The sequence below is a fragment of the uncultured Jatrophihabitans sp. genome, assembly GCF_964246335.1.
Lineage (GTDB): Bacteria > Actinomycetota > Actinomycetes > Mycobacteriales > Jatrophihabitantaceae > Jatrophihabitans.
This window is the reverse complement of the sequence record NZ_CAXTQF010000019.1, coordinates 1-53,220: the sequence shown is the minus strand read 5'-3', so window position 1 is coordinate 53,220 and position 53,220 is coordinate 1. Positions and strand designations below refer to the sequence as shown.

General features: G+C 69.8%; 46 protein-coding genes, 5 tRNA genes, 1 other RNA gene and 1 pseudogene. 13 read left to right on the top strand and 40 right to left on the bottom strand.

Annotated elements, in window-relative coordinates; genetic code table 11:
* The 6 genes and pseudogenes from ACFFCN_RS08020 to ACFFCN_RS07995 form a co-directional block, all read right to left on the bottom strand.
* Positions 1 to 312, bottom strand: a pseudogene (locus tag ACFFCN_RS08020) (aspartate kinase); the annotation flags it as partial.
* An 87-nt stretch (positions 313 to 399) separates the two neighbouring features.
* Entirely contained in the window at positions 400 to 1,899 is a 1,500-nt protein-coding gene (locus ACFFCN_RS08015) for a sugar transferase (RefSeq protein WP_375490618.1), read from the bottom strand.
* A gap of 130 nt (positions 1,900 to 2,029) precedes the next feature.
* Complete coding sequence (gabT, locus tag ACFFCN_RS08010) at positions 2,030 to 3,376, bottom strand: 4-aminobutyrate--2-oxoglutarate transaminase (RefSeq protein ID WP_375490617.1); 1,347 nt, start codon at positions 3,374 to 3,376, stop codon at positions 2,030 to 2,032.
* The gene (locus tag ACFFCN_RS08005) at positions 3,373 to 3,600 is read right to left on the bottom strand and encodes a biotin/lipoyl-binding carrier protein (protein WP_375490616.1); all 228 of its coding nucleotides are present in this window, start codon (positions 3,598 to 3,600) and stop codon (positions 3,373 to 3,375) included. The genes gabT and ACFFCN_RS08005 overlap by 4 nt, the downstream gene beginning before the upstream one ends.
* Positions 3,601 to 3,651: 51 nt before the next feature.
* Positions 3,652 to 5,088, bottom strand: a complete 1,437-nt coding sequence (locus ACFFCN_RS08000; protein ID WP_375490615.1) for a gamma-aminobutyraldehyde dehydrogenase — start codon at positions 5,086 to 5,088, stop codon at positions 3,652 to 3,654.
* Between the two features lie 93 nt (positions 5,089 to 5,181).
* On the bottom strand, positions 5,182 to 6,582 hold the full coding sequence (locus ACFFCN_RS07995; protein WP_375490614.1) for an amidase: 1,401 nt from the start codon (positions 6,580 to 6,582) through the stop codon (positions 5,182 to 5,184).
* Between the two features lie 290 nt (positions 6,583 to 6,872).
* Between ACFFCN_RS07995 and leuA the strand changes: the two genes are divergently transcribed.
* Positions 6,873 to 8,615, top strand: coding sequence for a 2-isopropylmalate synthase (gene leuA, locus ACFFCN_RS07990; protein ID WP_375490613.1), 1,743 nt, complete (start codon positions 6,873 to 6,875; stop codon positions 8,613 to 8,615).
* 6 nt (positions 8,616 to 8,621) lie between these two features.
* On the opposite strand, the gene ACFFCN_RS07985 is transcribed toward leuA, so the two are convergent.
* From ACFFCN_RS07985 to ACFFCN_RS07960, 6 genes are all read right to left on the bottom strand, one after another.
* Positions 8,622 to 9,923, bottom strand: coding sequence for a S8 family serine peptidase (locus tag ACFFCN_RS07985; protein WP_375490612.1), 1,302 nt, complete (start codon positions 9,921 to 9,923; stop codon positions 8,622 to 8,624).
* Complete coding sequence (locus ACFFCN_RS07980) at positions 9,920 to 10,882, bottom strand: hypothetical protein (RefSeq protein ID WP_375490611.1); 963 nt, start codon at positions 10,880 to 10,882, stop codon at positions 9,920 to 9,922. Before ACFFCN_RS07980 ends, ACFFCN_RS07985 begins: the two co-directional genes overlap by 4 nt.
* Before the next feature lie 5 nt (positions 10,883 to 10,887).
* Entirely contained in the window at positions 10,888 to 11,484 is a 597-nt protein-coding gene (gene recR / locus ACFFCN_RS07975; protein ID WP_375490610.1) for a recombination mediator RecR, read from the bottom strand.
* Positions 11,485 to 11,490: 6 nt separating this feature from the next.
* A complete protein-coding gene (locus ACFFCN_RS07970; RefSeq protein WP_375490619.1) occupies positions 11,491 to 11,799 on the bottom strand; it encodes a YbaB/EbfC family nucleoid-associated protein in 309 nt (102 codons plus the stop codon).
* Between the two features lie 189 nt (positions 11,800 to 11,988).
* Complete coding sequence (locus ACFFCN_RS07965; protein WP_375490609.1) at positions 11,989 to 13,626, bottom strand: alpha/beta hydrolase; 1,638 nt, start codon at positions 13,624 to 13,626, stop codon at positions 11,989 to 11,991.
* A 138-nt stretch (positions 13,627 to 13,764) separates the two neighbouring features.
* A complete protein-coding gene (locus ACFFCN_RS07960; protein ID WP_375490608.1) occupies positions 13,765 to 15,750 on the bottom strand; it encodes a DNA polymerase III subunit gamma and tau in 1,986 nt (661 codons plus the stop codon).
* A 762-nt stretch (positions 15,751 to 16,512) separates the two neighbouring features.
* Between ACFFCN_RS07960 and ACFFCN_RS07955 the strand changes: the two genes are divergently transcribed.
* Positions 16,513 to 16,854 carry a DUF559 domain-containing protein gene (locus ACFFCN_RS07955; RefSeq protein WP_375490607.1) on the top strand — a complete coding sequence of 114 codons (342 nt, stop codon included), beginning with the start codon at positions 16,513 to 16,515 and terminating at the stop codon, positions 16,852 to 16,854.
* Positions 16,855 to 16,938: 84 nt separating this feature from the next.
* Here the strand turns inward: ACFFCN_RS07955 and ffs are convergent.
* Positions 16,939 to 17,035, bottom strand: an RNA gene (ffs, locus tag ACFFCN_RS07950) — signal recognition particle sRNA small type.
* A gap of 55 nt (positions 17,036 to 17,090) precedes the next feature.
* Between ffs and ACFFCN_RS07945 the strand changes: the two genes are divergently transcribed.
* Positions 17,091 to 17,178: transfer RNA gene (locus ACFFCN_RS07945), tRNA-Ser, on the top strand.
* Positions 17,179 to 17,228: 50 nt separating this feature from the next.
* Here the strand turns inward: ACFFCN_RS07945 and ACFFCN_RS07940 are convergent.
* From ACFFCN_RS07940 to ACFFCN_RS07910, 7 genes are all read right to left on the bottom strand, one after another.
* The gene (locus tag ACFFCN_RS07940) at positions 17,229 to 18,080 is read right to left on the bottom strand and encodes an alpha/beta fold hydrolase (RefSeq protein WP_375490606.1); all 852 of its coding nucleotides are present in this window, start codon (positions 18,078 to 18,080) and stop codon (positions 17,229 to 17,231) included.
* A gap of 18 nt (positions 18,081 to 18,098) precedes the next feature.
* Positions 18,099 to 19,010: an anti-sigma factor RsbA family regulatory protein gene (locus tag ACFFCN_RS07935; RefSeq protein ID WP_375490605.1), complete on the bottom strand. Its 912-nt coding sequence runs from the start codon at positions 19,008 to 19,010 to the stop codon at positions 18,099 to 18,101.
* Between the two features lie 80 nt (positions 19,011 to 19,090).
* A complete protein-coding gene (locus ACFFCN_RS07930; protein WP_375490604.1) occupies positions 19,091 to 19,369 on the bottom strand; it encodes a hypothetical protein in 279 nt (92 codons plus the stop codon).
* A 76-nt stretch (positions 19,370 to 19,445) separates the two neighbouring features.
* On the bottom strand, positions 19,446 to 19,865 hold the full coding sequence (locus ACFFCN_RS07925; RefSeq protein WP_375490603.1) for a response regulator: 420 nt from the start codon (positions 19,863 to 19,865) through the stop codon (positions 19,446 to 19,448).
* 22 nt (positions 19,866 to 19,887) lie between these two features.
* The gene (locus ACFFCN_RS07920; protein WP_375490602.1) at positions 19,888 to 21,462 is read right to left on the bottom strand and encodes an ATP-binding protein; all 1,575 of its coding nucleotides are present in this window, start codon (positions 21,460 to 21,462) and stop codon (positions 19,888 to 19,890) included.
* The gene (locus ACFFCN_RS07915; protein WP_375490601.1) at positions 21,462 to 22,640 is read right to left on the bottom strand and encodes a PP2C family protein-serine/threonine phosphatase; all 1,179 of its coding nucleotides are present in this window, start codon (positions 22,638 to 22,640) and stop codon (positions 21,462 to 21,464) included. The genes ACFFCN_RS07920 and ACFFCN_RS07915 overlap by 1 nt, the downstream gene beginning before the upstream one ends.
* 68 nt (positions 22,641 to 22,708) lie before the next feature.
* The gene (locus ACFFCN_RS07910; RefSeq protein ID WP_375490600.1) at positions 22,709 to 23,245 is read right to left on the bottom strand and encodes a MarR family winged helix-turn-helix transcriptional regulator; all 537 of its coding nucleotides are present in this window, start codon (positions 23,243 to 23,245) and stop codon (positions 22,709 to 22,711) included.
* Positions 23,246 to 23,329: 84 nt separating this feature from the next.
* Here ACFFCN_RS07910 and ACFFCN_RS07905 point away from each other — a divergent pair, with 84 nt between their 5' ends.
* Complete coding sequence (locus ACFFCN_RS07905) at positions 23,330 to 23,890, top strand: YceI family protein (protein WP_375490599.1); 561 nt, start codon at positions 23,330 to 23,332, stop codon at positions 23,888 to 23,890.
* Positions 23,891 to 24,138: 248 nt separating this feature from the next.
* On the opposite strand, the gene ACFFCN_RS07900 is transcribed toward ACFFCN_RS07905, so the two are convergent.
* From ACFFCN_RS07900 to ACFFCN_RS07885, 4 genes are all read right to left on the bottom strand, one after another.
* The gene (locus ACFFCN_RS07900; protein ID WP_375490598.1) at positions 24,139 to 24,729 is read right to left on the bottom strand and encodes an isochorismatase family protein; all 591 of its coding nucleotides are present in this window, start codon (positions 24,727 to 24,729) and stop codon (positions 24,139 to 24,141) included.
* Positions 24,730 to 24,820: 91 nt separating this feature from the next.
* Positions 24,821 to 27,001 carry a putative bifunctional diguanylate cyclase/phosphodiesterase gene (locus tag ACFFCN_RS07895; protein WP_375490597.1) on the bottom strand — a complete coding sequence of 727 codons (2,181 nt, stop codon included), beginning with the start codon at positions 26,999 to 27,001 and terminating at the stop codon, positions 24,821 to 24,823.
* Positions 27,002 to 27,016: 15 nt separating this feature from the next.
* Positions 27,017 to 28,168, bottom strand: coding sequence for an FIST signal transduction protein (locus ACFFCN_RS07890; RefSeq protein WP_375490596.1), 1,152 nt, complete (start codon positions 28,166 to 28,168; stop codon positions 27,017 to 27,019).
* A gap of 130 nt (positions 28,169 to 28,298) precedes the next feature.
* A complete protein-coding gene (locus tag ACFFCN_RS07885) occupies positions 28,299 to 29,582 on the bottom strand; it encodes a DUF1479 domain-containing protein (protein ID WP_375490595.1) in 1,284 nt (427 codons plus the stop codon).
* Between the two features lie 94 nt (positions 29,583 to 29,676).
* Here ACFFCN_RS07885 and ACFFCN_RS07880 point away from each other — a divergent pair, with 94 nt between their 5' ends.
* A complete protein-coding gene (locus tag ACFFCN_RS07880; RefSeq protein WP_375490594.1) occupies positions 29,677 to 30,822 on the top strand; it encodes an ROK family protein in 1,146 nt (381 codons plus the stop codon).
* A gap of 50 nt (positions 30,823 to 30,872) precedes the next feature.
* Here the strand turns inward: ACFFCN_RS07880 and ACFFCN_RS07875 are convergent, their stop codons facing one another.
* From ACFFCN_RS07875 to ACFFCN_RS07860, 4 genes are all read right to left on the bottom strand, one after another.
* Complete coding sequence (locus ACFFCN_RS07875) at positions 30,873 to 32,750, bottom strand: subtype A tannase (RefSeq protein ID WP_375490593.1); 1,878 nt, start codon at positions 32,748 to 32,750, stop codon at positions 30,873 to 30,875.
* Positions 32,751 to 32,986: 236 nt separating this feature from the next.
* Positions 32,987 to 33,071: transfer RNA gene (locus tag ACFFCN_RS07870), tRNA-Ser, on the bottom strand.
* 103 nt (positions 33,072 to 33,174) lie between these two features.
* On the bottom strand, positions 33,175 to 33,627 hold the full coding sequence (gene tadA / locus ACFFCN_RS07865) for a tRNA adenosine(34) deaminase TadA (protein WP_375490592.1): 453 nt from the start codon (positions 33,625 to 33,627) through the stop codon (positions 33,175 to 33,177).
* A gap of 24 nt (positions 33,628 to 33,651) precedes the next feature.
* On the bottom strand, positions 33,652 to 34,137 hold the full coding sequence (locus ACFFCN_RS07860) for a tRNA adenosine deaminase-associated protein (protein ID WP_375490591.1): 486 nt from the start codon (positions 34,135 to 34,137) through the stop codon (positions 33,652 to 33,654).
* 160 nt (positions 34,138 to 34,297) lie between these two features.
* On the opposite strand from ACFFCN_RS07860, the gene ACFFCN_RS07855 reads away from it, so the two are divergent.
* The 5 genes from ACFFCN_RS07855 to ACFFCN_RS07835 all read left to right on the top strand — a co-directional run bounded on the left by ACFFCN_RS07855 (position 34,298) and on the right by ACFFCN_RS07835 (position 36,360).
* Complete coding sequence (locus ACFFCN_RS07855) at positions 34,298 to 35,281, top strand: prephenate dehydrogenase/arogenate dehydrogenase family protein (RefSeq protein ID WP_375490590.1); 984 nt, start codon at positions 34,298 to 34,300, stop codon at positions 35,279 to 35,281.
* Positions 35,282 to 35,367: 86 nt separating this feature from the next.
* Positions 35,368 to 35,440 (top strand) — tRNA-Glu (locus ACFFCN_RS07850).
* 47 nt (positions 35,441 to 35,487) lie between these two features.
* Positions 35,488 to 35,564, top strand: a tRNA-Asp gene (locus ACFFCN_RS07845).
* 15 nt (positions 35,565 to 35,579) lie between these two features.
* Complete coding sequence (locus tag ACFFCN_RS07840; protein ID WP_375490589.1) at positions 35,580 to 36,257, top strand: sirohydrochlorin chelatase; 678 nt, start codon at positions 35,580 to 35,582, stop codon at positions 36,255 to 36,257.
* A 29-nt stretch (positions 36,258 to 36,286) separates the two neighbouring features.
* Positions 36,287 to 36,360: transfer RNA gene (locus ACFFCN_RS07835), tRNA-Phe, on the top strand.
* Between the two features lie 94 nt (positions 36,361 to 36,454).
* Here ACFFCN_RS07835 and ACFFCN_RS07830 read toward each other — a convergent pair.
* From ACFFCN_RS07830 to ACFFCN_RS07805, 6 genes are all read right to left on the bottom strand, one after another.
* A complete protein-coding gene (locus tag ACFFCN_RS07830) occupies positions 36,455 to 37,840 on the bottom strand; it encodes a S8 family serine peptidase (RefSeq protein WP_375490588.1) in 1,386 nt (461 codons plus the stop codon).
* A gap of 372 nt (positions 37,841 to 38,212) precedes the next feature.
* Positions 38,213 to 38,614 carry a cyclic nucleotide-binding domain-containing protein gene (locus ACFFCN_RS07825; protein ID WP_375490587.1) on the bottom strand — a complete coding sequence of 134 codons (402 nt, stop codon included), beginning with the start codon at positions 38,612 to 38,614 and terminating at the stop codon, positions 38,213 to 38,215.
* A 56-nt stretch (positions 38,615 to 38,670) separates the two neighbouring features.
* Positions 38,671 to 40,428: a DHA2 family efflux MFS transporter permease subunit gene (locus tag ACFFCN_RS07820; protein ID WP_375490586.1), complete on the bottom strand. Its 1,758-nt coding sequence runs from the start codon at positions 40,426 to 40,428 to the stop codon at positions 38,671 to 38,673.
* Entirely contained in the window at positions 40,425 to 40,955 is a 531-nt protein-coding gene (locus tag ACFFCN_RS07815; protein WP_375490585.1) for a MarR family winged helix-turn-helix transcriptional regulator, read from the bottom strand. Before ACFFCN_RS07815 ends, ACFFCN_RS07820 begins: the two co-directional genes overlap by 4 nt.
* A gap of 92 nt (positions 40,956 to 41,047) precedes the next feature.
* Positions 41,048 to 42,691, bottom strand: a complete 1,644-nt coding sequence (locus ACFFCN_RS07810; RefSeq protein ID WP_375490584.1) for an AMP-binding protein — start codon at positions 42,689 to 42,691, stop codon at positions 41,048 to 41,050.
* A 119-nt stretch (positions 42,692 to 42,810) separates the two neighbouring features.
* Positions 42,811 to 43,014, bottom strand: a complete 204-nt coding sequence (locus ACFFCN_RS07805; protein ID WP_375490583.1) for a BldC family transcriptional regulator — start codon at positions 43,012 to 43,014, stop codon at positions 42,811 to 42,813.
* 331 nt (positions 43,015 to 43,345) lie between these two features.
* Here ACFFCN_RS07805 and ACFFCN_RS07800 point away from each other — a divergent pair, with 331 nt between their 5' ends.
* Positions 43,346 to 43,540 (top strand): DUF3073 domain-containing protein, encoded by a 195-nt coding sequence (locus ACFFCN_RS07800; protein WP_375490582.1) that lies wholly within the window; start codon positions 43,346 to 43,348, stop codon positions 43,538 to 43,540.
* Positions 43,541 to 43,618: 78 nt separating this feature from the next.
* On the opposite strand, the gene purM is transcribed toward ACFFCN_RS07800, so the two are convergent.
* The 6 genes from purM to purQ form a co-directional block, all read right to left on the bottom strand.
* Positions 43,619 to 44,698, bottom strand: a complete 1,080-nt coding sequence (gene purM / locus ACFFCN_RS07795; protein ID WP_375490581.1) for a phosphoribosylformylglycinamidine cyclo-ligase — start codon at positions 44,696 to 44,698, stop codon at positions 43,619 to 43,621.
* Complete coding sequence (locus tag ACFFCN_RS07790) at positions 44,695 to 45,003, bottom strand: hypothetical protein (RefSeq protein ID WP_375490580.1); 309 nt, start codon at positions 45,001 to 45,003, stop codon at positions 44,695 to 44,697. The genes purM and ACFFCN_RS07790 overlap by 4 nt, the downstream gene beginning before the upstream one ends.
* Entirely contained in the window at positions 45,000 to 46,544 is a 1,545-nt protein-coding gene (purF, locus tag ACFFCN_RS07785) for an amidophosphoribosyltransferase (RefSeq protein WP_375490579.1), read from the bottom strand. The genes ACFFCN_RS07790 and purF overlap by 4 nt, the downstream gene beginning before the upstream one ends.
* 177 nt (positions 46,545 to 46,721) lie before the next feature.
* On the bottom strand, positions 46,722 to 47,513 hold the full coding sequence (locus tag ACFFCN_RS07780) for a sterol carrier family protein (RefSeq protein WP_375490578.1): 792 nt from the start codon (positions 47,511 to 47,513) through the stop codon (positions 46,722 to 46,724).
* Positions 47,510 to 49,780, bottom strand: coding sequence for a phosphoribosylformylglycinamidine synthase subunit PurL (gene purL, locus ACFFCN_RS07775; protein WP_375490577.1), 2,271 nt, complete (start codon positions 49,778 to 49,780; stop codon positions 47,510 to 47,512). Before purL ends, ACFFCN_RS07780 begins: the two co-directional genes overlap by 4 nt.
* Positions 49,777 to 50,445, bottom strand: coding sequence for a phosphoribosylformylglycinamidine synthase subunit PurQ (gene purQ / locus ACFFCN_RS07770; protein WP_375490576.1), 669 nt, complete (start codon positions 50,443 to 50,445; stop codon positions 49,777 to 49,779). Before purQ ends, purL begins: the two co-directional genes overlap by 4 nt.
* 92 nt (positions 50,446 to 50,537) lie before the next feature.
* Between purQ and ACFFCN_RS07765 the strand changes: the two genes are divergently transcribed.
* Complete coding sequence (locus ACFFCN_RS07765) at positions 50,538 to 51,845, top strand: DUF1800 family protein (RefSeq protein WP_375490575.1); 1,308 nt, start codon at positions 50,538 to 50,540, stop codon at positions 51,843 to 51,845.
* A gap of 11 nt (positions 51,846 to 51,856) precedes the next feature.
* Entirely contained in the window at positions 51,857 to 53,098 is a 1,242-nt protein-coding gene (locus ACFFCN_RS07760; protein WP_375490574.1) for a DUF1501 domain-containing protein, read from the top strand.
* The last annotated feature ends 122 nt before the right edge of the window (positions 53,099 to 53,220 follow it).

Genomic DNA, 53,220 nt, shown 5'->3' with positions numbered 1-53,220 from the left:
CGTCAGCACTCCGGCCTGCGAGCCGGTGAACGACTCCGCGCGATAGCCCAGCGAGTTGATCGCCATCGCGAGCAGCGCCATGGAGATGCGCTCGCCGGCGGTGAGCAGCATGTCGAACTCGCGGCCTTCGGGCACCGGCACGATCTGTTCGGCGAGGTCGATCAGCTCGTCGGTGGTGTCGCCCATCGCCGACACGACGACGGCGACGTCGTGGCCCGCGCGCTTGGTGGCGACGATGCGCTCGGCGACCCGCTTGATCCGCTCGGCGTCGGCGACGGAGGAGCCGCCGTACTTCTGCACGACCAGACCCACAGCTGTGCCCTTCGAACGACTATCGGCGGAGCCTTCAGGGTACCGGCCGCTGCGTGAGCGTTTACCGGCAACGATCGCTCACCGGGCTCAGTAGGCGCCGCGGCTCGTGAGCACGGCGGCGAGCGTGCGCGCCAGGATGGTCAGGTCGAGACCGAGGCTCCAGTTCTCGACGTAGTACAGGTCCATGCGCACGGCGTCGTCCCAGCTCAGCTCCGAGCGGCCGCTCACCTGCCACAGCCCGGTGATGCCCGGACGCACGAGCAGCCGGCGCCGCGCCGACCCGGTGTAGACGGAGTCCTCGGCCGCGAGGGGTCGTGGACCGACCAGTGACATGTCGCCGGTGACCACCTGCAGCAGTTGCGGCAGTTCGTCGACGGACAGCCTGCGCATGACGCGGCCGACCCGGGTGACCCGCGGGTCCTGGCGGATCTTGAACAGCACGCCCGCGCCGTCCTGCTCGTTCATCTCCAGGATGTCGGCGCGCAGGTCCTCGGCGCCGACGACCATCGAACGGAACTTCAGGATGGAGAACTCCTTGCCGTTGTAACCCAGGCGAAGCTGTCGGAAGAACACCGGGCCGCGCGACGTGCACTTGACGGCCGCCGCGCTCAGCAGCAGCACCGGGCTGAGGATCGCCAGCGCCACGAAGGCGCCGAGCAGGTCCATGCTGCGCTTCACGAGCTGCGGGACCCGACCCATCCGCGGTTGTTCCAGCCAGACCAGCGGCAGCCCGTCGACCGGACTGATGTGCATGCGCGTGCCGGCGATCTCGGTCAGCGCCGGTGCCATGACCAGACCGCGTCCGGTGCCCTCGAGGCGCCAGCCGAGCTCGCGCACACCGACCGGTCCGAGGCCGCTGCCGGTCACCGCCACCACATCGGCGTTCGTCGCCTCGGCCTGGTCGGCCGCATCGAAGACGCCGCCCAGGACGGGGACGCCGGACGGCAACCGTGACCCGGCCGGCGCACCCTGCACGCAGGCGCCGATGACCTGCAGCCCGGCGTTGCGCGCCCGCTCGGTCACGGCCACCAGCTCCTCGACCGACTCGGTGGTTCCCACCGCGATGATGCGGTGCGACCAGCGGCCGTGCCGCCTGCGGGACGAGACGGCGCGCCGGATGGCTGCACGTTCGAGTACCAGCAGCAGCGCGCCGAGCGGTATGACGACGATGACGAACCCACGCGCCAACGGCGTCTTGATCACGTAGCAGGTGACGGCGAGCAGGCTGAGCGTCAGCCCGCTCGCGCGCAGCAGCCGCTTCGACTCCTCGGGACCGGTGGCCAGGTGCCGGATCTCATAGGCGTTGCAGTACTGCAAGGCCACCAGCCAGGCCAGTGTCATGCCGACTGCGAGCCAGACGAAGGAGAAGCCGGTGGCGAGGTCGTGCCGGGTGCCGAAGCGCACCTGATACCCGGTGAGCGTCGCCAGCACGATGGCGCAGACATCCAGGACGAGCAGCACGATCCGGTACTGCAGCATCCACCGCGGCTGGGCGAGGATCGGTATCTCGCCGATGATCGACGGGGGTTCGGTCTCCGTCGACGGCATGGCCGGCAACGGGCGTGCGACCTTCGGTGCGGGACGCACCACGTCGCACCTCCGGGCGCCTACGGCATGCACTCACCTTGAGCGCTAATAAATTTATCTCAAGTTCACACGAAGACAAATGGCTGTACGGCAATGTTTTCCGCCGTTACAGCGAGTGACGGGCAGTCGGTCAGGCGTTGGCCGCGAACGCAGCGGCGAGCACGTCGAGGCCCTCCGTGAGCAGTTCGTCACCGATAACCAACGGCGGCAGGAAGCGCAACACGTTGCCGAACGTCCCGGCGGTCAGCGTGACGAGCCCGTCGCGGTGGCACGCCGCGGCCACCGCAGCGGTCAGCGCCGGGTCCGGTTCCTTCGTGCCGGGTTCGACGAGCTCCATCGCCAGCATCGCGCCGCGCCCGCGCACGTCACCGATCGCCGGGTGCTCGCCGGCGAGCGCGTGCAGCCGCGGCGCCATGACCGACTCGATGCGCTGGGCCGCGCCGCACAGGTCCTCGGTGCGCATGGTCTCGATCGCACCCAGCGCGGCCGCGCACGCGACGGGGTTGCCGCCGTAGGTACCGCCGAGTCCGCCGCCGTGCACCGAATCCATGAGCTCCGTACGGCCGGTGACCCCGGCGAGCGGCAGCCCGCCCGCGATCCCCTTGGCCGTCGTGATCAGGTCCGGCACCACGCCTTCGGCATCGCAGGCGAACCAGTCGCCGGTGCGGCAGAACCCGGTCTGGATCTCGTCCGCGATGAACACGATGCCGTGCGTACGACACCAGTCGGCGACGCGGGCCAGGAACCCCGGCGGTGGCACGACGAAGCCGCCCTCGCCCTGGATCGGCTCGACGATGACGGCCGCGGTGTTGGTCTCCCCGACCTGCGTGTGCACGTTGGAGACGAACATCTCGAACGCCTCGTCAGCGCAGTGCTGCGGGCCGGTCGGCCAGCGGAACGGGTAGGCCATCGGCGTCCGGTAGACCTCGCCCGCGAACGGCCCGAAACCCTGCTTGTACGGCATGTTCTTCGCCGTCAGGGCCATCGTCAGGTTCGTCCGCCCGTGGTAGGCGTGGTCGAACGCGATGACGGCGCTGCGGCCGGTGGCCGTGCGAGCGATCTTGATCGCATTCTCGACCGCCTCGGCGCCGGAGTTGAACAGCGCACTGCGCTTGTCGTGCGTGCCCGGCGTCAACTCGTTCAACTGCTCGGCGACGGCGACGTAGCCCTCGTACGGCGTGACCATGAAGCAGGTATGGGTGAACTCCGCGACCTGCTGCTGCACGGCGTCCACGACGCGGGGCGCGGCGTTGCCCACCGACACGACGGCGATGCCCGAGCCGAAGTCGATCAACTGATTGCCGTCGACGTCCACCACGATGCCGCCGCCGGCACGTTCGACGTAGATGGGCAGGCCGCTGCTGACGCCGGAGGACACCGCGGCCGAGCGCCGCGCGTGCAGCTCGCGCGAACGCGGCCCGGGAATCTCGGTGCGCAGGTCCCGACGTTGCTGCACGCTGTGCGCCGTTGTTGTCATGTCTGCTCCTCGATGACGGCGAGCACGTCGCCTTCCATGACGTTGTCGCCCTTGGCGACGAACACCTCGCGCACGGTTCCGGGCACCTCCGCGAGGATCGGAATCTCCATCTTCATCGACTCCAGCACCACGATCGGGTCGCCGACCGCGACCACGGCACCGGTGGCGACGTCGACGGAGTAGATGGTGCCGACGAGTTCTGCGACGACGTCGGTGGTGGCCATGCGCTTCAGGCTATTCCGGCGCGTTGCCGCGACGTCTGGCGCACATGATCGTCAGCTCTCCACGTTATGCATGACGTGCTTGATGCGCGTGTAGTCCTCGAGCCCGTAGACCGACAGGTCCTTGCCGTAGCCGGAGTGCTTGAACCCGCCGTGCGGCATCTCGGCGACGAGCGGGATGTGGCAGTTGACCCACACGCAGCCGAAGTCGAGCGCTCGGGTCATCCGCATCGCCCGGCCGTGGTCCTTCGTCCACACCGAGGACGCCAGCCCGTACTCGACGCCGTTGGCCCAGCGGATCGCCTCGTCCTCGTCGTCGAAACGCTGGACAGTGATCACCGGGCCGAAGATCTCGTCCTGGATGACCTCGTCGTCCTGGTGCAGCCCGCTGACGACGGTCGGCTCCCAGAAGTAACCGCGCTCGCCCTTGCGCGCGCCGCCGGCGAGGACGTTCGCGTGGTCGGGCAACCGGCCGAGCATGCCGCTGACCCGGTCGAGCTGGTTGGCGTTGTTGAGCGGGCCGGCGAGGATGTCGTCGTCGTCCGGAGCTCCGATCTTGGTGTTGCGTGCCTGTTCGGCGAGCGCCTGCGCGAAGTCGTCGGCGACGCGCGGGCCGGCCAGCACCCGGGTTGCCGCGGTGCAGTCCTGACCGGCGTTGAAATACCCCGCGACGGCGATGTTCTCCGCGGCGTCGGCGAGGTCGGCGTCGTCGAACACGACAACCGGCGCCTTGCCGCCGAGCTCGAGGTGCGTGCGCTTCAGGTCGGCCGCGCCGGCCTTCGCGACCTCGTAGCCGGCGCGCACCGAACCGGTGATCGAGACCATCGCCGGCGTCTTGTGTCCGACGACAGCGGCGCCGGTGTCCCGGTCGCCACACACCACGTTGAACACGCCGGCGGGCAGGAACTCGGCGGCGATCTCGGCCATCATCACCGTGCTGACCGGCGTGGTGTCACTCGGCTTGATCACCAGACAGTTGCCCGCGGCCAGCGCCGGCGCGATCTTCCACACCGCCATCATCAACGGGTAGTTCCACGGCGTCACCTGACCGACGATGCCGACGGGTTCGCGCCGGATGTAGCTCTCGAAGCCGCCCATGTACTGCCCGGCGCTGCGGCCCTCGAGCAGCCGGGCGGCGCCCGCGAAGAACCGGATCTGGTCGACGGCGGGCGGGATCTCCTCGGTGCGCATGAGCTCGGTCGGCTTGCCGGTGTTCTCGCACTCCGCGGCGATGAGGTCCTCGGCGCGATCCTCCAGCGCGGACGCGAACTTCAGCAGCGCCTGCTGCCGTTCGCTCGGCGTCGTGTCGCGCCAGGCCTCGAACGCGGTCGTCGCCGCGGAGTACGCGGCGTCGACGTCCGCCTCGCCGGACACCGGGGCGGAGCCGAAGACCTCGCCCGTCGCGGGATTGATCAGGTCGGCCTTGCGGCCGTCCTTGGCCTCAGTGGCCTCGCCGTTGATGAAGTTCGTGACGTTGCGCTTGTCGCTCACGTCCGCACCGTACCAACGGATCGATGCCGCTGGAGCGTTGCGCGACGACGATTTCCGCGGTCGCGGCTGGCCGCGACGACGGAAAACGCACACTCAGTTCTGGATGCGAGCGAACGGGGCGGCAGCCTCCAGCCCGAAGGCGACCTCGAGCAGGGTGCGCTCGTCGCCGTAGGCCGCCGACAGGTGCACGCCGACCGGCAGGCCATCGGACGAGCCGAGCGGCAGCGAGATCGCCGGCGTTCCGGCGATGTTGTTCAACGGCGTGTAGGAGACGTAGTCGGTGAGCCGGGCGATGAGCTGGTCGAACGCGACGTTCGGCGAGAGGAACCCCAGCCGTGGCACGGCGTGCGCGAGCACCGGCGAGAGCACGAGTTCGTGCCGGGCGAACATCGCCGCGTAGTCGCGAGCTGCATGCCGCAGCCTGCGCAGCGCGCCCGGAGTGCGCCGCAGATTCCTGCGGTGGTGCGCGCGCAGCCCCGCGGTGAGGCCGTCGACGAGCGCGCTGTCGAAGGAGCGGTCGAAGGTCAGCCTGCCGGTGGAGACGGCAAGGTCGGCGAGCAGACCCCAGTACTGCGTGAAGTCGTCGGCGAACCGGTCGTCCATGGGCAACTCGACCGGTTCGACGAGGTGCCCGGCGTCCTCGAGCAGTTGTGCCGTGCGCTCGACCGCCGCGCGGGTCGGCTCGTCCACCGGCGCCCTGGTGAGCGACTCCAGGACGAGGCCGACGCGCAGCCGGCGCTGCGCGGGACCCAGCACCAGGCCGATCGGCGCGAGTTTCGGGTTGCGCCAGTGGTCCTCGGTGGCTGCGACGAAGGCGGCGGTGTCGCGCACGGTGCGCGTGACGACGCCTTCGGACACCATGTTGATCGGCAAGTGCCGGGCCTGTTCGCCGTCGAGGTGCCGGCCCCGGCTCGGTTTGAGCCCGACGAGCCCGGCGCAGGCGGCGGGGATGCGGATCGAGCCACCGCCGTCGTTCGCGTGCGCGATGGGCACCGCGCCGGCCGCCACCAGCGCGGCAGACCCGCCCGAGGACGCGCCGACGGAGTAGTCGGTGTGCCACGGGTTGCGGGTGGGCTCCGCGGTGCGGAACTCCGTCGTCGCGTTCAGGCCGAACTCGGGCAGCCGCGACTTGCCCAGCACCGTCATGCCGCTGCTGAGGAACTGGCGGGTGTAGGCGTCGTCGCGTTTCGCCGGCCGGGCGGTGAACGCCTCGCTGCCGTGGTTCGTCGGCACGCCCTCGAGGTCGGTGTTGTCCTTGATCAACGTCGGGACGCCGGCGAGCGCGCCGCTCGATCCCGGCGCGTACCGCGGTTGCGTGAACAGCTCGCGGGCGACCGCGTTCAGCTGCGGGTCGACGGCCCGGATGCGCGCGGCCGCGGCGTCGGCGAGTTCAGGGGCGCTGACCTGCCCGTCACGCACGAGTCGGGCCAACGCGACGGCGTCGTGCTCGCCCAGCGCGTCGTCACCAAAGGCATGGACCCGGATTCCGCTCACCCGAGCACCCTGCCACGCCACCCCCAGCTACCTTCTTGCATGCCGGGAATACCAGATTTCCTGCCCGGACATGGTCATCCCGGCATGCAAGAAGCGGAATGTGCGGGTTGGCCCGGGCACGGGGGCTCGGTTAGCCTGGCAACACCATGACGCGCGCACGCCTGCTCCTTGCCGGCCGCGACGAGGCACTGGGTTCGGCGTAACGCCGACCGGTCGGCCCCTCGCCGCGGGCCGCCGTCCTGCCGACCGCACCTCATCGAGAGCATCGCGATCACAGGAGCCGTCTTGTCATGAGCACCAACTCGTTCGTCCAGCAGCCGTCCGGCATGCCCTGCCACCGGTACACGCCGTTCCCCGCCGTCGACCTGCCCGACCGGCAGTGGCCGACGAAGTCGATCACCGCCGCGCCGCGCTGGCTGTCCACCGACCTGCGCGACGGCAACCAGGCGCTCATCGACCCGATGAATGCCGCCCGCAAGAACGCGATGTTCGACCTGCTCGTGCGCATGGGTTACAAGGAAATCGAGGTCGGCTTCCCGGCTGCGAGCCAGACCGACTTCGACTTCATCCGCTCGCTGATCGAGAATGGCCGGGTCCCCGACGACGTGCGCATATCCGTGCTCACCCAGGCCCGCGAAGAACTCATCGAGCGTTCCGTGCAGTCGCTGATCGGCGCGAAGCAGGCGACCGTGCACATGTACAACGCCGCCGCGCCGGTCTTTCGCCGTGTCGTGTTCGGCTTCGAGGGCGACGGACGCGCGCAGTGCCGTGCCGTCGCGGTCGACGGCGTCCAGGCGATCATGAAGTACGCCGACATCCATCTCGCGGGCACCGAGTTCGGGCTCGAGTACTCGCCCGAGATCTTCATGGACACCGAGCTCGACTTCTCGCTGGAGATCTGTGAGGGCGTCATGGACGTCTGGCAGCCCGACGCCGACCGCGAGATCGTCGTCAACCTGCCGTGCACGGTCGAGCGCTCGACGCCGAATGTCTACGCGGACCAGATCGAGTGGATGAGCCGGCACTTCTCCCGCCGTGAGCACGTGTGCCTGTCCGTGCACACGCACAACGACCGCGGCACCGCCACCGCCGACGCGGAGCTCGCGGTGCTGGCCGGCGCGCAGCGCATCGAGGGCTGCCTGTTCGGCAACGGCGAGCGCAGCGGCAACGTCGACCTGGTGACGCTCGGGCTGAACCTGTACAGCCAGGGCATCGACCCGATGATCGACTTCAGCGACATCGACGAGATCCGCCGCACCGCGGAGTACTGCAACCGCATCGGCGTGCACGAGCGGCACCCCTACGCCGGCGACCTCGTCTACACGTCGTTCTCCGGCTCGCACCAGGACGCGATCAAGAAGGGCTTCGACGATCTGACCCGGCAGGCCGACGCCGCGGGCAAGGCCCCGGGCGAGATGCCGTGGCACATCCCCTACCTGCCGATCGACCCGAAGGACGTCGGCCGCACGTACGAGGCGGTCATCCGGGTCAATTCACAGTCCGGCAAGGGCGGCGTCGCCTACATCATGAAGGTCGACCACAAGCTGGACCTGCCGCGGCGGCTGCAGATCGAGTTCAGCCACGTCATCCAGGGCTTCACCGACAACGAGGGCGGCGAGGTCGAGCCGGAGCGGATGTACGCGATCTTCGAGGGCGAGTACCTGTCCCCGGGCGCGGTGTCGTTGGTGCGTACGTCGTCGAGCAGCGACGAAGGTGCCGAGCGGGTGACCGCGACGGTCGTAGTCGACGGCGTCGAGCACGAACTGCACGGCATCGGCAACGGCCCGGTGTCGGCGTTCTGCGACGCGCTGTCGGGCATCGACCTCGGCTACGGAGGCATCAACGTGCGCGTGCTGGACTACGCCGAGCACGCGCTGACCTCCGGCCGGGACGCCGAGGCCGCCGCGTACCTGGAGATCGAGATCGGTGACAACGTCTACTGGGGCGTCGGCATCAGCGAATCGACGACGCAGGCGTCGTTGCGCGCGGTCGTCAGCGCGGTCAACCGCGCGGCCCGCTCCCTGCGCGCCTGACCGCCGTCACGCTGCGGGACCGGGCTGACCGGTTCCGCCGTCGTCCCGAGGCTGGCCGGGTCCGGCAGCGCCGACGAACTGACGGCGCCGCGGCGGCCCGACGAGCCCGATCGCGAGCAGCGAAACGAGCAGGATCAGGCCACCGATCGACATCCCGAGACCGATGAGCAGTTCGGTGTCGGCGTTCGACGTCGACCCGACGTGAAATGTGCCCATCGGCAGCTGCTGCGTCGCGCGCCGGGGCGCAGGGCCGAGACCGGAGTGCGCGAGCACTTTCTGCCGTGCGATGAACGGCGCGGCGGCCGCCGCCACCGGGTCGGGCGCGTTCGCCGGCACGTGCGCCGTGACGGCCTGGTTCGTGTCGAGCTTGCCGTAGCCGTACGTGCTGCTCGGGGTCGCGCGCCGGTCGTCCAGCGTCGCGAGCATCCGGGCGACGATCTGGTCACCGGACAGCGCCGGGAACTTCGACCACACCAGGGCGAGCGCGGCGGAGACGATGGCCGTCGCCTGCGAAGTGCCCTTCCCCGAGTAGGCCTGGCCGGCGGTGCGACCGAGCGAGGGGACGGCGACGCCGGGCGCCGTCAGGGTCAGGTACGGCTGGCGGGTGGAGAAGCTCGCGAGCGCGCCGCGCTGGTCCAGTGCGCCGACCGACACGACGCCCAGACAGACGCCGGGCTCCTCGACGACGTTGCGCGACGGGCCGGTGTTGCCGACGGCGGCGACGACGATCGAGCCCTTGCGCAGCGCGTCGTAGATCGCGGCCTGCTCGTCGTCCGGGCACGGTTCGGAGTCGGCGCTCGGCGTGCGTTGGCTGCCCAGCGACATACTGATGATCTTGGCGCCGTGGTCGGCCGCGTACCGGATGGCGCCGGGCAGGTCGTCCGGCCGGTTCTCGTCCGTGGTGCCGTCGAGCGGCACGGCGATCGGCAGGATCCGTGCGTCCGGCGCCATGCCGGTGATGCCGAGCAGGCCGCGCCGCGCGACCATGATCGACGCCATCGCGGTGCCGTGCCCGAACCCGTCGACCTCACGATCGACCTGCCCGTTGCCGTGCTGCCCGAAATCCGTGCCGGACAGCACGCGGCCGCGCAGCTCGGGCAGCGCCGCGTTCACGCCGGTGTCGATCTCGCCGATGGTGATGCCCCGGCCGGTCGCACCCCGCGCGTACAGCGACGTCAGGTGCCAGGTGTCGAACCAGTACTCGGGCGCCGCCGGCGGCCCGGGCGTCGCCTGCGCCTGCCCGGGCGCGACGACGACGCACAGCGCGGCCACCAGCACCGCGTACGCGCACCGCTGTACCCGTCTCATGTGTCGGCCCACACGGTGCGCAGCGGCTCGACGGCATACGCCCGCGCCGACACCGACAGCTGCACCCGGCCGTGGCCGGTCATGGCCTGGTTGGCGAACGTGAGCCGCTGCCATGTGCCGTTGACCGTCACCGTGCCGGAGATCTGCAGAATGCCCGCCGCGTCGTTGGCCACCACCACTTCGAGCGGCGCGCCGCCGGCGACGAGTGTGCCGCGCAGGCTGCCGGGCACGTACCGCTCGCTGGGTTGCGGGCAGATCAGGTCGCCCGGACCGGCCCGCCCGTCGAGGCACGCGACGAGCGCGGCGTGCACCGCCGTCCGTGCCTGCGTCTGCCCCCGGGGGCTGGCGACGACGTCGACGTCGGTCGAGGTCGACGAACCGAACTCGACGTGACCGCTGGTCGGGTCGAGCGCCAGCAGGGGCGTGTCGAAGGACACCGGCAGCGCGCCGGGGAACAGCAGCGACTCGCCGCCGGCCGGCGCCGGGCCGAGCCCGATGATGCGTTGCGCAGCGGTGTCGGTACGCAGTTCGGTCGCGACGGCGACCGACGTCAGTCGCCACACGTCCCCGTGCCGGCGCACGGGCACCGTCGACGTCACGCGCTGCGGACTGCCGGGGAAGTCGAGTTCGTACCGGACGTGCACGCTGGCGGTGCTGCCGTGCCGATCGTCACCTGTCACCGAGAATTTGTGTAACGGCGCCGCATGCTGCTGCCGGGCGAGCACCGGCGAGGTCAGCAGGGTGCGCGGCCCGTCGGGCACCGTGCCGTACGCCAACGCGGCGGGAGCGTCCCCCCGGGCGAGGGCGGCGAAGTAGCTGCGCACGACGCCCTCCGGCCCGGCTTGCGCGTGATAGCCGCGAAAGGCCAGCACGAGGCCGACGACCAACAACGCCACCGCGGCGACGACACCGGCGCCGAGCAGCCTGCCGCCCCGCGCGGTGCGCCGCGCGTCCGCCACGCCTGCTACTCCACGCGGCGGCGGCCGGAGAAGGCACGGCCCAGCGTGACTTCGTCCGCGTACTCCAGGTCACCCCCGACGGGTAGCCCGCTCGCCAGCCGGGTCACGGTGAGGCCCATCTGGTTCAGCAGCCGCGCGAGATAGGTTGCCGTGGCCTCGCCCTCGAGATTCGGGTCGGTGGCGAGGATCAGCTCGGTGACCGCGTCGTCGCGCAGCCGCAGCAGGAGTTCGCGGATGCGCAGGTCGTCCGGGCCGATGCCGTCGATCGGGCTGATCGCGCCGCCGAGCACGTGATAGCGGCCGCGGAACTCGCGGGTGCGCTCGATCGCGACGACGTCCTTGGGCTCCTCGACGACGCAGATGATCGCCGGGTCACGTCGCGGGTCGCTGCAGATGCGGCAGACGTCGGCCTGGGCGACGTTGCCGCAGACCGAGCAGAACTTGACCTCGTTCTTGACGCGCAGCAGCGTGCTCGAGAGCCGCTCGACGTCAGCCGGTTCGGTGGCCAGCAGGTGGAAGGCGATGCGTTGCGCGCTCTTCGGGCCGACACCGGGCAGGCGGCCGAGCTCGTCGATCAGATCCTGGACGGCGCCCTCGTACATCGGTGGTTACAGACCCGGCAGCCCGAGACCGCCGAGGCCACCGGTCACCGGGCCCATCTTCTGCTCGGTGAGTTCGCCGGCCGCGCGGTGGGCGTCACGTACCGCAGCGACGACGAGATCCTGCAGCGTCTCGACGTCGTCCGGGTCGACGGCCTTCGGGTCGATCTCCAGCGCGACGAGTTCACCGCTGCCGGTGAGCGTGGCGCTGACGAGGCCGCCGCCGGCGGTGCCGGTGACCTGCGCTGCCGCGAGTTCGGCCTGCGCGTCAGCCATCTGCTGCTGCATCTTCTGCGCCTGCTTCAGCATCTGCTGCATGTTCGGCTGCCCGCCCGCGCCCCCGAACTGTCCGCCGCGCTGTTGTGCCATGGTGCGTTGCTTCCCGTCGTCCGCCGTGCGTCCCGCCGTCCCGCGGCTCGGTTCAGGGTAACCGTCGCAAGTCAGAGCACGGCCCGGCCACGCGCTGCTGCGTGGCCGGGCCGCCGGGTCTGCGAGCCGGTGCGCCGGTCAGCTGCGCCCGAGCACCGCCGCACGGATCGCCTGCGTCACCGGCGTGCCGGCGGAGCGGGCCTGCAGGGAGTTGTCCGAGACCGTGGGATCGGGCTTCGGCACCGGCGGGCAGACCTTGTCCGACCGGTTGCCCGGCAGCCGCCTCGGGACCGTGCCGTTGGACAGGTAGCGCGCGATGCTGTTGTCGGTGCAGCTGACGCCGGACAGCGAGCCCGCGTGCGTGGTGCCGTTCTTGCCCTCGATCAGCGACGAGTTCGGGAAGACGCGGCGGATGTACAGGCTGCCCTCGTAGGGCGTGGCCGGGTCGTAGGTCTCGTCGATGAGCAGGATGTGCCCGCTCACCCCGCGGTCCGCGACGTGCACCGGCCTGCTGTGCGGGAACTTCCAGTACGCGCACGGGCCGTTGAACCAGGCGTTGTCCCACGTCTCGTAGTCGTACTTGCGGTTGAGCCGCCGGCTGTCGCGGTCGAGCTTCTTCTGGCTACGCGGCCACGCGGCGTCGGTGCATTGCGTGCCCAGGTAGATCGCGTATCCGTTGTCGCCGCCCTTGGTGGTCGGGTTGGCGTCCTTGTACATCGCGATGAGCGGCCCGGCGTTGTGCTTGTGCACCAACTTCGCCCACGCGTCGGCGATGTCCACCCAGTCGTACACGTAGTAACCCGCGTCGAGCACGACGTCGGTGAACTCATCGCCGCCGAGGAAACCGCGCGCCGCGTGCCGGTTGAGCGCGGCCACGGTGGCGAGGTAGCGCGCACGCACGGCCCGGTGCGTGTTCCCCAGGTGGAACACGGTGTGGTACTTCGCGATCCAGTCGAAGTAGATGTTGAACGTCTTCTGGAAGGCGACGTCCTGCGCGAGGTTGCTCTTGTAGAAGACCTGGCGCGGGTCGACGTTGCTGTCCAGCACCATGCGGCGCACCTGGTGTGGGTGCAAGGTGGCATACACCTGGCCGAGGTACGTGCCGTAGGAGAAGCCGTAGTAGTTGATCTGCGACTGGCCGAGCGCCTTGCGGATGCTTTCCATGTCCGCCACGTTGTCCGTCGTCTTCACGTGCCGGAACAGTGCACTGTGCTTGATCTTCGCGCAGTCGGCGGCGTAGCGCTTGGAACGGGTGACCCAGGCACGCAGGATCTTCTTGCTGGTCGGCTTGTACGGCGGCCGGTCGCCGTGGAAGAAGGTGCGGTTGCACGACAGCGACGGCTGGCTGGCGCCGACCCCGCGCGGATCGAAGCCGATCCAGTCGTACGCGTCGCCGGCGTGGTTCGGGACCGCGCTACCCAATGTCGACAGGCCAAGACCCGAGCCGCCCGGACCGCCCGGGTTGACGAGCATGACGCCCTGGTAGTGGCTCGCGGTGTGCTTCACCCGTGACAACGCGATCTTGATTTTCGTGCCGGACGGGTGCGCGTAGTCCATCGGGACGGTGAGCATGGCGCACTGCGCGTTGGCGGCCTGCAGCCGAGCGTCCGAGCAGGAGTGCCAGTGCAACGCCGGCGGTGTGTAACCGGCACGCGCGGAGTCCCGGGCGACGTGCTGTGTCGATCGGGATGCCGACGGCGCGGCGCCCGCGTCTGCCGTGCCGACCATGCCCAACGACAGCGCAGCCACGGCGGCGAGTGCGGCCAACGTTTTCACACGAACTCCTAGGTTGACAGCGAGCCGCGCGAAGTGTGCGGGCGTCGTCGCACACCTTGACCCACTGCGGGCTCGTTGTCCATGGCCTGCGCTGATGTTGCCGCTCGGCGGGGTCAGCCGGTCGGTTGTGCGGCGGGTTCAGCCGTCGAGCGGACGTGCGCCGAGTTCGCTGGTGAGCAGCTTGATCGCCTCGGCCTCCGGGTCAGCCCGCTGCGCCGCAGCGGCGTCGGCGGACGGTTCGAAGTCGCCGTCGTCGCGCGGGTCGGGTTCCGGTTCGCGCGCCGCGGGGGGTGCGGGTGCGCTCGGGGCGCCGCTGCGCGCCGGTGCGCCCGGCGGCGCTGCGGCGCCGTCGACGACGACGCTCCACTCGCCGCCGACGACCTGCGTCAGCGCGGCCCGCAGCGCGCCGGTGTTGCTGTCCTCAGCGCTCATCTTGGCCTGCGCGCCCGGCGCGCTGAGGTGCACCGTCGACCCGTCGACGTCGGTGATCTGCGCGTTGTCCAGCAGCGCCCGGGTGCGCCGGCTCGTCTGCTTGACGACCTCGAGCGTCTCCGGCCACAGGCGGCGCAGCGCGGCGCCGTCCAGGGCAGCGGGGTCCGCCGGATCCGCCGGTGCATCGTGCGCGGGCGGGGTCTGCGTCGACGCCGGCCGGCTCGGCGCGGCCTGGGTGGCGGCCGCCCGCGCGGTGCCCGACTGCACGGTTGCATCGTCCGGCGGAGTCGGCGAGTCGCTCGGCGGCGGGGTGGCGACAACCTGCCGGTCTTGCGCAGGCGTCTCCTGCGCGGGCGGAGCTTCCTGCGCGGACGGCGTCGGCGACGCGGGCGGCGTGGGCGGTGACTGGATCGGTGGCTCGGCCGCGCGCGGTGCAGGCGGCGCTTCCTGCGCGGGCGGCAGCGGTTGCTCGATGGTCTGCCCGGCAGCGCTCATCCGCCGCTCGAGCCGCTCCAGGCGCTGCAGCAGCGCGGCGGCGTCGGCGTGCGCGTCGGGCAACATCATCCGCGCACACAGCAGCTCGAGCACCAGCCGCGGCGACGTCGTACCGCGCATCTCGATCAGCGCGAGATGCACGATCTCGGCGTAGCGGGTCAGCGTGGCCGGACCGAGGCGCAGCACCTGGTCGGCCATCCGCGTCGCCTCGTCACCGGGGACGTCGATCAGCCCGCGCTCCACGGCGTCGGGCACGGCGCCGAGCAGGATCAGGTCGCGGAAGCGCTCCAACAGGTCGACGGAGAACCGGCGCGGGTCGTGACCGGCCTCGGCGACGCGGTCGACCGTGCCGTACACCGCCGCCGCGTCGCCCGCGGCCAGCGCGTCGACCATGTCGTCGAGCAGCGAGGCATCCGTGACGCCGAGCAGGGCAACGGCGCTTGCGTACGTGACGCCGTCCGGGCCGGCCCCGGCGAGCAGTTGATCGAGGATCGACTGCGAGTCACGCGCCGAGCCGCCGCCCGCGCGCACGACGAGCGGCAGCACCGCGGGTTCCACGGTGATCTGTTCCGCGGCGCAGATCGCCTCGAGGTTGGCGCGCATCGCTGCCGGCGGGATCAGCCGGAAGGGGTAGTGGTGCGTGCGCGAGCGGATCGTCGTCAGCACCTTGTCCGGTTCGGTGGTGGCGAAGATGAAGACGAGGAAGTCCGGCGGTTCCTCGACAAGTTTGAGCAGGGCGTTGAAGCCCTGCGTCGTGACCATGTGCGCCTCGTCGATGATGTAGACCTTGTAGCGGTCGCGCACGGGGGCGAAGAACGCGCGCTCACGCAGATCGCGAGCGTCGTCGACACCGCCGTGAGAGGCGGCGTCGATCTCGATGACGTCGATGCTGCCCGGGCCGTTGGGCGCGAGTTCCTTGCACGAGTCGCAGACGCCGCACGGCTCGGGCGTCGGGCCCTGCACGCAATTCAGGCTGCGCGCCAGGATGCGCGCACTGGATGTCTTGCCGCACCCGCGCGGGCCGCTGAACAGGTAGGCGTGGTTGATGCGCTTCGCGGCGAGCGCCTGACGCAGCGGCTCGGTGACGTGGTCCTGCCCGATGACCTCGGCGAACGTCGCGGACCGGTACTTGCGGTACAGCGCAAGGTTGCCCGGATGCGCCTGCCCACCGCTCGTCACCGCGTCGAATCTAGTCACCGCCGCCGACACCCTGCTAGCTGTCCCCGGCCATCCCCGCTCGATGAATCCGCACTGAGCCACGCCCCAGCGAGGTGCAGTGCGGATCGATGTTGGACGGTGAGCTCGTCCACAGCCCGGCGCGCCCATCCACAGCCGAGCAGGTGCGACCGACACTTGCGTGGGCATGCTGCGACGCTGCGCCGATGGACCTCGGCCGCCTCGACGACATCGTCCCGCTGTTGGATCCGACGGCGCTGCCACGCGTGCTCTCGCTGGACGAAGCGCTGGCGCGCGGCTATACCCGCGCGGCGATCGAGCACGCCGTCCGCACTGGCCGGTGGCGACGCGTGTTGCCGCGTACGTACCTGACCTCGGACACCCTCACCTATGCCGACCGACTACGCGCGGTGTTGGCCTTTGCCGGCCCCACAGCTCTTCTGTCCGGCGCGGCCGCACTGACCGATCAGCATCTGCGCTGCGTGCAGCAGCCTGCCGACATCCTTGTCCTCGTGCCCAGGGCCGTCACCGCCCGCTCGCGCCCCGGGGTGCGCGTTCGACGGTGCGCGCAGCTGCCGCGCCGGGCACTCCTACCCGGCCCGCGACGTGCGCCGCTCGAGCGTGCGGTCGCCGACCTTGCGCTCGACCTCACCGACCTGGACGACGTTCGCACACTGGTTGCCGAGTCCGTTCGCCGTCGGGTCTGCACCATCGACGAACTGGCGCTGCGGTACCGCGCAGGGCCCCGACGCGGAAGCGCCCCTGCGGCAGGCGATCGACGAAGTGGGCGGCGGGGCGTGGTCTGGCCCGGAAGCTCGCGCCGCGCTGCTCATGCGGCGTGCCGGACTGCCGGTCTTCGAGCAGAACGCACGCATCGATCTGCCGGGCGGCAGCTTCTTCGTCGTCGACTTCCTGTGGCGCGCTCTGCGCGCCGTCCTGGAGATCGACAGCGACACTCATCATGCGTTGACCGGCGATGCGGATCACACCGCCGAGCGGCACATGATCCTGGAGACGCTGGGGATGAGCGTCATCCATCGCACTCCGCGCTACGTCACGCGCGAGCCTGACGCCTTCGTCGCAACGACCGCCCGCTGGCTGGCCGCCCGGCCGCGAGTCAGGTGATGAATCCTCGCTCCGCCCTGCCAGAGCGATGCGCAGTGAGGGTTGATCACGAACGGGCGACGAGGCACCGGCTCGGTGTGGGCATGCGAGGACCCCCCGCACACCCGCCAGAGCCTGCTTATCCTTGCTGCCTTCCGGCCCTGGGGAGGTTCACAGGGTGAGCGCCGCACGGGGGGTCGGCCGTCGAGTCTACGGGCAGTTCTCGTTGCCGCGCGGCGGGCCGTATCCTGTCCGACGGAGGATTCGCCTAGTGGCCTATGGCGCTCGCCTGGAACGCGGGTTGGGGGAAACCCCTCATGGGTTCAAATCCCATATCCTCCGCCAAGCCGCCAAGGACGGTATGTCTGCCCGGCTGCGGGCGGGCGTCGTCCGCCTCAGGTCGAGGCAACGAACGTGGCGACCTCGGCGGCGAAGCGCTGCGCGTCACGGCGGTGCGGCTCGTGCCCGGCACCGGGGAACACCACGAGCCGGCTACCCGGCAGGTGCTCGTGCGCGGCGTGTGCGTGGGACACCGGGATCACCGGGTCGAGTTCGTTCCACACCAGCAGCGTGGGTACGTGTTCGGCCAGCGTGCGCATTTCGATGAACGAACCGCGCTGACCACCGCGATCGATGACGCCACGCAACGCCGCGAAGAACGCCGCGCGACCCTCGTCCGCACCGAGCGCACGCCGGGCACGACGCAGGTTGGTGAGGTTGTCCGGCGTCAGCCGCAGTGTGCGGTGCAACTCGGGCCGGGCGTACCAACGCACGAGCCGTGGATGCAATGCCAGCCGCAGCACCGTCGGCGCGACGGGCAACGACGCCGCACGTAGCACCGGATGCACCTCGCGCCCGAGGCCGCCGGCCGACACGAGAATGAGCCGCCGTACCCGGTCGGGGAACCGCGCACCGAAGTGCACGGCGATCGCGCCGCCCAGCGAGTGCCCACACAATGTCGCGGCCGGCACGTCGAGCGCATCGAGGAATGCGGCCAGCGACACCGCGAAGTCGTCGAGCAGATAGGTGCCGCGCGGCTTGTCCGACTGCCCGTGCCCGATCAGGTCGATGGCCAGCACACGCAACCCTCGCTCGGCGAGCGCGCCCGCGGCGCGGTCCCAGGTGTCGCTGTCCGAGGCCAGTCCGTGCAGCAGCACGATCGGCTCACCCGCTTGCGGGCCGGCCTCCTGGTAGCTGATGAGGTGCCCGCGGGCACGCACCTGCCGGCGCACGAGCTCGGCGGTCACGTTGACCGAGCGTACAAGTCAGCAGTCGACGAACAGCCGCACGACGGTGCCGGACGTGGTCGAGCGGATCTGCACGAGATCGCACAGGTGATGGGCGAGCCACAGCCCGCGGCCGTTGGCGCGCGCCGGGTCGGGCGCGAGCCGGCCGATGAGCGGATCGGGCAGCCAGCCGCCGTCGCGCACCTCGCACACCGCGGACCGCCCGTCGCACCACAGGCGCAGCGTCGCCCGCCCGTCGGCGTGCCGGATGCTGTTGGTGACGATCTCGTTGACGGCGAGCACGAGGTCGTCGACGCGGTCCGGGGCGACGCCCCAGCCGAGTGCCGCGGACTGCACGACCTCACGCATGCGGCCGAGCTGATGGCCGACGACCTCGACGGTGGTCGCCGCGTCCGGTGCCGGCGGCAGCTGCGAGCCGTAGAGCTTCTGCAGGCGGTACGGCTCGTACTCGTCATTGTCGACCGGCTCACCGCGCAGGACGGGATGGCTGCGGTGCATCTCGGTGATGGCGTCGTCGTCCAACGACTCGGTGTCGTACATGCACACGACCGACATCGCCCAGCCGTGCAACGGCGACGCGTTGAGGACGTTCTCCGCGAGCACAGCTTCGGCACGCGTTGCGCTGCCCTGCGAAGGTTGCGTCGGCTCGGACAGCGCGAGGGTCCGACGGCCGTCACCGGCAAGCATGAAGCTGTGCATCATCGTGAGCAGCCGGCTCGGGTTGCGGCCGTGTTCGTCGGTCGACACGAGTGCAACGCCGTCCGCGTCCGGTCCCAGCGCGTCGCGGACGTCGCCGAGCCGTGCGGGTTCGGCAAGCAGGAGCGGGCGTTCGTCGCGATCAAGAGCGTCGCGGAGCATGGTGACCGCCAATGCCACGAACTGTCCCGTGCCGGCATACGGCACAGCCTCGTGACGAAACGGGTGGTGCATCAGGTGGGAGACCCTTCGGCGGTGGATCGACACACTAGTGCGCCGAAACAGCGCCGCGGGGGCGGCGCGCGGTGCGAGGGTCAGGCAGCGACGCTGCGCTTGCGCGATCGCTTGGCGGTGCTCGGCGCTGCGCTCGAAGACGAACGGTGCGTACGTGCCGCGGCGACGACGTCGTCCGCAAGACCGAGCATCGACAGCAGCGTGCGGCAGTCGTCGGCGTCCTTCGACGCAGCGGCAATGACCCGGACCGCGGATCGCCGCTGCTCGAAGTGCAGCTGATCCTCCGCCTCGATGCGGGCCCGGTCAGTGTCCGAGATGGGGGTGCCGTCCATCGACGTCGACCCGATGCGCGCTGTCATGGCCCCACCATTCCCTGCGCATTTGGCGTTCTAACGAACCGGTAACAGGTGGTGCGGACGGGTGCAAATGTCGCGGTTACTCCTCGCGACGCGGCAGCTGCGCGACGGTCAGGAAGAAGTCGTCGATCTGCTTGATCACCTTGGTGAAGTGGTCGAAGTCGACCGGCTTGGTGACGAAGACGTTGGCATACGAGTCGTACGCGCGCGCGACGTCCTCGTCGGCGCCCGACGTGGTCAGCACGACAACCGGGATCTGCCGCAGGCTGGGGTCGGCCTTGACCTCCGCGAGCACATCGTGCCCACTCTTTCGCGGCAGGTTGAGGTCGAGCAGGATGAGGTCCGGTCGTTCGGCCTCGGCGTAGCCGTTCTCCCGGCGCAGGTACCGCAGGGCCTCGATGCCGTCCGGGACGACGGACAACCGCGACTCGAGCTTGCTGACCTTCAAGGCCTCCTCGGCGATGACGACATCGCCGGGGTCGTCCTCGACCAGCAGCACGCCGAGCGGTCCGCGCGGTGCGTCAGTAACGTGATTGGGCAAACGCCTTGCCTTCCGGAAGGGTGAACCGGAAGGTCGCACCTTGGCCGGACTCTACGTCAGCCAGCCATATCTGTCCTGCGTGGTATTGCACGATCTTGCGGCACAGTGCCAGACCGATCCCGGTGCCGCCGTACTGATCGCGCAGATGCAATCGCTGGAACACTGCGAAGATCTTTTCGGCGTACTCCGGCTCGACGCCGATGCCGTTGTCCGACACCGTGACCGTCCACGTGTGCCGAGCCTCGTCGAGTTCGGCACTGACCCGCACCACGGGCGCGACGTCGTCACGTCGGTACTTCAACGCGTTGCCGACCAGGTTCTCCAGAAGCGAGATCAACAGCGCGCGGTCGCCCCACACCTTCGGTAGCGGCGCGGGCCGTTCGATCACCGCGTCCGGCGGCACGCGCTGCCCGAGGTTGGACAACGCGATGTCCAGCTTGGCGTCGAGATCGATCTCGATGAACTCGTCGGTGTTACGCCCGACTCGCGACAACGAGAGCAGGTCGGTGATCAGCGCCTGCATGCGCTTCGCGCCGTCGACGGCGAAGTCGATGTACTGCCGCGCCCGGTCGTCGAGCTCGGCCCCGTACTGACGTTCGAGCAGCTGGCAGAAGTTGGCGACCTTGCGCAGAGGTTCGGAGAGGTCGTGCGACGCGACGTACGCGAACTGCTGCAGGTCGTCGTTGGAGCGCGTCAGCTCTTCGCTCCGGGCGCGCAGCTCCTCCTGGTTGCGTTCGGCGTCTTGCAGCTGGGTCGCGATCTGCAGCCGCATGGCCTCGACGTCCCTGCCGAGTTCGGTCAGCTCACCGGGACCGTCGGGAACGATCTCGCGCTGGGTTGAGCCCGACGCGAGATTGCGGGTCTGAGCAGCAAGTCGTTCGACGGGTGCGAGCACCCACCGGTTCAGTCCGCGCCACAGCACCAGGCCGGACAACACGACCATCAAAGCGGCCAGCGCGGCGAACACGACGGTCCACCACCCGTCGACGGTGCGCGCCGCGCGGGCCGCCGAGGCGCGGGCGCTCAGCTGAGTCGTCAAGGTCGCCGAGCGCGCGCGGATCCGGTCGAAGTACCGCTTGCTGGTGGGACTCGCCCCGGCGCTGCGGTTCACCCCGCCGCTGGCGATCACCGGCTCGGCGAACTTGGTCCGCCAGACCGCGGCCGCGGCTTCTAGGGCGTCCAGCGACTTGGTGAGCCCTCGGTCGTTCGCGACCAGCCGGTGCAGCCGGGCGACGTCGACGCGCTCCTGCGCCCGATAGGTCGTGTAAGGCTGCAGCGACCGCTGTTGGCGGGTGATCTCGTAGCCACGCACACCTGTCTGCTGGTTCACCAGGTCCGCCAGGATCTGGTTACTGCCGGCCTCGGCCGGCTGCCATCGATTGATGACGTCGTTGCCGGTGCGCACGAACCGCGCGCCGGCGAACACGACGATTGCCACGAAGACGGCCAGCAGGGCGCCGACCGCGGCGAACGCCGTCCCCAACCGCCGACGCAGGAGCCAGCGCCGCTGCGCACCCACAGCAGCGGCATCGCTGCCACCCGACCAGAACTGCATCAACGTTGCGCGCCGACGGTGAGCACGACCACGGCCTTGTCGTCGACCGAGTTGCGCGGGGCCAGTCCGACCAGGTCGGGTAACCAGGCCTCGGCGGGCGCTCCGCTCGCCAGGTGGCGATCGACGGCCGCCACCAGGCCTGGCACGCCGATGCCGTCGCCAGCAGCGTCGAAGTGCGCGTCGAGCAATCCGTCGCTGTAGAGCACAACGGTGGTGCCGGAGTCGACCGGCACGGTGGTCGCCGGCCAGAACGAGCTGTCCGGGGTACGGGTCAGACCGAGCGGTTGCCCGACGCGCACCTCGAGGTAGTCGGTTCGCCCGTGAGCGTTGAGCAGCGGCGCCGGATGGCCCGCGGTGCGCACGGTCATGCCGTCGCTGCCGATCGTGACGCTGCAGACGGTCACGAAGCGCGCGGCTTTGTCGCTCTCGGCCTCGAGCAGCAGCGCCAGGTTCGGCAGCAGTTGTTCGTCGGGCGTGCCGGCGAGCACGAGCGTGCGCCAGGCGACGCGCAGGTGCACGCCGATCGCGGCCTCGTCCGGCCCGTGCCCCATGACGTCACCGATGACGGCGCGCACCCGCCCGCCGGCACCCTCGATGACGTCGTAGAAGTCACCGCCCAGAACCGCGTTGTTGCCGGGGCGGTAGAAGGTCGTGCACGCGACCGCGTCGGTGCGCAGCAACGGCACCGGCAACAGGCCACGCTCCAGACGTGCTTGCTCGCCGGCGGTCAGCGCGTACTCGCGCAGTTGCTGTTGTGCCTCCTGCGCACGCTTGCGCTCGATGGCGTAGCGGATGGAGCGCTCGAGCAGCTCGCCGGTGATCGCGTCCTTGACGAGGTAGTCCTGCGCGCCGGCACTGAGTGCGCCCAGGCCGTCGCGCTCCTGCCGCCCGGTGAGGACGATGACGGCGGTCGTGGGCGCTGCGGCGACCATGGCCTCGACGCCGCTGAACCCGACGGCGTCGGGCAGGCCGAGGTCGAGCAACACGCACGCGGGCGCACCCGACAACGCGACGCGCGCGTCGGCCAGCGTGCGTGCCCAGGTGATCGCCGCATCGGCGACGCCTGCCTCGGCCAGGCACGCCTGCACGAGCACGGCATCGCCGTGATCGTCCTCGACGAGCAGGATCGGGGTGTCGGCCATCCGCACAGAGGAGGCGGCGACCTCGACTGCGGTCACGTCACCTCCTGCAAAAAGAAGCGTGAATCAGGGCTGCACGACTGTACCGAGCACTATCGGCCGCAAACTCATCCGCAAGACCCTTCCGGGGCCTGCGCAGCCATATTCTCAGCACAATCCGGGACGAACTCGGTGATCTCACGCAGCCGGTCCACGACGTGTCGCGACACCGCCGCCCAGCTGTCGACCAATTCGGGCGAGAGTCCGTCGAACAGGTACCGCCGCACCGACTCGACGTGCGCGGGCGCCGCGCGCTCGACTGCTGTGCGTCCTTCGGCGGTCAGCACGATGAACGCACCCCGCCGGTCGGTGCCGCAACCGGAGCGTTCGAGCAGGCCGCGGCGCTCCATCCGGGTGAGCTGGTGCGAGAGCCGGCTCTTCTCCCATTGCAGGGCACGGGCGAGTTCGAGGATGCGCATCCGGCCGCCGGGGTGCTCGCTGAGCTGGACCAACACGGTGAAATCCGGCAGGCTCAGCCCGCCCTGCTCCTGCATGTCACGCGTCAGCTGCGTCATCAGGCGCCCCTGCATGTCGAGGTACGCCCGCCACGCCGCCTGTTCGTGGTCGTCGAGCCATCGCGGTTCGGCGCTTCGCGATGGGCTCATAAATGCACTATACAAGAGCTAGTTGACACATCACCCAATCGTGCTAAGTTCGGTTGAGACGTCAACCAAAACCAGGAGGCATCTATGACCAGCACGCAGACCGACTTCCGCGAGCTCACCGGCACCTACACGATCGACCCCGCGCACAGCCGGTTCGGCTTCGTCGCGCGGCACGCCATGGTGACGAAGGTGCGCGGTGGCTTCAACGAGTTCGAGGGCACCACACACATCGACGGCGACGACCCGAGCAAGTCCGACGTCAACATCACCTTGCAGGTGAAGAGCGTGGACACCCGCAACGAGCAGCGCGACGGGCACCTGCGCACCAACGACTTCTTCGACGTCGAGACCTACCCGACCATTACGTTCCGCTCGACGTCGATCGAGCACGACGGTGGCAACGACTTCCAGGTCACCGGCGACCTCACCATCAAGGACGTCACCAAGTCCGTCACCATTCCGCTGGAGTTCCAGGGCTCGGCGAAGGATCCGTTCGGCAACGACCGCATCGGCTTCGAAGGCTCTCTGCCGGTCGTGCGCAGCGAGTACAACATCGCGTTCAACGCGGCGCTCGAGACAGGCGGCGTGCTGGTCAGTGACAAGGTGACGCTCGAGTTCGAGATCTCCGCCATCAAGAACGCCTGATCTCGCGCTCGGCCGTGCTCTCGGTCGGCTACGCGGGCCGCGAGATCGGTGAGTTCGTCGCCGATCTCGCGGCCCGCGGCTCGAGGTGCTGGTCGACGTGCGGCTGAACGCGATGAGCGCGGCCTCCAACGGAGCGGACGTCGAGCGCGGGCGCCGGACCTAGCGAGCCGCGGCGAGGCGTTGGGGCGCTCTTCGCGATCTTGATGCTACGTGGAGTCATCGCCAGGCGTACACATCAAGATCCGGTGTCAGCGCAGCTCGCAGCCGGCCGCGCGCAACTCGTCGTAGACGTCCTCGACGCCGGTCGGGTCGACAGCGGCGGTCAGGTCGAGCAGCACCGTAGTGGCGAAGCCGTTCTCCCGCGCGCCGAGCGCGGTAGCGCGCACGCAGTGATCGGTGGCCAGGCCGACGACCTCCACACGCTGCACCGCGCGCTCGCGCAGCACCGTGGCCAGCGCCCGGTGCCGGTCGTCGTGGCCCTCGAACGCCGAATACGCGGGCACGCCGTGCCCCTTGCGCACGAACAGATCGACGAGCTGCGTGTCGAGCGCAGGATGCGTGTCCGCGCCCGCTGTGCCCTCGATGCAGTGCGCCGGCCAGGTGTCGGCGAAGTTGGGCTGCTCGCCGGCGTCGACGATGTGCCCGCCGTTGCTGCTGCGCGGCACATGGTCGTCCAGGCTGGCAACGACCACGTCGTACCGGTCGCGGTGCCGGCGCAGGTGGTCGGTGATGCGCCCGGCGACATCACCGCCGCCGTCGACGGCGAGCGAGCCGCCCTCGCAGAAGTCGTTCTGCACGTCGACGACGAGCAACGCCGTCCCGGGTGCTGATGTGGTCACACCGCGAGCTTGCCCGGTATGCGACGTTTCGAGCACGCCACGAGGCGATCGACCCCGCGACAGCGGGCTGCGAGCAACGGGATCCGCCGGCTCAGGCCGCCGGGACGCGACTCCAGGTGCCGGCGGCGATCCGCCGCGCGACCTCCGGCCACTCGGCCGCCGGGACGGGCCGCGCGAAGAGGTAGCCCTGCCCCAGTCCGCAGCCCATTTGCTGGAGCACCGACAGCTGGGTCAGGTTCTCGATGCCTTCGGCGATCGTGCGCATCTTCAACCGGTGACACAACGTCAACAGGCTCTCGACGACGGCGATGTCCTCGTGCGCGTCCGGTCCCAACCCGCTCACGAAACTGCGGTCGATCTTGACGATGTCGACCGGCAGGTGACGTAGATAGGACAACGAGGAATATCCGGTGCCGAAGTCGTCGACGGCGATGTGTACGCCGAGATCTCTGAGCGCGGTGAGGCGTTGCGCAGCGATGTCGCGATCACCGAGCACGCTGGACTCGGTGATCTCCAGCGTCAACGCATCGGCCGGCAGACCCGTGCAGTCGAGCACCTCGCGGATTCGGTCCGGCAGGACCGGATCGACGACCTGGCGCACGGCGACGTTGACCGCCATGCTCAGCGCCGGATCTGCGGATCGCCATTCGGTGGTCTGCGCAGCCGCTGTCCGCATCGCCCAGTCGCCCAGGGTGCAGATCAGGTCGGTCTGCTCGGCGATAGGGATGAATTGGCCGGGTGAGATGGCGCCGCGCAGCGGATGCACCCAGCGCAGGAGCGCCTCGGCGCTGCGCAGTTCGCCGCTCGCCAAGTCGATGATCGGCTGGTATGCGAGCGAGAGCTGCCCAGCGGGCAGCGCATGCGTCAGATCGGTACGCAGGGACAGCTCGTTCTCGACCTCGTCGAGCATCTGCCCCTCGAAGACGGCAAGCCCGCCCCGGCCGGCCCGCTTGGCGCAGTACATGGCGACGTCGGCGTCACTGAGCAGGTTGGCAGCCTCGAGGTGTTTGCTGCTGAGCGCCGCGACACCCACACTCGCGCCGAGCGAGACCGTGCGTCCGGCCACCACGAAATCGTCGTTGAGGGCGTTGATTATCCGTCCGGCGATCACCCGCCCGTCCGGAACGTCGGCGTCGGGCAGGACCACCGCGAACTCGTCACCGCCCAGGCGCGCCGTGAGGTCACCGGAGCGGGTGCAGGCGAGAATCCGCTCCGCAACGAGCGCGAGCAGGTCGTCTCCGGCCTGGTGCCCCAGCGTGTCGTTGACGGCCTTGAACCGGTCCAGATCGATGAACAGCACGCACAGCGGCTCATTCGCGGTCAGCGCAGCCTTGCGCTCGCGCTCGAGCTGTTGCAGCAGCAGCTTGCGGTTGGGCAGGCCGGTGACCGCGTCCCGGTGTGCTTCGCGCACCGCGTCCATCGTGCGCGCGTCTGTCAGCGCAAGGCTCACCTGCTGGGCGAACGCGGCGAGTAGTTCGCCGTACTCGCGCTCGTCCTCCGGCGTGCCGAGAACCCGCGCGACCAGGCAGCCCGTGGCTGCACCGTCCACCACAACCGGGCTCGCGATCAGGCCGCGATGCGGCGCCGCATGTGTGCTCTCCGACTCGGTCATCGCGTATTGCACGGCCTCGAGCATCTCGGGGTCGAGATCATCGACTCCGTAGGACGATGCCGGGATGAGCGCCCCTGGCGCGGCCGGATCGGCGAGCAGCAGGGCCACCGAAACCCCGTTGAGCAGCAACGAAGCGCCCTCGGTGACGGCGTCGAGAAGTTGCTGCAGCGGGTGCCGCGCAGAGATCGCCCGCTGGATGGACAGCAACGTGTTCACCAACCGGTGACGCGCACGCTCGGCGTGCAACGTGCGCAGGTTGTGCCGGACGAGGCCGAGCACCAACGCATAGGCGTGCAGCATCTGCACTTCCTCGGCCGAGCACGCTTCGCCCAATCGGCCGATCACGAGGCGGTCGCCCGATCCGGGCGCGGCGCCTGCCTTGTCCAGGTCTGCACCGGCGAGGTACAGCTCGCCCATGCTGTCGATGACGATGCTCGGCGTCTCCGCGCGGGCCGCCGCGACGAATGCCGGCGGGACGCCGCGGGCGCCGAACCCGATGCTGGCTGCGACCTCGCCGCCGATCACGACGGTCCCGACCTCTGCGTCCAAGGACTCGATGCCCCGTTCCAGGCCTACTCGCAATGCCGCGGGCAGGTCCGGCGGCCTGCTGACGCTGACCAGGAACTCGGTCAGCTGCAGCGTGGACCAGTGAAACGGCATCGTCGATCTGCCGGCTCAGGCCAGCGCCAGCGTGACGACCGTGAAGTGGTGCATGCCGCGCGATCCCTGGGTGCGCGCGATCTCGCCGAATGTGTAGAAACCGCCGAACGGTTTACCGCAGGCCACCTCGGCGAAAGCCGCCTGCTCGGCGGCCAGGTGCTCGCGTCCGAGTCGCAGCTTGCGCGCGCCGCAGTCGAGCACGAGCAGACCGAGCAGCTGCGCATCGCCCAACTCGGCAATTGCCGCGGTCGCGGATTCGTGCGCGGCACCGATCAACGAATCGACGTCGGAGGTCATCGGCCACACCAAAGCGCCCTGCGGAACGTCGGCCAGGCAGTGCACGGAGCCGCGTTCGCGGTCCACCGCGTGCACGACCCGGACGTCCGCGCCCGACCGGCGCGACATGCCCAACGGATTGGCGAAGGCGACCTCGCGGAACTTGTCCGGGTCGTCGAGCAGGGCTCGCGTCTCGCCGATCGCGCGCAGGTAGCAGTCGATCGCGGGTTCGCCGTCGAGCAGCTGCACCTCGCCACCCTCGCTGCTCGTGACCATCATCGGCTCGCCGTGCTTGGACCAGCCGTGGGCGATGCCGATCCCCATCGGCTGGTCCGACCCGAGATCGAGGCCGACGATCGAGTCCGACAGGACCTCTACTCCCGCCCCGGTGCCGTGGAACTGATAGGTCACGGCGTAGTCGAGGTCATCGCCGGTGCAGCCGCCGACGATCGGGACCTCGAGGCCCAGCACCGAGTAGGCGCCACGGACGAGCTCGTGCTGCTCGCGGGTGAGGCCGTCGGCCAGCATGAACATGACGCGGTGCGGGGCCGGTGCACTGCCTGCGGCGTTCAGTGCCGCTGCGACGGCCGCGCCGGCTGCGTGCCGATCGCTGCTTGCCTCACGAACGACGGCTGCGTGCGCGGTGAAGCCCGGTCCGCCCATGGCCAGGACGAGCACACCCGGCGACCAACCGGGCTCGCGCGCGTCGTCGGCGCCTGCGGCCAGCTCACCGTTCGTGCTGCCGCCGACGATGCACGCGTCGTCGGGCACACCGGCACAGACCCTCGCGAACAGTGCTTCGAGGTCATAGCCGGGCGCACAGAACACCAACAGCACGGTGGGCTCACGGCCTGCGAGGGCGCGGTCCAGTGCCTCGGTGGCGGCGGTCACGGCGTCTGGGGCCATGCTGTGGCCAACGCCCAGGAAGCGAGTGTTGATCAACGACACACTCTCTTATCGGCAAGCGGCGGCCGAACCTGAGCCCGCGGACGGCTGGTACGGCCGGCGGGCAGGCGCGTTGCTAGTCCAGGCCCAGGCCGCGACGACCAGTGGTGTTGAGGTCGTCGACGTGGAAGCGGTTGGGCCATTCGCGCTCGTAGTTCTCCTCCGGGAAGTCCGAGGGGCTGGAGCCGTTGAGGAACGCTTCGCGGACGGCGGCGGAGTAGGTCTCGTTGCGAGGGCACCAGGGCGCGGCCGGGATGTACATGACGTTGCCCCACCCGCGCTGGTCCTCGACGGGCGCGACGGAGTGGATCATGTCGGCGTGCCACCAGACGGAGTCGCCGGCTTTGATGTCCGGGATGCCGGAGAGCGCTTCGAGTAGCAGGGAGTGCCATTCCTCGGTGGCGGGGAAGACCTGGTTGACGGTGACGTCGCACATGTTGTCCTCGGGCACGTCGGACAGCAGCGGCCGCAGCATCAGGTAGCCCATCGCCTCCGGGATCGGGACGGTGTGCAGCACGCCTTGGTCGTGGTCCATGTCCGACAGCGCGGTCCAGCCCTGGAAGGTGCGGAACGCCGAGCACATCGTCGAGCCCGGGTACTGCGGTCCGGCGGTGCGGTGGGCGGCGTCCCACGGGTCGTAGTCCTCGACGGTGCCGTCGAAGAGGTGGCGGAAGGTCTGCTGGTAGGCCTGCGTCATCCACAGATCGAGCGTGCCCGGGTCCAGGTGGGTGCCCAGACCGCTGGAGCTGGCGCCCTCGGGGCGGCGGCGGATGCGGTCAGGGTAGAGCGAGTCGCGATTCGGATCGAACCACTGCACGCCGTCGGACTCATTGCGCCACTGACTGTTGAGGAAGGCCTGCACAGCGGCCATCCGCTCGCTCTGCCGGGCCTGCATCTGGGCTGGGGACCAGTAGACGGGATAGATCTCGGGCTTGGAACCGACGCTGCCGAAGAAGTCGTCGGCCGGCCCGCGGTAGTCCTCAAAGAAGCGGTTCGACTCGACGTAGTCGACGATGCCCTGATCCCAGCCCAGGGCCTGCTCACGGTCGAAGTGGCCACGCACGATCAGGCAACCACGCCGGCGTAGTTGCTCGACCTGCTCAGCGGAGACCGTTCCGTTGGCGATGTCGGCGTAGTCGATGACCGGCCAGATCGTCTCGCCACGTTCCTTGGCCGCCGAGATTTCCTCGACCCGCGCGCGCACCCGCGCCTCCATGACCGCGAACACCTCCTCGACGGTGCGCCCGGAGGCTTCGATGCGTGCCCGCAACGCACGCTTGACCTCACGGATCGCGATCGGCAGGTCCTCCGGAGTGGTCTCCCAGTGCGGCAGCGCGGGGAGGGTGTCGGCGAGCGTCATGGCCAAGTCCCTTCGGTAAGCTTCCTTTACTGAAGGCGGTAGCCGAGACCGGATGTTCAGGCAAGAAGCTTTACCGATTCGCTAGACTTAGCCGGTGCCGACCCCGAAACCGTCGTCCTCGGTGCTGCGTGCGATGTCCGACGAGGCTGTGCTGCATGCACTACTGCGGACACCGCGGTTGACGCGGGCGGAGATCGCGGCATCCACCCGCCTGTCGAAACCGACCGCCGCAGAAGCTATCCGTCGCCTCGTGGGAACCGGTTTGGTGCGTGACACGGGTGAGCGCACCAGCGGGCGCGGCGGGGTCGGGACCTACTACGCTCTCGCGCCGGACGTCGGCCTGGCGCTGGCGGTGAGTATCGCGCCGACCGGCATCGTGGCCGAGAGCATGGACACGGCGGGTCAGTTGCTGGGCCGACACGTCGAGCCCGTCGGTCGACCCGCGTCGCCGAAAACTGTCGCCCGCCTGCTTATCAAGACCGCCCGCTCCGCCGTGCGTGGCACCGCCGCCGGTCCTGTGCGTGTCGCCATGGTGTCGGCCGCCGATCCGGTCGATCGAGCCACCGGCTCGCTGGTCCATCTGCCCGACGCGCCGTTCCTGCTCGGCGCGCTGTCCCCGGCCCGGACCCTCGCACCGCTCGTCGAGTGCCCGGTCGTCGTCGACAACGACGTCAACTGGGCAGCTCGAGCTGAACAAGCGGCACGCGCAACGGACGCCGGGGCAGGCCTGAACGACTTCGTGTACCTGCACCTGGGCGAAGGCCTCGGCTGTGCGGTGGTCGCCGACGGTGAGGTCCGGCGTGGCCACTCTGGGCTCGCCGGCGAGATTGCCCACCTCATCACCACCGGTGTTGACGGCGGCGCCGTCGCGTTCACCGGCGTCTTCGACCAGCTCGGCCTGCGGCACCCGGACTCGACCGCGATCGACGTCGCCGCCCTGCGCGCACGCATCGTCGGTGTCGACAGCGATCAGGTGATCTCGATCTTGGCCGCGGCCGTCTGGGACGTGATCACGGCAGTGATCGGTCTTGCCGACCCGCAGCTGGTCGTCATCGGCGGCGACTGGGGAACCAACCCGGCGATGTATGCCGCACTGCAGACCCGGGTCAGGTCGGTCCCCCGCCCGGTACCACTGGAGCTCACTCGAACCGGTGGGAACAGCGCCTTTGCCGGCGCCAGATCTGCTGCCCTCGACGCGCTCAGGGCCGACGTCATCACCCGAAGCCAGCACGAGCATTGACCGCACTCGCCGCTGCTCCCGCCGGTACGTGTTGTTATGCGACCGCCCTGTTATGTGGCGACGGTCTGCTCCACCCAGGTGATGAAGTTCGTGGTGGCGTTGCCGGTGCGTTCGGCCTGGGTGTGGCCCTGTCCCCAGACGGTGGCGAAGTCGACGTTCTTGATGCCGTAGTTCTGCAGCGCCAGCAGCAGGTTGATCTCGGTGGTGTTGGCGGTGTCACCCTGCTGGAGGCCTGTCCTGATGCGCCAGTGCGGCGCGACGGACGCGCTGCGGTAGCCCTTGTAGTAGCGGGACAGGTAGTACATCGGGTTGTACATGTTCGAGCGGACGGCGATGTCGCTACCGATGGTGTCGGTCTTCTTGAAGTCGCTGGTGTACTCGCTCGCCGCGTAGGCGGCCTTCCAGCCTGACAGTTTGGCGTAGACGCTGTGCCGCGCCGCGATCAGCTGCTGCGAGATGTTCTGGAAATGCAGCGGGCTGGTGCCCAGGCCGAAGACCAGGTTTTCGGTCTCGCCCCGGGCGATCCCGTCGAAGGCGCCGACGTCCTTGGAGGCGTTCTTCTGGCTCTTGACGAAGCCGGCCAGGCTCAGGACCTTGGCGGTCTTGGTGCTCGCGTCGTACTCCACCCAGGTGCTGTCGGTGTTGAGGTAGGCGATGTATTCGGCGACGGTCTTGTACGTCTTCGACGTCGTCGAGCTCGAGCCGCTGGTAGAGCCACCAGGCGCAGCACCGCCGCCGGCGGTCCCGCCTGTCGGTGCAGTACCGCCGCCCGAGCCGCCCGCTCCGCCGGTAGGCCTGGTCCCGGTTGGAGCGCCGCCGCCGCCGGGAGCGCCGCCCATGCCGCCCATGGTGGACGGGCTGTACGGGAAGGTCGTGTCGCTCAAGAAGTCGTTGAGCGAGGTGGTGATGACCTCGATGACGTGGTCGTAGTAGCTGCCAGCGAGGTGGTTGCCGCTGGCCGACTTGGTCAGCTCCAAAGTCTTTCCGGAGGTGTCCCTGAGTCGCAACGCGTTCTGGTAGGACGCGAATGCGGTGGCGAGGTCGCCGGAGTAGGCCGACGTCCAGGTGCCCGAGGCGCGGGTACCGGTGGACGCGAACTGACCCATGTTCCACTCGTAGGCGGTGTTGGAGTAGTCGAGGTTGGTGATCGGGACCCACGCCATCACACCGGCGATCGAGTCGCTGATGGTCCTGCCGCCGGCCGTCCTCATCGCCGCGCCGATCGCGTGGAGATAGGGCTTGTACAGCGCGCTGTCGCCGGACGCGCCCGCGATCGTGCCCTGCGCGCCGCCACCGCTGGTGCCGAACACGACCACGCACTGCTCGTCACCGGGAATGACGCCGGCGTTGTAACGCAGGTAGCGGACGGTGGCCTTGAGGTCGGTCACCCCCCAAGGCGCGTTGCCGGTATAGCTGCTGGTCTCGCTGTCACGGCCGCGCAGCCCAGGTGCCACATAGACGAAACCGGCCTTGATGTAGGAGGACACGTCGTTGTAGCTGTAGCTCGACGGCGGCTTCTGCGCGGCGTATCCGGGGGTGTTGACCGGGATCACCATCGGGGCGGTGCGGGCCGTGTACTTGCCCGTCTTGCCCTTCGGGTTGATCTTCGCTGTGAAGGTGCCGTCGCTGTTCTTGGTGGCTGTGAAGTATCGCCCAGGCACGTAGACGCCCAGCGTCTCGTATTCCTTGGCCTGCGGCTTAGACACGTAGTACTTGCCGATCTGGTAGTAGACATCGTTCGTCTCGTCCCAGCTCCATGCTGTGTGGTCCAGAGCCAACGAAGAGTCGCCGGCCGACGAGCTCGAGGCCGCGGCCGCCGACCCCTTCGATGAGGACGAACTCTTCGAGGTGCATCCAGCCAGCCCCAGGGTCGCCACCACACCTGCGGCCATCGATCCTTGCAAGAACTTGCGTCGAACGAGGTCCATAACGAGGTGCTCCTTGTTTCCGTCTCCGCCGACAAGAACGTGCCGAGATTGATCTTGCGGCGGCGGCCGGTAAGAGCGGATCAGCCCATCGTCAAGCTCCGGTTAACCATGCTTAGGAATGCTCACCGGCTGCAGTCCGGACGTACAGCTGACAGCGCACATGCCCGGCGGCGTCGAGATCGCCGTCGACTGCGGGACGGCATCTCACGGACCCAAGTACAAGCATGAAGATTGGGCGGTGGCGGTGGGATTCGAACCCACGGTGGTTTTACCCACACACGCTTTCGAGGCGTGCTCCTTTGGCCGCTCGGACACGCCACCGCCGCAGAGATTACCGGTTCGCTGCGGCGGCCGCCGCGCGGCGTTCAGCGCAGCCGTCGGAGGTGGTCGCCGCGCACGTCAGCCGTCGGCGGCGGTCGCGGTGTCAGCGACGTGCGGCGAAGAACTGCTCGAGCAACGCACCGCACTCGGTGGCGCGTACCTGCGCGGCGACCTCGGGCCGGTGGTTGAGTCGACGGTCACGCACGACGTCCCACAGCGAGCCGACCGCTCCGGCCTTGGCGTCCCACGCCCCGAACACGAGCCGGCCGACGCGGCTCAGCACGATCGCACCGGCGCACATCGTGCAGGGTTCGAGGGTCACGGCGAGCGTGCACCCGGTCAACTGCCAGTCGCCGAGCTGTGCGCCGGCGCGGCGCAGCGCCACCACCTCGGCATGCGCGGTCGGGTCGTGCGCGGCCTCGCGCTCGTTGTGCGCCGCAGCGAGCAACCGGCCGGCCGGGTCGAAGATCGCGGCACCGATCGGCACCTCGTCGACGGCCAGCGCGAGCCGCGCCTGGTCGAGCGCGACGCCGACGGCCGCGTCGTCGGTGATCACCCGACGCTCAAGGCGAGGGAACGTTCAGCTCGGCGCCCACGCCGAGGCGATCGCATGGTTGTACTGCTCACCGATGTCGAGCAGGTCGGCGATGGACGCGAGCATCTCGTCGGGCAGCGCATCGAGGTCGTCGAGGATGTCTTCCATCTCCTCCTCGGAGACACCGAGGTCGGTGAACAGTTCGAGGTCACCGACCGGCCACATCTCGTCCAGCTCGTCGTCGGCCGGCGGGTCCTCGCCCAGCCTGGTCATCGCCTGCTCGGCGAGTGGGAACTCGACGGCCGCGGTCAGGTCGGACAGCAGCAACGCGACGCGCCGCCCCTCCTGCCGGGCGATGACGAAGAACTCGTCCTCGATGCTGGCGATCACGAACGGACCGCCCTCGGGCGGCTGCGAGCGCAGCGCCGAGAGCAGCACGCTGAGATCGCCGAGGACAGCCGGCGGCAGCGCCTCGATGCGCCACTGCGCGCCGTCGCGGAACGCCGCGACGGCAAAGCCCCGCTCCGCCATCGATTCACCTGTCCTCGAGCCAGCCCCCGAGCCTCGATCTTGGCACGGCACGCAACGCGCCGGAAGGCGTCGACGCACACGACGCTACGGTCGCTGCCATGAATCCCCGGACGGCTGTGGCGCTGCGGCGAACGCGCGCCGACGCCGGCATGGCCACGCGATGACCGTGCCGTTCGAGCGCGCCGCCGTGCTGGGCCTCGGCCAGATCGGCGGCTCGCTGCTGCACGCGCTGCGCGCCGGCGGCGTCGACACGATCGGCTACGACACCGACGCCGACACCGCCGCCGCCGCCTCGACGGCCGGGTTCACGGTGGCGCCCGATGACGCGGCCGCACTGCGCGACGCCGACCTCGTCGTGCTGGCGATGCCGCTGCCCCAGGTCATCGACGCGCTGCGCTCGGCAGCGCCGCACATCGCCACCGGCGCGGTGCTCACCGACGTCGGCACGTTGAAGAGCCCGGTCCGCGACGCCGTGCGCAAGCACGCCCCGCAGACGATGTTCGTCGGTGGCCACCCGCTCGCCGGCGTGGAGGAGACGGGCTGGGCGGCGGCGACCCCGGACCTGTTTCGCGACGCGCCATGGGCGCTCACGCTCGAGGACGACACCGACCTCGACGCCTGGCTGCGGGTCGCCGCGCTGGTGTGCGACCTCGGCGCGCGACCGGTGCCGACGACCGCTGCGGACCAGGACGCAGCCGTCGCACGCGTGATCGGCCTGCCGCACGTACTCGCCGAGGCACTGGCGCTGACCGGCCTGCACGGTGGCCCGCTCGGGCTGTCGCTCGCGGCCGGCTCGTACCGCTCCGGTTCCCGCGTGGCCCGCACCCGACCGGAGCTCGTCTCGACGTGGTGCGACGGCAACCCGGCGCTCGTCGACGCGCTGGACGACGCGATCGCCCGGCTGGCGCAGGCCCGGGACGCGCTCGCCGCAGCCGGCTCGGTGCTGCCGCTGGCCCGCGCCGGTCACCGGGCGCGCATCGAGTGGGAGCAGCGGCGGGTCGAACCGGTGCAGATCGACGGCGACGCCGACCAGCTTCGTGCGCTGGGGCGGCAGGGCGGCTGGGTGACGGCGGTCGTGCCCGCACCGGACGCCGAGCGCGGCGTCCGGCTGCTCGGCCGACGACCCGCGGCGTCCGCCGGGTGAGCGGCGGACCGGTGGCTTTGCTGCCCTCTGCGAGCGTCCCCTATGCTTATCGGGTACGCCCGCGGGGCTAGCATGGGGCGTTCCGCGCCCCCATCGTCTAGTGGCCCAGGACGCCGCCCTTTCACGGCGGTAGCACGGGTTCGAATCCCGTTGGGGGTACAGGGGTCGACCGCGTTCCGGTTCGCCGGGAGGCACGATTCCACCAAGGCCCAGTAGCGCAGTTGGTTAGCGTGCCGCCCTGTCACGGCGGAGGTCGCGGGTTCAAGTCCCGTCTGGGTCGCCAACCTTGGGAAGGCGCATGCGCGAACGCCTCATCGCCGTCGCACACGGCACCGCCTCGGCCGCCGGCCGGGCCACCGTCGAACACCTCATCGCCGCGGTGCGTGCAGCCCGTCCGGACGTCGCCGTCGAGCTGTGCTTCCTCGACGTCCTGGCGCCGCGGCTGCCGCAGACGCTGGCCGACCTCGACGGCGCGCCCGCGGTCGTCGTGCCGGTGCTGCTGTCCACCGGCTATCACGTGCGCAGCGACATCCCGAGCGCCGTGGCTGCGCACCCCGAGATGCGGGTCGCCCGGCACCTCGGCCCGCATCCGCTGCTGACCGACGTCCTCGTCGACCGGCTCGCGCCGCTGCGTGGTGACCCGGCATCGGTCGTCCTGGTCGGCGCCGGGTCGAGCCGGGCCGAGGCCGCGGGAGAGCTCGATGGTGCTGCGCAGTTGCTGGCGCAGCGCGTCGGGCTGTCGGTCACGACCGCGACGATGGCCGACCCGTTGCGCGAGGTGCTCGCGAAGGCGCCGCAGCCGCTGCACGTCGCGACGTATCTGCTCGCTCCGGGCACGTTCACCGACACCCTGCAGGCGGCTGCGACCGGTGTCGACGGCGTGCAGGTCGCCGCGCCGCTCGGTGCGCACCCGGCGGTGGTCGAGCTCGTCTGGCGCCGCTACGACGAATGCGTGGGGGCGCCTCGGGTAGTCTGACGCGGTCGTGAAAGGACACAGCACCACACGGCCAGGTAGCTCAGTTGGTACGAGCGACCGCCTGAAAAGCGGTAGGTCGGCGGTTCGACCCCGCCCCTGGCCACCTTGACCGAACGCCGGCCGAGCGAGGGACGAAGCCACGGCTCGCGCACCCTGCCGTGGTGGATGCACGGCGCCGAGATCGAAGTGCACCACGCTCAGCGGCGTCCGTAACCCGGTTGCTGCCAGCCTGGTGGTGGTGGCCCCGGTGCTGCAGCACCGCGCGGCGGGTAACCGCCCGGCGGCCCCTGCGGATAACCGCCACCGCCCGGCGGCGGGCCACCCGGACCGCCACCGCCATGCCCGCCACGACGACGCAGCAACAACGCGACCAACCCACCGACCAGCAGCACCGCCACCACGATCACGATCCACACCCACGCCGGCGTCCCCGACGAACGGGAACTCGCGGCAGCCGCCGGTGACGACGACACCTGCGACGCCGGCGCGGACCCGGCGGACGACGCCGACGAGGACGGTGCCGACGAAGGGGAGTTCGTGCACGACGGTTTGTACGTCGTCTTGTGCTCGATCGCGGACCAGATGCCGTAAGAACCCTTCCCGTTGATCGACCCCAACGGGTTCTCACACGTCGAAGTCACGTTCGCGGTCAACGCCGCGTACGCATTCGGCACGCCAAAGCCCATTTGCGCCGTCCAGGTGCCGACCGGCGCTTTCGGATGCTGCAGCTGCGATGCATGAAGCAAACGCTTGATGACGTTGGCGGCGTTCATGGTGGGGTATTTGGCGCGGATCAACGCCACGATCCCCGCCACCACCGGCGCCGAGTACGACGTGCCCGCCATGTACTGATAGGAACCCTGCGACGACAACGCCGCCCCGACCATCTCGTCCGACGTCGACGGATTGTCCGAGAACGGCCCTACCACGCCTGTCCCGCCGGCATAATCAACCACCGGCCCCGTCGTGCCCACGTATGGCGACCCGTATACCGATCGCGGATCACTGGCCAGGTTCTTGTCCACCCCCGCCACCGCCATCACACCGAAATACGACGCCGGCGGACCCATCCCGTTACCGCCACCATTGCCCGACGCGGCGACCACCACCACGTCATGAGCCTCGGCATAGGCAACCGCCGCGGTGAAGACTGGATACTTCTGCGACCCGAACGACAACGAGATCACCTTCGCGCCGTGATCCACCAGCCACCGCACACCCTGCGCGTCGTGTGTCTCATCGCCATCCGTCGACACCGACAACACCGACGCGGCCGGCGCCGAACCGATGATCCCCAGCTTGTTCCCACTGCCATGCCCACGACCGGCCGCGAACGCCGCGATCGACGTGCCATGCTCAGGGCCGGTGTCATCTCCATCGACCGGCTTCGTCCCCGACGCGTTCCCGTGCCCGGAGAAATCCGTGCCCCCAGCCACCACACCGTGCAGATCCGGCTGCGACGTATCCGTCCCCGTATCAACAATCCCGATCTTCACACCCGCACCCCGAGTGACCGACGACGCCTTCTCAATACCGAACGACGACAGCCACCACTCACCCGCACGCACCCGCGACACCGGCACCCGATCACCATCCGGACCCCCCGCCGACGCCGCGGGTGCAGCGGCCAGGGTCGTCGCAAGAGCCAGCCCCGTAAGGCACAGCGTGACACCGGCACGGCAGCTACGGCGGGGTCGCGACATGTTGATCACCTTGCGATCTACCGAGCCTGATCTCGGCAACATCTGCGGGTCGGCAAGTCGTTGGCGCGTGGCGTGTCGGCTGAAGCCGCCCTGCCCGGGGTGGGGTTCGGGCAGAGCGGCCGACCGACAGCATTTCCAGCGCTGGGCCGGTTGTCGCTGCGGGCGTTTCCTATCACGTCCGTGAGCCCCGCGGTGGCACAGGTGTCGAATTCGCAGCACAAACCGAACGCAACCGGCGTAAACGTGCCGTCGTCAGTTGTCGTGCTTGGCGTAGACGTCGCGGAATGCCGCCTCGAGCTTGGGGTGCTTGTCGAGCACCGTGCGCAGCGGTTCGTTCTCGATGCGCAGTCCCTGGACCTTCGACGACGACGTCACGGTGGCGCGGCGCTGACCGCCCCCGAGCAGCGCCAGCTCACCAATGAGGTCACCCGGTTTCAGCTCGGCGATCTGCTCACGCTGGTGGAAGACGAGTGCCGAGCCCTGCGTGAGGACGTAGCACGCGTCGGCCGGGATCCCTTCCTGCACGAGCGGCCAGCCGGACGGCAGCGAGAACGGCCCGCCGGCCTCGACGAGGGCCCTGATGTCGTCCTTGCTGCAGTCGGCGAAGGTGGGATAGCCGCTCAGTGTCGACACCAGTTCCCGGTTGCCCGCCATGCGTGTCCCCCGCTCGCTCGGTCCGCCGCGCCCGTACGGGCGGATGCCAGCGCAGCCTAGGGCACCCGAGAGACGGACGCCTGGTCCGAACCGCCTGCGGGCTCGGGTGCCGTCGCTGCCGTCGGCGCCACCTGACCCGGCACCTGGCTGCCGTCGTGGGCGGACCGCGCAGCGTCGGCGGCCGCCCGGGCCTGCTGCCCGGACATGTTGCGCAGCGGGATCTCCTTGAGCATGAACGACAGCACGACGGCGAGCACCAGCACGATCGCGCCGACGAGGAACACGCGGTCCATCGCGTCGGAGAAGCCGACGAGGAACGGGTGCGCCAGCGCGTGATCGATCTTCTGCAGGAACGCCGTGTCGTTCAGACCGCCCGACCCGCTGAGGTGCGCCTTCAGCGACGCGGCGTCGGCCGGGTGGGCCTTGGCCGCGGCGGTGAAGGAACCGTTGGCGCGGGCCTGCGCGTACTGGTGCCCGATGTTGGTGCCGGCCTGGGAGAACAGGATCGACAAGAAGATCGCGGTGCCCAGCGAACCGCCGACCTGCCGGAAGAATGTGGTGGACGACGTCGCGACACCCATGTCACGCGGCTCGACCGCGTTCTGCATCGCCAGCACGATGCTCTGCATATTCAGCCCGATACCGAAGCCGAACACGACCATGTACAGGTCCGCCTGCCACAGCGGGGTGTCCGCTGCGATGCCGGTCATCAGGAACAGGCCGATGACGAGCAGGATCGATCCCGCGATCGGCAGCGGCTTGTAGCGTCCGGTCCGTGCCGTGAACTGGCCGGACAGGATGCCCGCGACCATCAACGCCGCGACGAGCGGCAGGATCAGCAGGCCGGCCTTGGTCGGCGAAGCGCCCTTGACGATCTGCAGGTACAGCGGGATGGACGCGATGCCGCCGAACATGCCCATGCCGATCAGCAGCGACTGCCCGGAGCCGACGGCGAAGACGGAGTTGCGGAACATCCGCAGCGGCAGCAATGCCTCGTCACCCATGGCGCGCTCGACGAGCAGGAACGACACGAAGCCGACGACGCCGATCAGGTAGCAGATGAACGCGCTGACCGACAGGAAGCCCCAGGTGCGGCCCTGCTCGGCGACGATGAGCAGCGGCACGAGCGTGACGGCCAGGGCGGCGGCGCCGGCCCAGTCGATGCGGTGCTCGCGGCGGTTGTGTTCGACCTGGAGCACCTTCGCGACGACGAACAGCGCGAAGATGCCGATCGGCACGTTGATGTAGAAGATCCACCGCCAACCGTGGACCCCGAGGATGCTGCTCTGGCCGGCCAGGAAGCCGCCGATGACCGGGCCGAGCACCGACGACGTCGCGAAGACGGCCATGAAGTAGCCCTGGTACTTCGCCCGCTGCCGCGGCGGGATGATGTCGCCGATGATCGCCAGCGCGAGCGGCATGATGCCGCCGGCGCCGATGCCCTGGAACGCGCGGAACCCGGCGAGCTCGTACATCGACTGGGACAACCCGCACAGCGCCGAACCGGCGATGAAGATCGTGATCGCGAGCATGAAGAACGGCTTGCGGCCGTAGATGTCGCTCAGCTTGCCGAACAGCGGCGTGGAGATCGTCGACGCGATAAGGAATGCGGTGGTGACCCACGCCTGCGCCGACAAACCGTTGAGGTCGTCGCCGATGGTGCGGATCGACGTCGAGACGATCGTCTGGTCCAGCGCCGCGAGGAACATGCCCAGCAGCAGGCCGGACAGGATCGTCATGATCTGCCGGTGGGACAGCCCGCCGTTGTTCTCGCCGGTGTCGGCGGTGGTCGGTGTGGCTTCGGTCGCGGTCATCGGGTGGTGCTCCTCGGGGTTGCGGCGCGATCGGCGAGCCGCGGTGGTGTCCAGTCGGTCATTGCCGCCTCGTAGGCGGTCGTGAAGCGCTCGAGCATGCCGCCGAAGTCGCGGATCTCGTCCTCGGTCCAGTCGGCGAGGATGCGCTCGAAGTAATCCAGACGGTGACGGTTGTGCTCGTCGAGCACCTCCTGCGCCCGGGCGGTGAGCACGAGCAGGCTCGCGCGGCCGTCCTCCGGATCCGCGCGTCGCTCCAGCAGCCCGTCCTTGACGAGCGCCGCGACCTGGCGGCTCACCGTCGACGGGTCGGAGTGCAGCGTCTCGGCGATCGTGCCGGCGCGCATCGGCCCCTCGTTCTGCAGGTGACGCAGCAGCAGGTGCGCGGACCACTCGACGTCGCGCTCGGCCGCGGCCAACAGCTGCGCGCGGGCGCGATTGAACAGGCGCATCAGCCGACTGAGCCGGTCGGCGACGCCGGCGACCGGGACGCGGTCGTCCTCCGGCGCTGCGACAGCGATGGCACTCATAGGGTGGCTCCCTTGTTTGACTCATGCAACTAGTTGCACGGGTCAAGCATTCACCTCAGCGCGGCAAATGGCCAATCCGTTTTCCGCCGAGCTCAGGACCTGGCCAGCAGCTGCTCCGCCTCCTCGCGCATCTGGACCTTGCGGACCTTGCCGGTGACGGTCATCGGGAACTCGCCCACGACGTGCACGTAGCGCGGGATCTTGTAGTGGGCGAGCTTGCCGCGGCAGAACTCGCGCACCTCGTCGGCGGACAACGTCGATACGCCGTCGCGCAGCCGCAGCCAGGCCATCAATTCCTCGCCGTACCTGTCGTCGGGCACGCCGATCACCTGCGCGTCCACAACGTCCGGGTGCGTGTAGAGGAACTCCTCGATCTCGCGCGGGTAGATGTTCTCGCCGCCGCGGATGACCATGTCCTTGATCCGCCCGACGATGCGCAGGTACCCGTCGTCGTCCATCGTCGCGAGATCGCCGGTGTGCATCCACCCGTTGCGCAGCACCTCGGCGGTCTTCGCCGGCTCGTCCCAGTACCCGATCATCACCGAGTACGCACGGGTGCACAGCTCACCCGGCTCGTTGCGTGGCACGGGCAGGTCCGTGTCCGGGTCGACGACCATGACTTCGACGTGCGGATGCACGCGCCCGACGGTCTCGGTGCGACGCTCGAGAGAGTCGTCCTTGCGGGTCTGCGTCGACACCGGCGACGTCTCGGTCATCCCGTAGGCGATGGTCACCTCGGCCATGTTCATCTCGGTGATGACCCGCTTCATGACCTGCGCCGGGCACGGCGAGCCGGCCATGCAGCCGGTGCGCAGCGAGGTGAGGTCGTAGGCGGCGAAGTCGGGCAGGGCGAGCTCGGCGATGAACATCGTCGGTACGCCGTAGAGCGACGTGCAGCGCTCGTCCTGCACGGCCCGCAGGGTGGCGGCGGGGTCGAAGCCGGGCGCGGGGATGACGATGCAGGCGCCGTGCGAGGTCGCGGCCAGATTGCCCATCACCATGCCGAAGCAGTGATAGAAGGGCACCGGCACGCAGATCCGGTCCTGCTCGGTGTAGCCCATCCCCTCACCGACGAAGTAGCCGTTGTTGAGGATGTTGTGATGGCTGAGCGTGGCGCCCTTGGGGAAACCGGTCGTCCCCGACGTGTACTGGATGTTGATCGGGTCGTCGAAGGCCAGCGCCGCGGATCGGGCGCGCACATCGGTCGGGTCCACCTGCAGGCCGTCGGCCAGCAGCGCGTCCCAGGTCGGGTCGGCGAGGTAGACGACGTCGCGTAGCCCGTCCAGGGACGGGCGCACCTGCTCGACCATGTCGCGGTAGTCGCTGGTCTTCAACGCGGTGGCGCTGACGAGCAGGGACACCGACGCCTGCCGCAGCACGAACTCCAGCTCGTGCGTGCGATAGGCGGGATTGATGGTCACGCAGATTGCGCCGACGCGGGCGGTGGCGAACTGGGTCAGGACCCACTGGGCGCAGTTGGGCGCCCAAATGCCGACGCGATCACCCCGGCCGACATCACGGGCCAGCAATCCGCGAGCCAACTCCTCGACTGCGGCGTCGAGTTGGCGATAGGTGTAGCGCCGGCCCGAGGCGAGGTCGACGAGCGCCTCGCGGTCACCGAAGCGCGCCACCGAACGCCGCAGGTTGGCGTCAATGGTCTCGCCGAGCAGCGGTGCGCCGCTGGTCCCGGACGAATAGGACAGGGCTGCGACAGCCGGCGTATCGGGGTCGGGCATGGGCCGAAGCCTAGGTGGCGCGGGTCACACCGGCCACCGGCGCACGCAACGGTGCGCTGCACGGGCCGGTCGCCCCGTCCCAGCAGAGGACGGGGTCGGCCGGGCCGCGAGTGCGAGCGTCAGGCGCTCGCGTTGTGTCCGTCGAGCAGGGAACGAACCTCAGTCTCGCGGTACCGGCGGTGGCCGCCGAGGGTCCGGATCGAGGTCAGCTTCCCGGCCTTGGCCCAACGCGTGACGGTCTTCGGGTCGACGCGGAACAGCGTCGCAACCTCGGACGGAGTCAGCAGGGACTCGGTTTCCGGACGATGGCGAACCGTCGTCATTGCAGTGCCGCCTTTCGGGGGTTCTGTCACGTGGAGTCCTGTTCCGCGCGAACGTGGCTAAGTATGCATAACGTTAAGTTCGTTGCCTAGCTTAAAGTTGACATGTGTCCAATCTGCGTCACACAGCTGTCCGTTTTGGGGCCTTTGCGCCTGGTTTGGTCGGGGTATGCAACGCCGATTCGGACACGCTGCGCATCCGATGGAGCGCTGCGCGGCACCGTCGATGCGCGGAGTAAGCTGCGATTACGACATGACAACATCCCCGGCGCAGCCCGCTGATCCCTGCACCAGCGGCCGGCCCGGATGAGCGCGCGAGCGAGGGGGTCGAGCCATGGGGCGCGGCCGTGCCAAGGCCAAGCAGCAAAAAGTGGCCCGGGAACTGAAGTACAGCAGTCAGATGACCGATTTCGACGCATTACAGCGTGAACTCGGGGTATCCGACTCGCACAACGGTGGACGTCCGGTCGAGCGCGACAGCGATGCCGACAGCGACGACTACGACGACTGGACCGGCACCGGGCGCTGAGCACCCACCGTCACCGGGGCCGCCGCGGTCACTGTCTGTGATCCGGTCAATCCGTGCACGGAACCGTCGCTGTGTGGGTCACCACCTGGTGTCGGCGTAGTCGCCGACGAGCCGCACCGACGCTGCCGCCTGCGCCGCCGAGGTCTCGCCGAGTCGCCAGGCCGGCACACCGCGATCGATGAGTAGCGCCACCGCGTCGTCCGCCCGCTCGGGAGCGACAACGGCGACCATGCCGACGCCGAGGTTGAGCGCCCGCTCCAGGTCGTCGCGCGGCAACGAGCCGGTCGTGCGGACCAGATCGAAGATCGGCTGCGGCGTCCACGTCGAGCGGTCGACGACCGCCGCGACGCCGTCGGGCAGCACCCGGACCAGATTGCCGGCCAGCCCGCCGCCGGTGATGTGCGCGAAGGCGTGCGCGCCGCACTCGGCCGCGAGCGCTAAGCAGTCCAGCGCGTAGATCCGCGTCGGCGTCAGCAGCTCATCGCCCAGCGTCGGCGCCTCGATCCCCGGCACGGGGGCACGCAGGTCGAGGCCACCCTGCTCGAGCAACACCTGCCGCACGAGCGAGTAGCCGTTGGAATGCAGGCCGCTCGAGGCCATGGCGATCAGCACGTCGCCGGCGCGCACTCGCTCCGGGCCGAGGATGGCGTCGGCGTTCACCACACCGACGCCGGTGCCGGAGATGTCGTATTCGTCGACACCCATCACGCCCGGGTGCTCCGCGGTCTCGCCGCCGACCAGGGCGCAGCCGGCCTGCACGCATCCGTCGGCGACCCCGCCGACGATCGTGGCGATCTTGCGCGCGTCGACCTTGCCCGTCGCGATGTAGTCGGTCAGGACCAGCGGCTCGGCACCGGCGACGACGAGGTCGTCGACGACCATCGCGACGAGGTCGATGCCAATGGTGTCGTGCCGGTCGAGTGCCTGTGCGACGGCGAGCTTGGTGCCGACGCCGTCGGTGGAGCTGGCCAGCACCGGTTGCGGGTACTTGGCGAGGTCGAGGCGGAACAGTCCGGCGAAGCCGCCCAGGCCGCCGATCGTCTCGGGCCGCTCAGTGCGCGCGACGGACGACTTCATCAACTCGACCGCGCGGTCACCCGCGGCGATGTCCACGCCGGCGCGAGCGTAAGCGTCGCGCGGCTGGTCGTCCGTGGTCATCGCCGCACCTCGGCGGTGCGCGACTGCGGTGCGAACGCGAGCACCAGCCAGCCCGCGGACAGGATCGCGAGCACCCAGAGCGCCACCCCGCCGCCGGTCGCGCTCCAACCGGAAACCGCGTCCGACCGCCGCGTCTGCGCCTCGTATCCGCCGAGGTCCCAGAACATCGTGAGGCCGAGGGCGAGGACCGTGCCGACGAGGAGTACGGCTCGGCTGGTCTCGACCGACGCGCCGAGCGCACGCGCCGTCGGCTGGCGGGCGTCGGTCGGCTCGGTGCGCGCGCCGACCGCGTCCGGCAGGTTCACGGCCGGGTGAGCGCGTCTTCGGCGGCCAGCGATGCGGCCTGTTCCGGCTCGCGACCGCCGCTGCCGCGGGTGCCGTGGCTCAGGTGCACGGACTTCTCGATGCCCTCGAGCACATGCTTGCCGACGACGTCGGGCAGTGCGATCGGGTAGTCGCCGGTGAAGCAGGCGCTGCACAGCCGCGAGCTCGGCTGCTCGGTCGCGGCGATCAGACCCTTGAGCGAAACGTAGCCGAGCGAGTCCGCGCCGATCGAGTGCCGGATGCCCTCGGTCTCCAGCCCACTCGCGATCAGCTCGGCGCGCGAGGCGAAGTCGATGCCGTAGAAGCACGGCCACTTGACCGGCGGGCTGGAGATGCGCACGTGCACCTCGACGGCGCCCGCTTCGCGCAGCATCCGCACCAGCGCGCGCTGGGTGTTGCCGCGGACGATCGAGTCGTCGACGACCACCAGGCGCTTGCCGCGGATGACGTCACGCAGCGGGTTGAGCTTGAGCCGGATACCGAGCTGGCGGATCGTCTGCGACGGCTGGATGAAGGTGCGTCCGACGTAGGAGTTCTTCACGAGCCCGAGGCCGTAGGGGATGCCCGACTCCTCGGCGTAGCCGATCGCCGCCGGGGTGCCCGACTCCGGCACCGGGATGACGAGGTCCGCCTCGACCGGGTGCTCCTTGGCCAGCCGGCGGCCGACGGCGACGCGGGTGGAGTGCACGCTGCGCCCGGCAATCGTGGTGTCCGGCCGCGCGAGGTAGACGTACTCGAAGACACAGCCCTTCGGCTCGGCCGCGGCGAAGTGCTGCGAGCGCAGGCCGTCCTCGTCGATGGCGACGAGTTCACCGGGCTCGATCTCGCGGACGACGCTGGCCCCGACGATGTCCAGCGCAGCGGTCTCCGACGTGATCACCCAGCCGCGCTCGAGCCGGCCGAGGACGAGCGGACGCACGCCCTGCGGGTCGCGGGCGGCGTAGAGCGTGTGCTCGTCCATGAACACCAGCGAGAACGCACCGCGCAGTGTGGGCAGCACCTGCATGGCGGCCTGCTCGACGGACAGATCCGGGTGCGCGGCGAGCATCGCCGTCAGCAGCTCGGAGTCCGTGGTGGCACCCATGCCGGTGCCGATGCCGGCCTCGCGTGCCGCGGCGGCGAGTTCGACGGTGTTGACCAGGTTGCCGTTGTGGCCGAGCGCGAGGCCGGTGCCGGCGGGCGTGGTGCGAAAGCTCGGCTGCGCGTTCTCCCAGGTGACCGAGCCGGTCGTGGAGTAGCGCGTGTGCCCGACGGCGATGTGCCCCTGCAGGCTGTTCAGCGTCGCCTCGTCGAAGATCTGGCTGACGAGCCCGAGGTCCTTGTAGACGACGAGGCTCGAGCCGTCGCTGACCGCGATGCCGGCAGCTTCCTGCCCGCGGTGCTGCAGGGCGTAGATGCCGAAGTAGGTCAGCTTGGCGACCAGCTCGCCCGGCGCCCAGACACCGAAGACGCCGCACGCGTCCTGCGGGCTCTTGTCGTCGGGGTCGATGTCGTGGGTGAGTTTGCCGTCGCCTCTCGCCACGGCCTGGAGTCTACGGGGACGCGCGGCGGTTGCCGACCACCCCGCAGGTGTGGCGCACAACCACCTCTGCCACGGACAACATCCCGGTGATCAACAGCAAATTTTGGTCGCCCTGGTGCGCATGAGCTCCTGTTGATCACCGGGGAAGGGGGACGGTCTGGGACGTCGGGGACGCGGTCAGCTGAGCAGGGGGAGGTAGGGCGTCAGGTCGGCGCGGTTGCCGCTGGCCCGCACTGTGCCGCCGGCTACGGCTGCGGCGAAGTCGGTTCGCCCGGTGGCCAACCGCAGCCACGTGACGGCGTCGGTCTCCACGACGTTGGGCGGGGTGCCGCGGGTGTGCCGCGGGCCTTCGATGGCCTGCACCGCAACGTACGGCGGCACCCGGATCTCCACCGACCGACCGGGCGAGCTCGTCGCCAGCATCTGCGCGAGCGCGCGGACGGTGGTGCCGAGCGCGGCGCGCTGCAGCGGCACCGGGTCACGCTCGGGCAGCGAACGCGAGAGGTCGTCGCAGTGCACGACGACGTCGACGAGCCGCGTCACGATCCAGTCCTGGGCCGAGACGGGCCCGCGCGGGCCGGCGAGCACACTGCGGTCGCTGACGTCGGCGGCCGCGGTGCGCACGGCTTCGGTGTCGCGCAGCAGATCGACCAGTTGGGCGGGGGCGCGGTCGTCGGTCAGCTCGCGCGTGCTCGCCTCGATCGCGTCCACATCGCGGCGGTACCGGCGCACGTACGCAGCGGCGTCGACGGCGCGCTCGGCGCTGCGGCTCGGCAGCACGCGGGCCAGGCCGACGTGGATCAGCGCGAGATGACCCACCAGCGTGCGCACGTCCCAACCGTCCAGCACACTCGGCCGGGCGAAGTCGCCGGCCGGGACGTCGTCGAGCCACTGCACGAGCGTGCCGGTCTGCGCGAGGTAGGCGTCGACGTCGCGCAGCGACACGGTCGCGGCGTCGCGCGAGCTCACCGCGCGAAGCGACGGGGCAGCGGCGCGGACCACGCCGCGCGCAGCCGGCGCAGCGGCACGGTGAACCGGCCGACGACGTCGAGTTCGGACCCCAGCAGGTCGGTGACGCCGATCCGTTGCGCGGGCAGCCCGCGGTCGCGGCACAGCTGCGTGAACTTCTCCTGCGCCGAGCGCGCGACGCTGACGATCGCGCGGCCCGCGGACTCGCTGAACAGCGTGACGAACGGGTCCGCGTCGTCGGGCAGCTCGATGCGCACGCCGCACGCGTGGCGCAGACAGGATTCGGCCAGGGCGATCGCAAGACCGCCGTCGGCGAGATCGTGCGCGGAATCGAGCAGACCCTCCGCGGCGGCGTCGCGCATCACCTGGGCGAGTGCCTGCTCGCGCGCGAAGTCGACGCGCGGCGGCAGGCCGCCGAGGAACCCGTGGATGTGGTGCGCCCACTCCGAGCCGCCGAACTCGTCGCGGGTGTCGCCGAGCAGGTAGATCTGCGCGCCGTCCGTGCGGAAACCCTGGCCGACGCGTCGGGTGACGTCGTCGATCACGCCCAGCACGCCGATGACAGGCGTCGGCAGGATCGGCGACGTCCCGGTCTGGTTGTAGAAGCTGACGTTGCCGCCGGTCACCGGGGTGCCGAGCGTGCGGCAGCCGTCGGCCAGGCCGCGCACCGCCTCGGCGAACTGCCACATGACACCCGAATCCTCGGGCGAGCCGAAGTTCAGGCAGTTGGTGACGGCGAGCGGCGTGGCGCCGGTGACGGCGACGTTGCGGTACGCCTCGGCCAGCGCGAGCTGCGCACCCGCGTACGGGTCGAGGCGCGTGTACCGGCCGTTGCCGTCCGTGGCGACGGCGATGCCGCGATTGGTCGACTCGTCGAGACGGATCATGCCGGCGTCCTCGGGCTGGGCCAGCACGGTGTTGCCCATGACGTAGCGGTCGTACTGCTCGGTGACCCACGACTTGTCCGCAAGGTCCGGCGCGGCCAGCAGCCGCAGCAGCGTGTCGCACAGCGCATCGCCGGTGCGCGGCCGCGGCAGTCCCGCGCCGTCGACCTGCACGACGGCGTCCTGGTCGAGCGGACGCTCGATCGGCCTGCGGTACACGGGGCCCTCGTGCGCGGCGGTGCGCGGCGGCAGGTCGACGATCTGCTCGCCGTGCCACGTCATGCGCAGCCGGCCCGAATCGGTGACGGTGCCGATCACCGTCGCAAGCACGTCCCACTTCGCGGTGACGGCCAGGAAGTCCTCGAGCTTGTCCGGGGCGACGACGGCCATCATGCGTTCCTGCGACTCGCTCATCAGGATCTCTTCGGGCGCGAGCGTCGGATCACGCAGCGGCACGCGGTCGAGTTCGACGTCCATGCCGCCGGTGCCGGCCGCGGCGAGCTCGGTGGTCGCACACGACAGTCCCGCGGCGCCGAGGTCCTGGATGCCGGTGACGAGGTCGGCGGCGAAGATCTCCAGGCAGCACTCGATGAGCACCTTCTCGGCGAACGGGTCGCCGACCTGCACGCTCGGCCGCTTCGCCTGGTGCTCGTCGTCGAAGGTCGCGCTGGCGAGCACCGACGCACCGCCGATGCCGTCGCCGCCGGTGCGCGCGCCGAACAGCACGACGTGGCTGCCCGGGCCCTCGGCCTTGGCGAGCTTGATGCCGTCGGCGCGCATGACGCCCACGCACAGCGCGTTGACGAGCGGGTTGCCGAGATAGGTGCTGTCGAAGGCGACCTCGCCGCCGATGTTGGGCAGGCCGAGGCAGTTGCCGTAACCGCCGACGCCCGCGACGATGCCCGGCAACGTCCGGCCCGTGTCCGGCGCCTCGAGCGGGCCGAAACGCAGGCTGTCGAGCACCGCGATCGGCCGTGCGCCCATGGTGAGGATGTCGCGGACGATGCCGCCGACGCCGGTCGCCGCGCCCTGGTAGGGCTCGACGTAGCTCGGGTGGTTGTGCGACTCGATCTTGAAGGTCACCGCCCAGCCGTCACCGACGTCGACGACACCGGCGTTCTCGCCCATGCCGACGAGCAGCGCGTCGGTCTTCGGCGCCTTGTCGGCGAACTGCTTCAGGTGCACCCGCGAGGACTTGTACGAGCAGTGCTCGCTCCACATGACGCTGTAGACGGCGAGCTCGCTGCTGGTCGGCCGCCGCTCCAGGATCTCGTGCACGCGGCGGTATTCATCCTCGGCCATGCCGAGTTCCTGGTACGGCTGCGGCTGTTCCGGCGTCTGCGCCGCACGCTCGACGGTGTCCAGCTGATGGGTGACGGTCACGCGTCCACTCCGATCAGCGAGCGGAAGAAGCCGAGACCGCCGACGCCCGGACCGGTCAGCGCCTCGACCGCGTGCTCCGGGTGCGGCATCAGCCCGACGACGTTGCCCGCCTCGTTGGTGATGCCGGCGATGTCGCGGTAACTGCCGTTGGGGTTGCCGTCGTAGCGGACGACGACGCGGCCCTCCGCCTCGAGTTCGTCGAGCGTTCGTTGGTCGGCGACGTAGCCGCCCTCACCGTTCTTCAGCGGAATGACGACCTTCTGGTGTTCGCGGTAGTCCGACGTCCACGCGGTGCGGTTGTTCTCGACCATCAGATGCTGGTCGACGCAGACGAACCTGCGGCGGTCGTTGCGGATCAGCGCCCCGGGCAGCAGGTGCGCCTCGCACAGCACCTGGAAGCCGTTGCAGATGCCGAGCACCGGCATGCCGTCGTGGGCGGCGCCGATCACCGACTCCATGACCGGCGAGTACCGCGCGATGGCGCCGCAGCGCAGATAGTCGCCGTAGGAGAAGCCGCCGGGCAACACGATGGCCCCGACGTCGTGCAGGTGCGGGTCGGCGTGCCACAGCGGCACCGGCTCGCCGCCGGCGATCCGGATCGCCCGCGCGGCGTCGCGGTCGTCGAGGCTGCCCGGAAACGTGACCACACCAACCCGAAACGGCACGCCGTCAGGTTACCGGGGCCCAGGCTCGGGCAGCGGCGAAGTCCAGACGCCGCCCTGACCTGCTTCGAACATTGCCGGCGTTCGATCTAGCCATGGCAAGCGAATGGGCAGCAGCGGCGCGGCTCGTCCGGCGCACCGGTTTCGGCGCGACCGGCGACGACGTCGACGCCGCCGTCAAGGAGGGCGCGGCGAAATACGTCGCGCGCGTGCTCGCCGCCGACCCGGACGACGACGCCGGCGCGAAGAAGACTGCGCCGCCGTCCTTCCCCGCCGTCGCGCAGCTGGGCAAGGACGCGAGCCGCGACGCGAAGAAGCAGCGCCAACACGCCGTGCGCGGCCAGGACCAGACCCTGACGGCGTGGTGGCTCGACCGCATGCTGGCCGTCGAGGAGCCGTTCGGCGAGAAGCTGACGTTCGTCTGGCACTCGCACTTCGCGACTTCGCTGCAGAAGGTGAAGACGCCGTCGTGGATGCTCGCGCAGAATCAGCGGCAGCGGCGCCTCGGCCGCGGCAGCTTCGACACGCTGGCCAAGGCCATGCTCACCGACGCTGCGACCGTGCGTTGGCTGGACGGCGAGAAGAACACCGTCAAAGGACCGAACGAGAACCTGGCGCGCGAATTTATGGAGATCTTCACGCTCGGGCACGCCGACGGCTACACCGAGAACGACGTGCGCGCCGGCTCGAAGGCACTGACCGGCCTGCACATCGACCCGCAGGACGGTTCGGTGTCGGTGCGCGCGCGGCTGCACGACAACAGCACGAAGACGCTGTTCGGCCGCACCGGCGACCTCGGCGTCGCGGACTACGGCGACCTCGTTCTCGCACGGCCCGGATCGCCGGCCTACATTGTCGGCCGCCTGTGGGGAATGTTCGTCTCCAACACCCCGCCGGACGCGGCCACCCAGGGGCGGCTGCTCGCGGCCTACGGACCGAAGCGCGACCTGCACGCGCTGCTGACCGCCATGTTCACCGACCGCAGCTTTGCCGCGGCCGAGGGATCGTTCATCATCGGCCCGGTCGAGTGGCTGATCGGTGCCATGCGGGTGCTGCACGTCGACGTGTCGAGCGCGGCCGAGCACAAGCAGCTCGCGAGCTCACTGGACTCGTTGGGCCAGCTGCCCTTCTATCCGCCGAGCGTCGGCGGCTGGCCGACCGGCCTGGTGTGGATGTCGACTGCCTCCGCCGACCTGCGGTTCAAGGCGGCGACCCTGCTCGCCCAGCGTGCGCAGCTGCCGACGCTGCCCGGGTCGACCACGGCCAAGCTCGAGGCGCTCGCGCACCTGCTCGGCGTCGACACCTGGTCCGGCCGCACCCTCGCGGTGCTGAAGGGCGCGGTCAGCGACCCTCGCCAGCTGGTCCCGATCGCGCTGAACACCCCCGAATACCTCGTCCACTGAAGGGACCATCGATGGACACCGTCACGCGACGCCGCTTCCTGCTCGCATCCGGCGTGGCCGGCGCGGGTGCGCTGGCCGCTGGCGGCATCGCCTCCGTCACGAGCGGCCAGCTGTTCGGCGAGGCGGCGAAGAACCCGCTGCCGAGCGACGCGAACGTATTGGTACTTGTCACGCTGTACGGCGGCAACGACGGGCTGAACACCGTGATCCCGTACGCCGATCCTGCGTACCACGACGCGCGCCCGGACATCGCGTACACCGACTCCGAGGTCCTCAAGTTGTCGGACGGGCTCGGCCTCAACCCGGCGCTCAAGGGCATGGCGTCGCTGTGGAAGAACAACCAGCTCGCGATCGTGCGCGGCGTCGGCTACCCCAGCCCGGACTTCAGCCACTTCCGGTCGATGGACATCTGGCAGACGGCGTCGCCGTCGCGCCCGGTCCCGTCCGGGTGGATCGGCCGGTGGCTGGACGCGAGCGGCGACGACCCGGTGCGGGCGCTGAACATCGGCTCGGTGCTGCCACCCGCGGCTGTCGGCACGCGATGCACCGCGGCAGCACTCGACGCCGGCGGTCGCGGCGAACTGCGCCCGCAACTGGCGTCCGCGGTGACCGGACTCGGCACCGCCGAAACCGGTGAGACGGCATCGGACGGCGTCGTGCGCACGTCCTACCGCAACGAACGGACGGTCTCGAAGACGTTCGCCCCGGTGCTCTCGCCGACCGCGACCAAGCCCGGGACCGGAGCGCGGGCCGGCGGCCACAGCGGGCAGTCGTCGAACGCGCTCGCGCAGCAGCTCGACTTCGTCGGCCGATGCATCAAGGCGAAGGTGCCCACGCGCGTCTACCTGGTCAGCCTCGGCGGCTTCGACACCCACGCGAACGAGAAGGCCACCCAGCAGCAGCTGCTGTCCGTGCTCGACGAGGGCGTGTCCGGCTTCCTCACCGACATGGCGAAGGATCCGAACGGCAAGAAGGTCGTCCTGGCTGCGTACTCCGAGTTCGGCCGCCGGGTGGCCGCCAACGCCTCCGACGGCACCGACCACGGCACTGCCGGGCCGATGTTCGTCGCCGGCACACCGGTGCGCGGCGGGTTCTACGGTGACCAGCCGAGTCTGAAGAATCTCGACGACGGCAACATGAAGGCCGACGTCGACTTCCGCGCCGTCTACGGCGAGTTGCTGCACCGGGTGCTCGACGCAGACCCGCACCGGGTGCTGGACACCGTCCCCAACGAACTCGGCTTCCTCACCTGACTACCTGACCGCCTGACCCGTCTGTCCCCTGTGCCCTTCTTGCATGCCCAGACGACCATTTTCGAGGCCGAAATCTGGTCATCTCGGCATGCAAGAAGGGGGCTGGGGGGTGGGGTTGGGTC

What these genes read in the sequence shown, in the direction of transcription:
- ACFFCN_RS07860 (WP_375490591.1), bottom strand. Translation starts at nt 34,137, where the DNA reads ATGGCGGAGCGGGGCTTTGCCGTCGCGGCGTTCCGCGACGGCGCGCAG.
- ACFFCN_RS07875 (WP_375490593.1), bottom strand. Translation starts at nt 32,750, where the DNA reads ATGGACCTCGTTCGACGCAAGTTCTTGCAAGGATCGATGGCCGCAGGT.
- ACFFCN_RS07765 (WP_375490575.1), top strand. Translation starts at nt 50,538, where the DNA reads ATGGCAAGCGAATGGGCAGCAGCGGCGCGGCTCGTCCGGCGCACCGGT.
- recR (WP_375490610.1), bottom strand. Translation starts at nt 11,484, where the DNA reads ATGTACGAGGGCGCCGTCCAGGATCTGATCGACGAGCTCGGCCGCCTG.
- ACFFCN_RS07930 (WP_375490604.1), bottom strand. Translation starts at nt 19,369, where the DNA reads ATGACAGCGCGCATCGGGTCGACGTCGATGGACGGCACCCCCATCTCG.
- gabT (WP_375490617.1), bottom strand. Translation starts at nt 3,376, where the DNA reads ATGACAACAACGGCGCACAGCGTGCAGCAACGTCGGGACCTGCGCACC.
- ACFFCN_RS07905 (WP_375490599.1), top strand. Translation starts at nt 23,330, where the DNA reads ATGACCAGCACGCAGACCGACTTCCGCGAGCTCACCGGCACCTACACG.
- ACFFCN_RS07885 (WP_375490595.1), bottom strand. Translation starts at nt 29,582, where the DNA reads ATGACGCTCGCCGACACCCTCCCCGCGCTGCCGCACTGGGAGACCACT.
- ACFFCN_RS07840 (WP_375490589.1), top strand. Translation starts at nt 35,580, where the DNA reads ATGCGCGAACGCCTCATCGCCGTCGCACACGGCACCGCCTCGGCCGCC.
- ACFFCN_RS07815 (WP_375490585.1), bottom strand. Translation starts at nt 40,955, where the DNA reads ATGAGTGCCATCGCTGTCGCAGCGCCGGAGGACGACCGCGTCCCGGTC.
- ACFFCN_RS07805 (WP_375490583.1), bottom strand. Translation starts at nt 43,014, where the DNA reads ATGACGACGGTTCGCCATCGTCCGGAAACCGAGTCCCTGCTGACTCCG.
- ACFFCN_RS07810 (WP_375490584.1), bottom strand. Translation starts at nt 42,691, where the DNA reads ATGCCCGACCCCGATACGCCGGCTGTCGCAGCCCTGTCCTATTCGTCC.
- ACFFCN_RS07985 (WP_375490612.1), bottom strand. Translation starts at nt 9,923, where the DNA reads ATGAGACGGGTACAGCGGTGCGCGTACGCGGTGCTGGTGGCCGCGCTG.
- ACFFCN_RS07970 (WP_375490619.1), bottom strand. Translation starts at nt 11,799, where the DNA reads ATGCAGCAGATGCTGAAGCAGGCGCAGAAGATGCAGCAGCAGATGGCT.
- ACFFCN_RS07895 (WP_375490597.1), bottom strand. Translation starts at nt 27,001, where the DNA reads ATGCCGTTTCACTGGTCCACGCTGCAGCTGACCGAGTTCCTGGTCAGC.
- ACFFCN_RS08005 (WP_375490616.1), bottom strand. Translation starts at nt 3,600, where the DNA reads ATGGCCACCACCGACGTCGTCGCAGAACTCGTCGGCACCATCTACTCC.
- ACFFCN_RS07760 (WP_375490574.1), top strand. Translation starts at nt 51,857, where the DNA reads ATGGACACCGTCACGCGACGCCGCTTCCTGCTCGCATCCGGCGTGGCC.
- ACFFCN_RS07935 (WP_375490605.1), bottom strand. Translation starts at nt 19,010, where the DNA reads ATGCACCACCCGTTTCGTCACGAGGCTGTGCCGTATGCCGGCACGGGA.
- ACFFCN_RS07800 (WP_375490582.1), top strand. Translation starts at nt 43,346, where the DNA reads ATGGGGCGCGGCCGTGCCAAGGCCAAGCAGCAAAAAGTGGCCCGGGAA.
- ACFFCN_RS07825 (WP_375490587.1), bottom strand. Translation starts at nt 38,614, where the DNA reads ATGGCGGGCAACCGGGAACTGGTGTCGACACTGAGCGGCTATCCCACC.
- leuA (WP_375490613.1), top strand. Translation starts at nt 6,873, where the DNA reads ATGAGCACCAACTCGTTCGTCCAGCAGCCGTCCGGCATGCCCTGCCAC.
- ACFFCN_RS07920 (WP_375490602.1), bottom strand. Translation starts at nt 21,462, where the DNA reads ATGCAGTTCTGGTCGGGTGGCAGCGATGCCGCTGCTGTGGGTGCGCAG.
- ACFFCN_RS07820 (WP_375490586.1), bottom strand. Translation starts at nt 40,428, where the DNA reads ATGACCGCGACCGAAGCCACACCGACCACCGCCGACACCGGCGAGAAC.
- ACFFCN_RS07855 (WP_375490590.1), top strand. Translation starts at nt 34,298, where the DNA reads ATGACCGTGCCGTTCGAGCGCGCCGCCGTGCTGGGCCTCGGCCAGATC.
- ACFFCN_RS07910 (WP_375490600.1), bottom strand. Translation starts at nt 23,245, where the DNA reads ATGAGCCCATCGCGAAGCGCCGAACCGCGATGGCTCGACGACCACGAA.
- purM (WP_375490581.1), bottom strand. Translation starts at nt 44,698, where the DNA reads ATGACCACGGACGACCAGCCGCGCGACGCTTACGCTCGCGCCGGCGTG.